This window comes from Ruegeria sp. AL11 (assembly GCF_056540865.1).
In genome coordinates this window covers 57,017-112,763 of sequence record NZ_JBQFXO010000013.1, presented here as the reverse complement: position 1 = coordinate 112,763, position 55,747 = coordinate 57,017, and the positions used below count along the sequence as shown (strand labels likewise).

Below are 55,747 nucleotides of genomic sequence, written 5' to 3'. Positions count from 1 at the left end.
ACCCAAAACGCAGAAGCTAAATTATGTGAAACTTGCGCCTGCGGCCTTTTCAAAGACAAAGCAGTGCGTTTTAGCCGAATTCAGAGATACCTAATCCGCAATTTTTGATCACGGTTACACGCAAGTTCCTCGACCACCTCGTTTGCACTCAAGTTAAACTCTCTCGCGAGAGCCGTGATCTGGATCGGCTGAAAGCTGTCAGCGTTCCGAACCAGTCTGCCGTCTTCAAAAGCGATAAACTCGTGAGACCTGCCACCCCAACGGACGATCCCACCGCATAGTCGCTGGCTTTCCATATTGACCAGTTCGGCCACAGGGTCGGCAAAGAAATCGCTCCACTTAAGAAATCCAGTACTGACTGCCCGCGCCACTGCCTGTTCAATCGTCCGGCTTTTGAGCTTGGTGGTGATCGAAGCAGTCAGTGCCTCTACCATTCGCGAAGAGTGCCCCGTCTGCCGGGCAATGACAGACGGTATCAAACCCGACGCGAGCATCTTCAACACATCCAGCTCGTCGCCAGACAGGGAATCCGAGGGAAAGTTGAATACGGTTTCAATGACATCTAGGGCAAGCAGGTGCAGAACCTGTGCTTCATGGCGTAGGGCAGGGAGCATTCTCGTGATCAATGCGTCCCACTCGGGGCGAGGCGCATTGGACGTGACGGTAAATACGCCCCGCTCCCCGAAGGGGTTGATAACCGGAATGGAAAGACCGTTACGTCCAACGCCAAATTTCCGGGCTGCCTCAAAAAGCGCTGCGTAGTCAGCCTGGTTGTCGAACACTGACCAGTCGATCGGTGCGATCATTGTGGCGCCAAACCGAATGAGGGGATCGGCCAGAACCAGATCGTTGTCGACGTAATACCTGACCCATTCGGCTGAAAACGTGGTGCAACCGTGGACAACGTTGTGATGCTTGTCGATATGGGCGTAGGACGCATTTTCCAGTCCAAACCTGGAGCAAATCTCCTGGAGGTGCGCCTCCCCGGTTTGCCTGAAATCCAGTTCAGAACTGCCAATATCCGCAATTTTCATAAGCTGTCTTTCTGTTCCGCGTTGCCGTTGGGGCCGATTAGCAACCTAAAGCTGAACAAACCACTCGGGAATTCCCGTAGCCAATCACAGATCTGAATACTGTTCTGTTCTGGAGGCGGAAACAGAGCAAAATCTTGCCGATGAGGCGCATGAATTTGCGAAGCTGGCAACATACCAACGGGCAGGGTTTGAGCAACGATCTCGTATCCTAGCGAAGTCCATCCTCATCCTCCCGCGCCCTTCGGGCCAACAAACCCATGAAACTGGAAATCAGATTCAACTCCCCGCGCTCATCTGCGTGCACCATACCGCGCAGATATCCGCCCGGATTAACCACTGGTGGCAATCGTGGATCGCTCAGCCTCGCGTCTGTGATCAACCCGGCCAGGATTGCACCCATCACGGTCAACCGTTCGATAGCCGCATGCCAGGCGGAGATATTGGTGCCGATCTCAGACAGCCGGGACCAAGTGCCGGTCTCGATTGCATAGAGGCTTGGATTGGAATTTCGATCTCCACCACCGGCGATATCGATATGCATGCACAACTCGGGTGAGGCCAGTTCATACAGGATGTGATTGTTCACCCGAGGCAGGTTTTGGGCCTTGCATGATATCAGATCCGTCGGATGATTGCTTTCTAAGCAATTCGGAGGGCCGGCAGGCCCGGAGCCAGAACAATCTGGTTCCGAGGCTTTAGCCGAGGACATTTTCTCCTCGCCATCGGCGTTACAGGACAGAATTTTTTCTTCAATTTGGTCTTGTATATGGGGCCCGAAACCTGCTTCGGGTTCACCCGAAATTCCAGCGTGTTTTGCGACATACTCTTCGATCCGTTTCCAATGGTCATGGGCCGCCTGAACATGTGATCTGAGGGCATCCAATGACAGGTATTTTAGCTTGTCAGCGCGCGGCCAGGATCGAAGTTCCTCCTTCATGCCTTCCAGACTTTCAGGAGGGCAGGGGAGTGATGAAAGCACCGCAAGACTACACTTCACATATCGGTAAAGCCGTGATCGATCCCCGCGCAGCTCGTCATGCTCTTTCTTCTCAGCCTTGCTGCGCACGTCCGCGTCGCGCATCTCGGGAATGAGGTTCAGGGCTGGGGTCAGGAAGAGGCCAAGCCCTTTGCGCTTACACCGCGCGCCATTTGCCCCAAGCCTACGTTCAATCAAACCAATGGATTCCAGTTCGCGTTCATGGTTGTAAATTGTTCGATCTGTCACGCCTCGCCCGGCAATGAGGGTTTCCTGGCGCGCGTAGCAAAAGGGTTCCTGAGACGGGTCTCGAAACGCGCATGGCGTAATCATATCGATGATGATCTCTAAGGTGCGAATACACTGGGCGGATGCGCCTCTGATCTGGGCATGGCACACACAGAGCTGCCGAAACCGGTCCCGGTTCCAGCCCTCGGGAAGGCCGTTGTGGAAGCGCTTCGCGTCTTGAAACCGGGCAGATGAGATTTGACGGAAACTCATGGCTTCGACCTCACTGGGCGTGACCCCGGCAGATCCGCGGAGTGTCGCGCGGTGGTGTGTTTGTTTTGGGGGATTTGCTTCATGTTCTGCTTCTCAATCTTGAAGCAAAGCGGGTCAAACCTCAGCGAATAAACACAGAAAAACCGTTCGCACAGATGCGTTTGTCCTTGTCAGTAATTTGGGAGTTTCCTATAAATCAGGTGATCAAACGTGACTTAGGAAGATCCCGTGTATCAGCGCTGATCATGGCCATCGGCGTCCTGGTGGGGGTCAGTTTCACTTTGTCCAAATTCGTCTCGATGGCGGGAATATCTGCTCTGACCGCTTTGTTCTGGCAGGTTTTGCTGGCAAGCATCGCGCTGTTGGCGTTGTGTTTGCTGCCGAAGAAGCGGGTGGCGCTCGACACGCGGCACATCCCCTATTATGTCGGTGCCGGAGTTTTCGGTGTCAGCGGCCCCGCTGTGATCGGGTTTCTGGTGCTGGAGCACGTGAGCCTTGGGTTCTATTCCGCCCTTGTCACGCTGTCACCGCTGTTTACCTTTGCGATAACGGCACTGATCGCGCGCAGGACGCTGCCGTTGCACCGCCTGATTGGTATTCTGATCGGCCTTGCAGGGGTCAGCCTTGCCACCATGGGTGGATTTGACCTGTCGGGTGTCGAGCCCGCGTGGATTGCCCTGTCGCTTTTGGGGCCCTTGTTTCTGGCCTGCGGCAACGTCTTTCGCAGCTATGCCTACCCGCCCGGCGGCGATCCGTTGGGGCTGGCGACCGGAACGCTTCTGTCACAGCTGGTGCTGATTTCCGCCCTGTTACTGGGACGCGGCAGCACAATCAGCGACGTCTCGGTGCCCCCTGCCCTGCTTGGCGCAATCTTAGGCATCGGATCCATCACCGCGCTCTGCTATGCGCTGACCTTCGAAGTACAGCGGCGCACGGATGGCGTTGGGTTCGCGCAGGTCGGCTATTTTGCCACGCTTTCCGGCATCGCAATCGGGGCAATTGTCTTTCGGGAACCTCTTGGCCTCGGACTGCTTGGGTCCCTCGCAATCCTGTTCCTTGGGCTAGCCGTCACCAACGGCCACCTGAAACTCCCAACGGTCCTGCACCGAGGGTCACAGGCCAACCAGACTTAGACCCACCGAAAACTTTCAAACAGAAAAGGAAACCAAAACATGCAAATCACGGCCCCCACCACAGCGGCTCACGCGCCCCGGATCGCGTCCCTTTATTCAGCGGTTGACGCGCTCGACGAAGCCGGCGTTGTCGAGCATGTCACCGAAGACGTGCAATTCCAGCTTGGCAATTTCGAACAGATTGACGGGCGCATAGCCGTGCAAGCCGCGAACGCGGAATTCTTTGCCACGATCCAGGATATGCAACATACCATCACCGGCATCTGGTCCAGCGGCGATACCGCGTTCTGCGACGGCACCGTTCACTACACGCGCAAGGACCAAAGCACACACGACGTGCGCTTTGCTGCACGGTTCAACTTTCGCGAGGACAGGATCGCGGATTACCGGGTGTATGTGGATATCTCGGGTCTTTGACCCGCATGGTCAGGGCGGCGCGCGTTGCCTGCCGCTCTGGCCGACGCGGGAAGAAGCGGCCATAATTGCGATCCAGCTTCGGAAGAGGGTTCGATGACCGATGTCGTCTGGGACCGGCACACCAACCCGTGGAGCGGCTGGAGCCGTCTGAGCATCCCGCCCCTGTTCGTTCTGGCCGTCTGGAGCCGGGTTTGGCTGGGCTGGTGGTGCCTTGTCCCAATCGGAATTGTTGTCTTCTGGACATGGTGGAACCCGCGCGCCTTCCGCAAAACGGCCAATCCGGATAACTGGATGTCCAAAGGTGTACTTGGGGAACGGATCTGGCTTGCGCGCGCGAAATCGCCGATCCCTGCAAGGCACCGCCAGATGCCTCTTGTTCTGGCCGCAGTCAGCGCTGTCGGTATCGGCCCCTTGGTCTGGGGGCTTTGGCAGCTTCAAATCTGGCCGACGCTTCTGGGGTTGCTGCTGGTTATGGGTGGCAAGCTGTGGTTTCTGGACCGCATGGTCCGGCTGTTTGAAGACACTCGGGCGGCGAGCGCCGGGCAAGGAATATAGCGGCGCAGTGAAAACGGAAAGCAGGAGCATCAGATGCCCCTGCCATTCCGGGTTCGCCAGGGCGCGCTTAAGCTTGCGGGCCCCCATGCGCCAAGGACCGCTGCGCCAGCCCCAAAGACATCAGGGATACACCGGCGAATATCAGGTTCAGGCCGGCAAGAACCCCCAGCAGAACAAGGGACGTGCCATTGACGATACCGGACAGGATCAGGCCGCCAAGCAGGATGGCCATCGCGCCGGACGCAATCATCAGCTCCATGGGCCGCTCCTGACGCGACCGAATGGCAATTACGATCCGCAACACACCTTCGGCCAGAAAAACCGCGCCAAGCGCAAGGGTCAGTGCCAGAACGCCGCCGAACGGATCAAGCAACAGAACAAGCCCCGCAAGCGCGTTCAGAACACCGATGGCCAACAGCCAGAAGAACCCTTTCCACGCCTTTTCCGCAAATGCCTGAATCGCTGTGACGATGCCTCCGCCCAGCAGGGCCACGCCGACAAAGGCTTCGACGGCCAGCGTGGACATCAGCGGGAAGGCTACGGCGCACAGCCCTACACAGAGCATGGCGACGCCGAGCACAATCAGCCAGACCGGTCGAGGCTGCCAACCGGCGGCCTCTTCCATGAGCGCGGGATTCGGCACGGTTTCATTAACTGAATCAGTCATGTCGACCTCCGGGATCAGGGTCAGGCGACCGAATTGTCGAGATGATCGCGATAGGCGGCAACGGCGGCGTGCAAGGCTTCCCAATGGTTCTTCGCCTGATCATGCGCTTCCGTCACAGCGTCTTCGCCTTCTTTCTGGATGCGATCAGCAAGGTCAGTGACCTTATCTTTTGCTTCCTGCAGATCGGATTGCAGCTTTGTCACCTGCTCCTGGGTCCACTTGTCGGTCGCGTCGCCCGCGTCCTTGACCTTCTGTTCGAACGATTTCAGCTCGTCCTCGACACGGGTATAGTCGTCCTTGGCTTTCTGTACGAATTCGGAAAATGTTGTCATGGTTCAGTCCTTTCATGGGTCATATGTTCGCTGGGCCCGTTTGAGCGCCATGACCCGGACCCTCGCAATTCCCCGGCCCGCGTCCGAGTGAGTCACGGTTAAACCGCCGCGCTGTCTTGTGACGCGGCTCGTCATCGGACAAAGTTGGGCGACGGAGGGAAACATGCTTGCCGAAGTAAGCTCTGCCATAGATCCGCGCGCCATTCAGGAACAACTGAAGCGCATCCTCGTCAGTCCGCATTTCGCGGATACCACGCGCCTGAACCGCTTTCTGTCGCATATTGTCGGCGAAGCGCTTGCCGGACGGTCCGAGACGCTGAAAGGCTATGCAATCGGCATTGACGTATTCGACAAGCCCGAGGATTTCGACCCCACTATCGACACGATCGTTCGGGTTCAGGCCAATAAAATGCGCAGCCGGCTGGATCTCTATTACGCTCAGGAAGGGCGCGACGACCCTGTTCGAATTCATATTCCCAAGGGGTCCTACGCGCCGGTTTTTGAGATCGCGTTTGACCCCGAACGCCGGGCCGATGCCGAAACGCCCCCGGCGTCAACAGGCCGGGTTGCGGTGGCCGTGATGCCCTTTGACAACCTGAGCGGAGACCCGTCGCAGGAATATCTTGCCGACGGGTTTACCGAGGAAATCATCTCGGCCATCGCCCGGTTTCGCGAAGTGAGCGTGTTGTCCCGGCACGTCACCTTTCGCTTTCGCGGGCGCGGCCGCGATCCGTGCGCGGTCGGAAGCGAACTGGACGTCCAATATCTGGTTGAAGGCAGCGTGCGCCATTGGGACAACAAGCTGCGCGTGACCGCCCAGTTGATTGATGCGGAAACCGGTCATCAGGTTTCCGCCGACACGTATGACCGCGACCTGAGCGCGGACAGCCTGTTTGAAATTCAGGACGACATCGCCGCGCGGATCGCCACGGAAATCGCGGAACCCCATGGTGTGATCCATCGAACGGGTGCCGTACAGCGCAGGGCGCAGACGCACACGCTTGATGCCTATCAGTGCCGGTTGCTGGCCACCGAATACTGGCGAGAGCCGACGGCCGAAAAACACAAGAAGGTCCGCGACCTGCTGGAGCGCGCCGTTGAGATTGATCCCGAATATGCCGGGGCCTGGGGGATGCTCGCGATTGTCTACGGCGACGAAGTGCGCGGCGGGTTCAATTTTCGCAAATCCCCCCCACCCTTTGATCGCGCGCTGGAGGCCGCGCAGCGGTCGGTCGCTTTGGATCCGCTGAATGCCACCGGCCAGCACGCGTTGTTTCTGACCCATTTTCATCGCGGCGAGTTCGAAAGCTTTGAAGACGCGGCTGAAAAAGCCTTGCGCGCCAATCCGAACTATCCGGACATGCTGGCCGATCTGGCGGCCTGCTTTGCCCTGCGCGGCGATCTGGAAGAGGCCGCGAGACTGAGCGCCCGGGCGATCGAGCTGAGCCCCAACCCGCCCGGCTGGTACCACGCAAGCACGTTCCTGATCTGTTTCATGAAAGGTGATTACAGCGGCGCGCGGTCAGCGGCGCGCAAGGTCGGGGGTGGCATGTGGAATGGCTCCGAAGTGCTTGAGCTTATGTGCGTCCCTTACACGGAAGCGGATGCCGACTTGGGTTCAATCCTGTTGGCCCTGAAGACCAACATTCCCGATGTAGACCGGTTTATCCGGACGCTCTACACGATCTGGCATGTGCCTTCGGACATCTCACAGAAAATGACTGAGGCACTGCGCGCAACCGGGGCGCTGGACTGAGGTCGGGCCGTCAGGATTTTAACGGTGACTCACTCTGCCCGTTCGACCACTGTGCGTAGGCTGGTCCTGACATCGCAACCAGACCCGGAACCAACCAATGCTAACTCTACCTCAGCGCCTTGATCTGATGAAATTGGCGACGGATATTGCAAAGACCAAAGCCAGCTGGTCCGAGGAAAAGCCAGCCAATCTGGAAGAGGAAGTCCTTTCTATATTCGAGCTGCTCAAGCCAAGTATAGAAAGCGGCAGCGCGTTTGAGAACACCAGCATGTCCGATGTGAAAACCGCCGTTGATGTCGCCTCGACCATTGACGGTTTCCTGGAATAGCCGGTACTTGTTTTCAAGGCCAAACAATGCCGTTTCGCATCAGGATGTTGCGTGCTCACAATACTAACAACTATCAAGTGCAATCGCCCCGACTCGAACCTTAAGTATGGTTCTCGCACACTTCGCCAGCAGCGCGCTTTCCTGCCTTCGCTGCGTTTGTGAAAACTGGCGCTAAATGTATTATCTCTAACGGGGCAAAGTGGAATTGCGTTACGCTTGTACTACAGTCAGATTTGAGATTTTTGACCCACTTGAGGATGCCGCTATAAACAATAGACTGCGAACCTTGCGACCGAGCATCAATTCTGGACGACACAGCACAATGCCCCAGCTGCATCGCATACCAAACCTTTCTCAAAAGTGTTTTTATTATTCTGATGACGAGCAAGCACGGAACCTGGGCCTGAGTTGATCTTGCTCAGCGCGTTTTCGAGAAAGTCGACGCGAACACCCGGCGCCCACGCCACGTTATTGTTGGGAACTGCAGGTTCCGCTGCACATATCGCCAACACTTCGTCTTTTAGACTAATTGGTCTCTGTGACGAAGGTACGTTTCTAGCAGGTGAGAGATTCCATCCGAACATTTGGTGGTAGAAGTTGTCGGGGAATACGCCGCTACGGGATAGGTAGTGTTCATGCGTAAACTGACGAGCGGGGACAGGGTATTCGTGTCGCGAAACTGATACACCGAAGAATGCGCCAAGCGGATCACGTAAGAGGCAGTTCCGACCAACCCCAGGAACTTCAAAGGGAGGTTTCACTACTGATCCTTCAAGCTTGACGGCGAGTTTGGCGGCCTGATCTACGTCTTCGACTTCAACATAAGGAATCCACCCTTCAAAGAGCACCAGATTTTGAGAAACAATCCCGGCCCCTGCCTCTCCATCGAGAGTGGCGAGGACAAAATCTCTGTGGCCACCGCCCCATGCGAAATCTGTGGCGTGTTCGACAATATAGCTCCAACCCGCCACGCTTTCGTAAAATGACCTGGAAGCTTCCACATCAGGCGTGAAAAGATCGTGCCAGACAATTCGGCCAACTTTTTCTTTTGTCACCGCGACTTCATCCAAACTGCTTCGGTTCGCCATAACTCTCGCTTGCGGTCCAAATATTGATGCAGATCAATTTGCGCGGTTTTGGTCCGTGAAGTCACTTAATTCAGTGGCTACGTTGGCGATCAGCCATTCTGCAAATTTACCCATATCATCCGTTGCGGGGCGATCCGAAGGCTAGGCGAAGCAATATTTACCAGCGTTAACGGCTTCACTGAAGGGTTGTATCAGGCGGCCGTGTTCGATGTAGCGTTCGAACATGGGCACAGGTAACAAGGCCGCCCCAGTACCAAAGGTGGCCAACTCGGCGAGGGCCACTGATCTGTCCAGAATTGGTCCCTTTACACGCGGGCAAATCGTTCCAACTGCTTCGAACCAACCTGGCCACCCGGCACCCTGAATTACGACGGCACCGCGTCGGCCGCATATTGAGACAGGAATTCCTCTGAGGGCGGGATCTGAGTGATAACATCAATCAGTACCCCGTTTGGATCGCGATAAATCGCATGGCGTTGACCAAACGGCTCGCTCACAAGTGACTTTGCCACCGGAACTCCTTCCGACCGAAGTCGTTCATCCACTTTGTCGACATCCTCGACTTCAAAGTTGAGGATCATACCCTTAGACGCACCGCGGGAAACCTCTGGGATCGTCTCGTGGTTTGACTGGACGACCGCGAGATTGACCGACGGATCCGCTTCACTTTGTAGATGCACATACCAATCCGCCTCGAATGCTGCGCGGAAGCCAAAGTGACGTTTGTAGAACTCTGCCGTTTCAGAAACCGTTTCAGACTGAATGACCGGGTAATATTGTGTGACACGCATTTCTTTATCTCCCTAACTTACATGCAATGTGTATGTATCATAGATTTGCAAATACATGCAAGATGTATGTAGGGTGCTTGTAGTGATATTCGGAGCCGTCAATCTTGCCCCCAGAAAAACCCGCCCGACGCAGCCAGGCAGACCGGCGCGCAGAAACGCGTGCCAAACTCCTGGTGGCCGCCCGTGAACTGTTTGTGGATTCGGGATTTGCCGATACTGCAACCCCAGACATTGTACGTAAGGCCAGCGTAACTCGGGGCGCGCTGTATCATCATTTCAAGGACAAGGCTGACCTTTTCCGCGCCGTCGCAGAAGAGGAGGCCAAAGCGATCTCACACCATATTGACCAAGCAACCCGCAATGTGGCCGATCCCGAACAGGCCATGGTGACAGGATCGAATGCCTTTTTTGAAGCGATGTTGGTTCCAGGTCGGGTGCGCCTCCTGATGGAAGAGGCACCAGCGGTATTAGGGCATAGCGTTGCTGTCGCGTTGACTCGAGCCAATGGAACAGCAGAACTTCGTGAAGGGCTTTCGCGGGCTCTTCCTGAGCATTCACCAGAGCAGATCGATGCTTTGACTAATTTGTTGTCGGCAGCGTTTGATCGCGCCGCTCTTGAGATCGCCTATGGGGGCGACCCAGTGACTTACAAAAAAGCTATGAACCACTTGGTTGGTGAAGTGCTCAAGGGAAAATAGCAGACCTCGGAAGCCCCGCAGTATGGGTCCCTACCCTTTCTTCCGTGAGTTACTCGGCCCATATGAGACACTCACCACCCAGCTCTGATGCTGTGGTCGCAGCCCGTATTGCCGCCGTTCGCTGCAACTGCGAAATCTGGAAATGATCATACTCACAGATTGAGGACAAAGCGCCACTTCATAGCGCTTGCGCCAAGGAACGCTTTGCGAACTACGGCGTGTTTGAGAATCTAGCAAATCCAGCGTGCTCCATCATCTCGAGCGCAGTCGCTTTGTCCTTCACAAAGAGAAAATTGTGGTCGAGTTCCATTTCAATACTTCGGTTGAGGCTGTGGCGGCAGGCCGGATGCGACGCTTTTAGGTATCATGTGGCTCCGACTTTCAGCCGTCGGATCGGTGAGCGCGTGCAAAAAGGCGATCAGGTTTTCGATCTCTTCGCCAGTAAGCTTGATTGGTGAAAGCTCGTTCCTATCAGCAATGCGTTGACGAAGTTGAGGAGACGCCATCACCCATGTGTCTCGCTGTTCAAACGCATGGCGACGTTCCGCTTCCAAGGGAACGAAGCGCAATTGCGATCCTCGCGCGGCAATGCGCTTAAGGTGCTCAATTGGCGGTAGGGCGATATCGGAAGGGTCAAAGGCCGAAAGACCTGCAAGGGGGTTGAGGTGGTGGTGAACCATATCCTCCAATGAAGTGAACGCCCCGCTGTGCCCCCACGGCCCCGTCAGCGCGACATTGCGCAACGACGGTGTTCGGAAAGCAAATAGGTCTTCGGAGTTCCCCGTGACGCGATAGCGACCCTCGTCCTCCATACGTGCCGCCAAACCAGTCTCAGCGAGGTATGTCATGTCGCCCCCATGCCCTTTGCCAGGGCCGATCTGCGGAACGGCGATGGCATGGAACTGGTGATCGGTCAGTAAGGGTCCACTGTGGCAGCTTGCACATCGCGCAGCCCCGTAGAAGAGAGTAAGGCCTTCTTGCGCATCCTGTGTGAGAGTCGACAGATCACCAGTGCGCAAAACCGTATCGAAGGGGCTCTCATCTGAGCGGAACGCCGTCGTTTGAAAGGCTGCAAGGGCGTCAGCGATATGACCGTATGTGACTTGCTCAGCACCCGTTATCTCGGGGTACGCGGCACGCAGCATCTCCAGATAGTCCGGAATGTCGGCTACCCGCGCCGCAAGGCTACCCCAGATCTTTGGCCTGTTTTCGTAATGGGCGGCATTTGCAATAGAACTTTCGCCATACTGGCCTGCCATTTCAATTGGTGATGTGACCGGAAAGAACGCCTGCGCAGCCAAGGGGCTGGCAACGTCTGAGGGAAGATCGGCTCCAGCAGGATTACGGATCGGGCCCGCAGCATCGCCCGGGTTCAGCGTTTCGACACGCCCGTCGTGAAACAACGACACATAGCTGCGCGCACCGATGTTCCACAACGGTTGCGCGTTGCGGGGCACCCGTCCCGTGACCGGAACAGCCGTCACACGCTTTGGACCTGCACCGGTTCCGCCCTCTCCGATGCCAAGCGCAAGACCGTCGCCCGATCCAAACGCTGGATCATGGCAGGTACCGCAAGAAATGTTGCGGTTGCCCGACAGGACCGGATCGAAAAACAGGTTTCGTCCCAGTTCGACCAGCTTTGGATCGGGTGCGCCATCGTACAAATAGTCCTGATCCTTCAGCGGCGAAGGCAGCGAGAGTTCGGATGTAGCCCTGTCACCCCGGGCGGGGGAAAGAACCGCGACAAACGCCACGCCGGAGAGCGCGGCACACAACACCAAGGACAAGCAGCGAGAGGTCATTTCGGTCACCAAGTTTACGTCAGCGCGATTGCGAGAAGAGCCAGATGCTGACGATGGCGAGGCCCAGGCCCGCTAATTGCGGCATCGCGAGGCGCTCTCCGAAGAGCACCACCCCAAGGAGGGACAGCGCGATGACCTGGCTCATGCTGGACATGACGGCCCCTTGCCCGAGACCGTGTGCCAGCAGACGAATATAGGCCAGATTGCCAAGCCCCAACGCAAGAACGGCGAGAAGCAGGACATAACCCAGACCTGTGTCCGCAAACTGTTTGAGAAGAACGCTGCCCAGCGTAAAGCTGGCACCAGCGGCCGATAATATGAGCCAATAGGAGGACATCGAGGCGTCTTTCAGAGTGTGTTTGGACTCAGGCAGCTTCGTCTGAGAGGGATTTCATCAGCAGCAGAACGTCGCCGGTGTAATAGGGCGGGCTTGGATGCAGACGCACAGGTTCGCTTGCCACCTGCTTGTAGCCCTGCCGCGCATAGAGGCGCACGGCACCAGTGTTCTGGGCGTAGACTTGAATGCTCATCTTGTCGAAGCCATTCTTGCAAGCGAGGTTCTCTGCCGCGGACAAAAGCTGTGATCCGACACCCTGGTTTTGATCTTCGGTAAAAACCGCCAGCGCATTGATGAACCAGGTGTTCACCGACAGTTTTTCAAGTGCGACAAAGGGGGCAATGGGCGCTGGTAAATTATCTGGGTTCTCGGTTGGGCCCTCGGTGATCGGGTAGCTTAGCACTATACCGATTGGGTTGCCGCCCGCTTCCGCGACAAGCGCATTCGTGTAAGAAAATCCACCGGTCTTGCGCTTGGCGCGTTCGATACCGATTTCGAGCGGTGTTTGGCCTTCAACGCAGGCGCGGGTCCACAGCCAATTCGGGATGCCTTCGCCAGCAACATCGATCAGTTTGGCAAGGCTTTTGGCATCCGAAGGTTCGGCCTGTCGGATAAATTCTGTGGTCTGCTTATTCATGCTTCTGTTCTCTCTTACATGTGGGGTGGTGGGTGGACGGCGTTGCCGCCCAACCATTTTGCATGGGCCGTCATGTTGACGGGATCATGTGCTCTTCAAAGATTGGTCCAACCGGAGAGCCTGAATCCCATTCTAGGTGGTCACCTTCATGGACCGGCATAGGTTGATCGCCATTGCTTAGGTAAGTCGCATCCTGTGCCTTCGCCTCATCCATCTCGGGCGCTTCAAACGCGTATGTCGCGCTAAGGCCCCAGAAGTCATTGAACCCGAGGGTTGTTTGGATCAAACCACCATCGATATCCGCAAAATCGCCAGTTGCCCCGGTCACCGGGCGCAGGTTGGGCTGACCGATATCGGCGATCTCGGTACCTTGTGTCACGAGGGTCGCGCCATCTTTGAATGCAAAGGTCTGGCGGCTGATGATCCAGACACCGGTGGTCGCGTTACCACCTTCGCCAACAAAGTATCCATCGCAGGTCCAAGTTCCCAGAACGAGATCGGGGAAAGCAGGGCTACCATCTTCCAGGACACCCACGGTGCCATCGGCGAGCGTGCCCTCAGGATAGATATAGCCTTGGCTTACAAAAGCATTGCCGTGCGCAGGCATGCCGTTTTCGTGAACGGGTTGCGCAGACATGAAGATACGTGTGTGATCTTCGGCCACGTCGAACGCGGTGGGAGCTGCGGCCCAAGCGAAAGTTGCCAGCGACAGCGCGATGGCGGAGGAGGTGATGAGTGTCTTAAACATAAAGAGTCCTTTCAGGGAGGTTTGACTGAGAAGATTTCAAGCTGCGGTCAGCGGGTGGTCATGACCCGCTATGCAGCCCACATGCCGGTGGTCGGTGCCACAGCACCCGCCCAGTACCCGGATGTTCGGAAGGCGCGAGACAAGCTCCGCGCTAAGCATGCCAAGCTCCACCGGATCGCCGTCGTCGAGAACCTCGGCTTCGTCTAGTTCAGCATGGCTTTGACGGGACGCATTGGACCGGATACCGCAGATGCGCAGAGTCCAGGCCGCCGTCGTATCGAGAATCTCGCGGAAGTGGTCGGGGTGCGCGCAATTGATCATGTAATAAAGCGGGCCGCCATTGGTCGCGGCATCGACCTCTACAATCGCTTCGCCTAAGGGCTGGCCTGATGGAAGATGTCCGTCGGTTTCCAACGTGAAGGCGATAGCAACTGGTACATCAATCTCTTTTGCCGCCTGCACGATGCCGATGGCTTCACCTGCGTGAGTGAGAGTCATGGCACTGATTAGGTCGACACCGGCCTTGCCGAGCGCATGGATCTGCGGCGCATGTATAAGCAGCGCTTCCTGTCGCGATATTTCAGCGTCCGGCGCATAAGCGTCACCTGCTGGTCCAACGAGCCCGTTGAGCAGGATCGGACAAGTTTCCGTCTCATGCTCAGCCCGGAGCATGGACACGAAGGAAACGGCCGTTTGATTGGTCTCCATCACCTCTTTCAGCGTCAAACCAAGTGGTCCCGCCCAAGCCGTGCCGGCGCGCCAAGTAGGTGCATCAAGAATGAATCCGCGACCCGATGCTTTCGCGATGTCGATGAATCGTTCGTAATAAGCGCGCAGATCAGCGCGACCTTGTTCAGTATCCAGCAAAACCGCCGCCGAAAAGCAGGGCAGGTCATAACCTTTGTCGAAGATCAGGAATGTTTCCAGTCCCCCGTCAGAGAGGAAGAACCGGCGGGTCTCTTTGAGTTTCTGAATACGCATCGAAGCTGTCCTTGTTCGTTGATACCAAGGGGATACCCTAAGCCTTCGCACGACAGATAGTTGCCGCGTGGTCCGGTTGTTTAGTTTGTCTTTTTGCTGTAATTTCAGAGGGTAACCCGAAGCACGCTGACCGCACCTTTCGCCAGGACAAGGTCAACTGGACTCGTGGTACAGTGGGAGGCCGACATTGGAGCAAAAAGTCGACACGCGGAGCCGAATCCTCGATATTGCGGAGGCGGCAGTTCTGGATAAAGGGTTTGAAGCCACCTCGATCGAAGAGATCGTTGCCGGAGCCGAGATTTCGCGTGGCGGCTTCTTTTACCACTTCAAAGACAAGAACGCCTTGGCCCGCGCATTGCTGGAACGCTACATCGAAACCGAAGACGCGCTCTACGACGACCTCTTCGCGCGCGCCCGTGAGTTGAACGATGATCCGCTACACTGCATGCTGATCGGCTTGAAGTTGCTGGCCGAAATGCTCGAGGAGATGCCCGAGGGGCACCCGGGCTGCGTGATCGCGTCCACGGCCTATCAGGACAGGCTCTTCGACGAGGGGGTGCGAGAGTTGAACCGCCAAGCCATATTGGGGTGGCGCAAACGCTTCCGGGGGATGTTCGAAGAAATCGCTGCCAAATACGAACCTAAGGAGCCGGTCAACATGGATGCCTTAGGCGATATGGTCTCCGGGGTGGTCGAGGGTGGCTTGGTCCTTCAACGCGCGCTTCGAGAGCACAACAATGCCTCCGAGCAAATCATGCTATTTCGAACATATCTGAAGCTCTTGTTCGCTCCAAAACCAGACTAGCGACCGGTCAATTGAGTCTCTCTGCGCTCTCGATACCGCGAACTTCAATCGTGTGTTCAGCACATCGAGGAATATTTAAGCTATCACAGCAAGTAGACATTTGTGCAAAGTGCAGCATTCAGTAGTTTGGGCTCGCTCCGATCTTTCTGAACGCTATCGAAGAGTGGCAGATCTCAGCCCCAAATCCCATCAGTTTGTAAAGGTTCATCGCGAGGCTTTCTCGCAGCCTTCGTCTGAAAGGTCGGCTCAAACTTCAACCAATAAAGACGCCGACGCCATTGAGAGCCAACACGCCAAACAACATCGCGATGACGACGTTGTTTGTGACATAGGTTGCTGCAAGAGCCGCTACCGCCGAGATCCAACCAACCACAGACTCATTTGCAAGCGACACCGCAACCAGACTGACAAGGATCAACCCAGGAAGCTCCTTCAGGATCCAGGAATGCTTGGACCGTCGAATCCATTGGCCGGCAGCGAGCCCCGATATTCTGACCATTATCGTCGTTATCGCCAGAAATCCGATAAGATACAAATGAGCCGAGGTCATGGATGCTCCTCCTGCAGAACTTTCTGAAGATAAATTGCGACTAATCCTGCGAAGGCACCGGCCAAAATTCCAAACGCGGAAGAGATGCCAATACTGCAGGTTCCCAAGGCGAATACTGCCGCGGTCAACCAGGGTAGCAACTGTGACTTTCTTTGCCATAGCCCATAAGTCATCGCTATGAATGCAGCCGTGAATGCAAAGCCAATTCCGTAGCGCTCTAGGCCAGGCAGCGTGTTTCCGACCGCAGCGCCCATCGTGGTGGACAAGACCCATACACCTATCATGACGAGGCCAGAACCATAAAGAAATGCCGCTCCAACATCGGGTGATCTTTCCCGTTGCGCCATCGTCAGTGCCCAGTTTTCATCACTGACCAGGTGGATGGCGAGTAGTTTTTGTTTGATGGAAAGACCGTCCAGAACCTCTGACAGAGACGCAACAATTGCAACATAGCGCAGATTGAGCACCGCCCCCGCGATGATTGCTGCAATAACCGAGCCGGTTGTGGAAAGCTGTTCGACGGCGACGATCTGCGATGATCCCGCATATACGGAAGCACTAAGTAGGCCCACACTCCACCAGGTAAAACTTGCTTGTGCAGCCAGAATCCCGAATGCGAATCCGTAGAACGATGCAGCCAGTGCAAGCGGCAGAATGGCAATCGCGCCGCGTTTCATGTGCGGACGCCTGCGACGGTGCAAAGCTTGGTGAGCCATAGCCGCGAAAGTACAAAAAAAGCACGTTTATCCCGGTTTCGAACTTTAGGTGGATTGTGTTTCGTTCCAATAAACATCCTGTTTGCCTCCTTCGTTTTCGCAAACAAGACCTAACAATTGCCGAAGCGGCGAACTCGTAAAACGCGCTGCCGTCGCACTAAAATCTCGCATCCTCTCGCGATCTCTGCGAGATTTCCGCAGTAGAGCCGTTTATTGGGTGTCGGGTTATGAAAGAAGTTGATGAATTCGACAGGCGCATTCTTGCGCTAATGAAGGTGGACAGTCGTCGGACCGGCGATCAGCTTTCCGGCGATGTCGGCTTATCTCCTGCTGCTTGTCTGCGACGCGTGCAGCGGTTGCGAAAAATTGGCGCAATCGAGAGAGAAGTTGCTATTGTTTCGCCACAGCTAGAAGATCGCCCCCTGGTTATTGTTGTCCTGCTTTCAATCGAAGGGCATAATCCAAAAACAATGGATGAATTCTGTCGCAACCTGCGAAAAAGCCCGACTGTGAACAGAATGTTATGGGTTACGGGCGACGACGATATCGTCCTTATCCTGCATTGCTCTTCCATGACGGAATTTGACGAGTTCGTAACGACCTATTTGAATGGCAGCCCTGTATCCGGCTACAAAACACTGGTTTCGATGCGCGAGTACAAAATATGGGACAAGCGGTGACTGGGTAGTCGTGGCAACACCGCGTGATACCTACAGTTGAAAACCAAAAACATTTATTCCGGGCATGCTGTTCCTGGGTGCGATCATAAAGATCAGTGTTGTGCCGCAAACCCATTGCCGTTGGCGGAAACGATGTAGCGAAATGCATGCAGTTCTGTTGCAGGAACTAAGCCGCCTCTAGACTGAATGCCGCAAGCCAAGAATCCTCTAAAATTGGAACTCGTTGCCTTCACGCTCACCATTCCAGATAAAGAGCACATGGTCGACGACTCAATTTTGCCGCCGTAAAACACCGCAATGTCTGTTTTCTCTGTATTGCCGTAGTTGGGGCACCGCGCAACGTCGGTCAAATTGGGCTCCTTGCAGACCTCGGTGCAGAAGCAGCACAAGCCCCTGCCCCGTTTTCCACGTCACGTCCAACGGCCCAAACCTGCCGTTCACCTATTACTCAGATTGATGCGGTTGCGGCTCGCATTGTCGACATTCGCCATAAGAGCAAAGCCTGAGGTTGAACCCACAGACTGCGGAACTAAGCCGACCTTAGGAAGTCGAGCGATACATGCATAATCGTTTCCCATGCGTCTGTTCCTGGCAGAGGCACGTGATTTCTACCTTCAACGATTCTCAACTGTGCATCTCGCAGCAACGAGGCCAGCAAGCTAGATTGGCTTATTGGATTGACGGAATCTTCAGTTGTGTGAATTACGAGGACCGGCACCCGTACTTGGTCGAGGATGTTTGATACGTCGAAGGTGTCTATCGAACGCCTGAGTTCGATCGCAGTGTCTGGTGATGCTGAGGACAACTGCATCTTACACATGTCATCAATCTGTGCCGCCGATGCTTCGGGCATAAATAACGTCGCATATGCTTTGCCAAATGCACCGCTTGGCTTGCCCCAACCCTCTGATATTAGGTCAAGGAAGGTATCCGCCTGAACAGAGTTGGGTTCGGGCTCACGGACGGCGCGGCCCTGAACAAAACCACCGTACAAGACCATTCGGCTGACGCGCTCAGGATAGGCGGCCGCGAATGCCAGCGACACAGGCACCCCCTGTGAAGTCGCCCAGATCGGAAAGCGTTCGAGTCCGGCGTCGTCGGCCACAGCAAGCATGTCCTCGACCAGCCGTTCAAGCGCGAAGTCAGTCGCGGAGGCTCCCGAAAGCCCGGTCCCCCTCTGATCGTATCGCGTAAGAGAAAAATGTGCGCTAAGGCGATCAAGCGTCGGTCGCCTGACTTCACTCTCCCAATCCATATTCAGATGCGTCAGGAATTGCCCAGCCCTCATCAAAGGCGGACCTTCGCCGCTGGTAGCGTAGGCGATGACAGTGCCATCCACGGATCGGGCAACTTTAGTGATCTGGCGATCAGAGCGTGGTGTCTTTGTATCAGGGCTTGTCGACGCGACGCCGGAGACTTCAACAGAGAACCGATACCCCCGCTTACTCAGCGTTTCGAGCATGCGGTTCGCACGATCGTTGTCGCCAATGGCCCGCCTGACCGCATTGATCCTGGTTGAAATAGTTGAATCTGAGACAATTCTGCCATCCCAGACATATTCAATAAGGTCGTCGCGCGAGACTACTATTTCTGGATTCCGCAAGAAGTATGCCAACAGGTCGAAAACCTGCGGCTCAAGACGTACGGATTTACCTGACTTCCAAAACATCTGCCGATCAGTATCGACAGCGCAATCTCCGAAAGTGACCTTCATAGACAAAGCATGACTCAATGTAGGCAATCCGAGAAGGCCGAAAATTTCTCAAGAAAATCTGGATGCTCTCTTCAAGTATTCACCCGACTGCGAAGGCACGGTGTTCACGTCGCAAATGGAGCAAACACATGCCAACCCCTAATTCTCAAATGCCTGACCTTCGCCAAATCGGCGCTGATTGTGCATTCGGTCGCAGCCAGCAATGCGATTACATATTTTCTGCTGTCCGTTCAGTTCTTATTCGACTTCGCCATTTTGCCACAAACACGCAAGACAACAGAACGCAAAAATAGGTTCCGAACTCTTCTTCGCCGCGCCAGCACTAGGGTTTTATTTGGGCTCTTTGCAAACCTCGGAGCAGAAGCAGCATTAGCCCCTGCCCCGCTTGCCATGACCCAGCCATCGGCCCATTGCCGAAATAGGGCACGGTCTGGGAATGCTGCGGTCGCAGCCCGCGCAGAGGACATTGGCGCCCGCGCGCAGTTCCCAGAGCTTTTTGATGACTAAATCGCGCACCAAGCAGTCTTCCAAACTAAGCCGTACCAATTTTGTCCAGCACGAATTCAACCCGCTCGTTCACGGATAACCTTGGTATAACCAAAACCTCGTAACCAAATTCATTCAACCCACTTTCTATGCGATGATACTCCTCTACCGCAGCTTGAAAATCATGTCTGCGGGCCGCGTCGCTTGCGAATAGTTTTTTCCAAGGTGGAAACAAAAACACTGGCTCGGAGTAAACACGGGCATTACCTAGTGTTTCACCTAACGATGGTCCGCAGGAGTATTCTAATGCGACCGCGGCATCAATGAGACCCCTGTCAAAAAACACTGGACCGCGATGTACTTGAGCTGCTTCTAAATCAGATCGAGCGATTTCGACGGCGCGCATGGCGAAGGCTTTCATATTTCTCCAAGGCAGGGCTTTGCCGTCACCAACAATTTCATACTCAACGATACGCCGACCCGGTTCCGATACAGTCGCAAATCCACGATTGCTCAAAGCGTCAAGGAGCGTGGATTTTCCACCGCCTGAGCAACCCGTCAGCAAGATGAACCTGTTTCTCAAATTTCGAATCTCTTCATCTGTTCAATTCATGATCACGTTTGAAAACGCAGCGATATTTCAGGCTATGGTAAGGCTTTAGTCCTACCTACGACAGTGCGGCCCGTCAAAGCTGTGAACTCATTTCCCTCAAATCCAAAGCTGTAGTATCGAAACCAATAGGAGTGTCGCCATCGCTCCATTGAAGATGTGCCAATGCCAGTCAGTACGCAGTGAGTTTGCGATGAACCCTCCTGCCAAAACCCAAAGCGACAGGGAAATACAAGCGCACACCAGAAACACAGCGGCAAGAATGCTGCCAAGCAAAAAGGGATCTGAGACCAAGTTGGAGAAAGACGAAGCGACTCCCATCGCCATCGCCCAGGCCTTTGGATTGACAAGCAACAGCGCCGACCCGACCAGGAAACTCATGGGTTGTGCCTCGCTTAAGCATGTGGCCGAAGGCGATCCGGCAAATCCAATTTTCAGTGCCAGCCAGACAAGATACGCTGACCCAGCTGCCTTAATAGCAGAACTCAGAAAAGGTGTGGATTGCAGGGTGGCGGCCAGACTGGTTCCGGACACAGCCACCAATAGAGCTAGTGCAAAGGCGATTCCCAGAACTAAGGGCAAGCTTTGTAGATAACCAAACCGCGCGCCAGACGCTGTTGCAAGCGCTGTTGCCCCGCCGGGAGAGCCGGTGGCGATCAGCGCAAAGAGTATGAGAGCCCAAATCTGATCTGGCATGTTTCACCAAGGTCAACGTGCCGCAGTTACTTCGATTTCAACGAGAAGATCTGGCGCAGCGAGGGCCGCAACGACCAGAGTCGTCACCGCTGGCGGATGTCCTTGGTTCCAACGGGCCAGGCGCAGTTTGGAAAGCTCGGGCAGGAAAACCGCGTCGGTGACATAGTAAACAACGCGCAGAATGTCGGACGTATTCAGATCGCTGTCTTTGAGAAGTGCCTCAACGTTGTCCATCGCTTGATGGCATTGCTGCTCGAATCCCGTATGGGTTTTGCCATCCGGCGAGACGCCGATTTGCCCTGACAAAAATAAAAATGACTGCGGAGCAGTGATCTGGGTGCCGTGCACATAGATACCTTGATACTGTTCCGGTACAGCGCGCAGCGAAGCCGGAGCCAAACGTGTGATCATTTGATTTCCTTTGCACGTTCGTAGTATTGCCGCCGAAAACTTGGACCAAGTCGAAAATCAGCGCCAACAAAACATCAGGGCCTGACATCATTGGTTGTTTTGGCTGGCTCAGCTCTGATCGGTAATACTGACGATCCGACCGTCTTCGACGTGGAACGCGGATGCGCCCTGGAACCTCAGATGCTGCCCTGCTTTCCACCCGTTGGGAAGATCGGTTGAAACCACCGCTGAATAGTGGATCTCAACCAAGGTGACGGTTCCGACCGTTATCATGTTTGTCACCGCTTGATGACGAGTTTTGAACGCTTGCACGCCGGCAGAGGCTAAATCGGAAAAGGCTTGTTTTCCTGACGTTTCAACCGTGACGTCTCCGTCGACGATGTTTCGAAACACCACGTCGTCAGAAAGGCAAGCGATCATGCCGGCCACATCCATCTGGTTGTAAGCCGCTATGTAGGCTGCAATTACTTCGGGAAGGTTGCTCATAATATGTCTCGCGCAGTGCCGGATACCCGTACCGAGTTACCTTTAACATCATCCAACGACACATGGATCAAGGATGGGCTGCCCATGTCTTCACCCTGGCGGATCGTGAATTCACCCCCATGTGGCCAGTTGCTATCACGCAGGTACCCTGCAAAGGCCGCCGCCGCTGCGCCCGTTGCCGGGTCTTCCAGAACTCCCCCCGAAGCGAATGCATTGCGTGCAACAAATGTCTGATCGGTCTCAATGAAAACGAGCATCACAGTGACCAGATTATGATCGCGCATCACTTGCCGCCCCTTGTCGAGATCATATGACATGTTGGCTAATCGGCTTCGACCTTTTAATGGCACTACAACGTGATCAGCACCGCCATGAATGTGAGCCGGGGCAAGGCGCGGATCGAGGTCGTCCGCCGTCAGATTAAAGAGCGCCAGGATATCGCGCGTTTCAGTGTCTGCCAGTGCGCGGCTCTTGGTCGGTGGTGATGACAGGGTAGCCACCACGCCGTCGGGTGTCGTGTTCGTGTCTACCGTGATCGTGGCATCGTTCAGGGCCAGTGAATAAGTTCCAGCCCCACTGTGTCGCCCGAGCGCGGCGCCCAAGGCAATTGTCGCATGGCCACAAAATGGAACCTCAGATTCAGGGGAGAAATAACGAACGCGCCAATTCTTTCCTCCGTCATCCTGCGCGACGGCAAACGCAGTCTCTGAATACCCGACCTCAGCTGCGACCCGGGCCATTTCCTCGGTACTTGTATCGCTATCCAATAGCACGACACCCGCCGGATTGCCGCCTTCCGCTCCTTGGCTAAATGCCGCGATACGCTGGATATCCATGTCTGTCTCCTTGGTTCTGCTGGCAGCAAACTATCGGAAGGCACTGGGTTCTGTCCCAGCATTGGCGAAGGGAATTTCTGAATCATCCTTTCACATCGTTGCCCAGTTTCTTACACTTCCTTCATGTCAAAAGAACTGGATCAAACAGACCACCGAATCGTAGAACTTCTCGACTGCTTTGGCCGTACCAGCCTCGCAGACATTGGAAAGAACGTAGGTCTTTCTGGCCCTGCTGTCGGGGAACGTCTACGCCACCTTCAGGAAAGCGGGTTCGTTACTGGCTTCGGTGCCCGGATCGATTTGCAACGTTTTGGCTATACAATCCAGGCTTTGGTCAGGATCAAGCCAAGAAGCGGGCAGCTTCACATTGTCGAGAAGATGATCGAGGAGCAACCTCGTTTTATGTCATGTGACAGGGTCACTGGCGACGATTGTTATGTCGCACGGCTGCTTTTGAAAGAGATCAGCGAACTCGACGATATCCTTCTGCCCTTCCACGACCGGGCCGAGACCAACACGTCCATCGTAAAATCTTCGATCTTCGAGCACAGATTGCCGCCCCTCGACCAGCCCTAGACATCGGAACTGCTTTTGGCATCTAGGATCGCCAGTCCTTGGTCTTTGCTTCCAGCCATTTCCTGAACCGCCGTATCTTCTGCGAATTGCGGTGACTCTCGGGGTAGACTAGCCAGTAGCCTGACCCATCTTCACAAGTCAGATCGAAAGGTTGGATCAGCCGTCCGCTTGCAAGCTCGTCCTTAAAAAACGCGGGGGTCAGCATTGCAACACCCTGGCCAGACATGGCGGCGTTAGCTTCCAATACCTGCGGGCCGAAATGTTGGCGGACCTCATCTGACAGTTCCGGCCTCTCCAATCCCGCCTCAGCAAACCAACGGTTCCACCAGGGATCAGAGGGCGACAGGATGTGAAGGCGCATTAGGTCCTTAGGGTCATGAACGCCGCCTATGCTTTCAGCCAGATCCTTGCTCAGCATTGGGGTGAAGCGGGTCTGAATTAGCAAATGACTCGAAAGCCCGCGCCATTTGCCTTTGCCGCCACGAATGGCGACGTCGAAACCGCTGGAGTTAAAATCAGTCAGGGTTTCACTCACTTCTACCCGCACCGCTATGTTGGGATTTTCCACCTGAAATCCCCCCAGGTGCCGCGCAAGAAAATTGGTGGCAAAAGTTGGAATGACACTGATTGCGAGCGTTTCCTGAGAAACGCCTTTGGCCTCGTCAAACGCGTCACTCAGAACGTTGAGTGCTTCGGTCGCCTTTTCTGCGAATCCAGCCCCAATATCTGTGAGAGATACTCCGCGTGCTTCGCGACGGAAGAGTGGTGCGCCGACCCGTTCCTCTAGGATCTTGATCTGATAGCTGACAGCAGCCTGGGTCATCCCAAGCTTGTCCGCCGCAACCGTGAAGTTCTTGGTCCTCGCTGCCTCCTCAAAAACCCGAATTGCAGCCAATGGCGGTAGATCACCTCGGGAAGCCATTCAATTTCCTTATGCTCTTTGGCTCTGTTTTGTTTGTTTTACAGCCCTCAAACCAGCCAAACGTATGAGAGCCATCAATTCACCGAATGTGAGGACCATATGAGACTGCTCACGTATTTTCAAAACTTTCTGACTCGGGGTAATGCAACCTACCGGGACAAAGCTGTTCACCTAGGCGAGTTTCAACACTGGTCGGGCCACATGAAAAGAGACATTGGCATGGATTACCCAGCGCCGCCGGAAAGGTGTTACTTTCAAAGATCATCCTGGTAATGCGAAAGCGCCGCTAAGTCAGAAATGTTGTTTCAAACTCTTGCAAGTGGACAGTTTATGAACACAAAGATCGTATCGGCTGAACACGTCTCACTCGAGGAATTGCGCTTGGCAATGAACAGTGCGTTTTCGGACTACGCAGTTCCAATGCAACTGACCCGGCCGTCATTTGCATTCATGTTGAAGCAGAGGGGATTTGATCGCCGAGCCTCGCGCGTTGCGCTTGTTGAAGGGCAAATCGCCGCCATTTGGTTGGTGTCTTTGCGTGGTCGCCACAGCTACCTCGTTGCCAGCGGTACGGTTCCTGCGTTCCGACGGCTGGGATTGGCTCGGAGATTGGCGGATGATTGCCTTGTGCACCTTCGACAACAAGACACGGTAAGTTTCCAGACCGAGGTAATGGCCGATAACAGCAAGGCATATGAGTTGTACGCCTCTCTGGGAATGAAAGCTGCCCGGACTCTACAGTGTTATGACGTTCCACCGCTGCCGAGTACCGATGCTCCTGGTATGGTGCGAAAGGTACCCTGGAGAGAGATTCAGAGCGACGCCACCGCAATGATCGAATTGGAACCCTCCTGGCAAAACGACATCGCGTCCGTCAGCGCCGTAGCTGATGAAGCACAATGCTGGGCCATTTCCGATAACCTTGGTCTGGCGGCCTATGCGGTCATTTTGCAAACAAACAATACCCTTGCCCAAATTTGCGTTCGCCAAGACCGAAGACGCGAAGGGATCGGCCGCTCATTGCTCCACACATGTCAGGCTGGCGGCACGCTTCGCCTCCTCAACATCGACGTCACATCAACAGAGTTCCAGTCGTTTCTTGGAAGTGTCGTAGCTGTACCGACAGTCCGCCAATTTGAATTGAGTATGAACCTATGACGAATCGGAGCGGGAAAATGCCCGAAAGCCGGATTTTTCGACCGATTTCAGAACAAATTCTGGCAAATGATTGGGGCGTTCTAACCAAATACGAGTTTGAATTGCGTCGTCAGGATGGTGAATGGCAGCGCCAAACGCGAGAAGCCTATGATCGCGGCAACGGGGCGACTTGCCTGTTGCACAACCCAGACACAGACCAAGTATTGCTCACGCGTCAGTTCCGATTGCCAGTTTTCCTCAATGGAGGGTTTGATGGGTTGATCGAAACCCCCGCCGGGTTGCTTGACGGCGCTCAGGCCGATGAGCGAATGCGTAAAGAGCTTGAAGAAGAAACCGGCTATCAGATCGACAGTCTCATTCACTTGTTTGACGTCTATATGAGCCCAGGCTCAGTCACGGAGTATCTGTCTTTCTTCAAAGGCACCTATTCAAGCTCAAATCAAACTGGCTTAGGGGGAGGTTCTTTCGACGAAGGCGAAGATATTGAAGTTATGCACATTCCACTAACGGACGCGATGCAGATGATTGCCGAGGGCGAAATTCGGGATGCAAAGACCATCATTCTTCTTCAGCATCTGACGCTCGAAAAACTGACGGGCACCGGCGACAATTGAGAACACTCAACTTTTGTGAAACCAAAACCAAAAGTCCCAAGAAAGAAAATTCGAGCATTGCGAAGTTTCATGATGGCTTACCTTGGAGGCTAAGCTGGCTCCCAGAGCTCTATTGGATTTCCTTCCGGATCATTGACCCATGCGAACTTGCCATTCGGATAGGGTGAATCTGGATCTCGGCGGACTTCCACACCCTTAGATTCGAGCTGTGCGATCATTCTATCGATGTCACGAACACGAAAATTCAGCATAAATGCCTTTTCCTGATTCCCGAAATACTCTGTTACTTTTTCGAACGGGGCAAACACTGTCTCGCCTGCTTCTTGCGTCCAACACGGCGTTTCATAATCATTGGGAACGAGATCAATTCCCAAATTGTCACGATACCAAACGGCCAAGGTGGCAGGGTCTTCTGCCCGAAAAAATCCTCCAAATCCTAATACTTTTTCCATCGTCGAATTCAAACCCGATCATACCTTCTTAGCACACTACTGCAAACCGTGAGATTTGATAAGCGGCCCAAAGCGGCCATTTTGACAAGCCTTCGCTAACGACTGCTGAAAGCCCAAATTTGCAGTTTCTCCGACTATCAAACGCGACAGCTATGCGGATGCTTCAACCTGGCATCCGTTCGGCTAAGTGTGCCAGATTGACGCTTTTTTCAGTCAACTGTGGAAATCGATTTTCAACGTCTAACTTCCCTTTAGTCACGAGGAGTAGAAAATGAAAGACAACTACGATTTCCAGACCGCTGACGAAGCAACGAAGTTTCAACAAGATAAAAACCGACAAGAGAAGTTAAAAAGGCGCAACGGAATTGTGGCAATGGCAGTTTTTGCACCGCTTTGGTCCGCTGCCGATCCACGAAGCAAGCTCTATCAGTTCCAGCGTTTCGCTCCACTAGTGTTTTTTTCCATACTGATCACCTTTGTCTGTTTTGAAGCGCTTTCATAGACGCGATTGTTTTTCGTCAGTGGTTTTTGAGAAAGATGGAGCACAGGGATTTGTCGCGGAGAACTTTCACCGGTGCTGCAAGACGAATTCGAACCAGCCTTAGTTTGCCGCAGAAACCACGAACCTATCCAGAACAAAGCTGACGCCACGCACTAAGAGCGGCGCCGCGTGTTAACTTGAAGGTGTCTCGGCTGGCTAGCGATCTTTCCTGATTGAAGTGGTTGTAGACGGAAGAGTGGACGGAGGCGAATTTCTGCAAACTTCGCATGCGCCTGAAACGCTGCATCGCGCGCTCGCGTCGTCGAAACGGGAGGTGCGAATTCTCGACGCGGTTGTTGAGCCCCCTACCCGTCCTTTGTTTTTCGATAGCGCCAAGCTCTCTGAGAGCGGCCCGCTACGATGCGAAGCGATCCGTGACGACGGCTTCCGCCTTACCGTGTCGCTTCATTAATTTCTTGAGGAATTTCAGTGCTGCAGCTCTGTTTCGGCGTTTGGTGACAACGGCTTCCAGTAACTCGCCTTCGTGATCAACGGCCCGCCAAAGATAATTGCGCTTGCCATTCACCTTCATGAAAACCTCGTCCACATGCCACGTCCATTTGCAGTATGCTCTCAATTGCTGAACACGCTTTCTTCGGATTTCAGCAGCAAACATCGGGCCAAACCTGTTCCACCAATACCGTACAGTTTCGTGACTCACGTCGATGCCTCGCTCGTGCAACAAGTCTTCGACATTCCGAAGCGAGAGCGGGAAACGGATGTACAGCATCACTGCAAGGCGGATGATCTCGGGGCTAGTTTTGAAGTACTTGAAGGAGGCAGGTTTGGTCATAGGCAAAAGCTACGCAACACCCCTGCCCGCCTCAAGCAAAGTTCTTCTGACAAAACCTAATGAACGTCTACGACTCCAAAGCGGTAACGTGTACCATCGAGTTCGAATCCTAGTTCATATCGGGCTGCAACTGTTGAGATATCAACAAGCTCAAAAGCGCCTTCAATGAGCGTAAGAAAGTCTCCCGGCAGTCTTTTTGAACCTATTTCAAGTGAAAACCGACACAAAGCCCCCCCACCAACATTCTCCACGCTGGATACCTCCAGACTTCCGAATTTAAGAATCCCGTTTTCCACAACCACAGAGACTCTCTTTCTCAAAAGCCGCGCGTTTTCGTAGACTAGGACCTCAACTTCCTCAATCGCCAAGACAATGGGCAAAATTCTTAGGGCAGGTGGCCGGTTTTGTTCCAGCGCAATCTCGCTTTCCTTCACTTTCTGGTATGCCGAATTTGCCGATAGTTTTTTGTTTTCCTCACATGTGCTGTCGTTTATGAGCGCCATCAAAAGCTCAAGACTTCTTGGTTTCAATTCTCGAAACTCGCTGTCTCCTTTCGCGCTGGAAATCCCTCGAGAATCCAGCAGGATGTCAATGCAATCAGAAACCATTGCAGTTAATTGAACCAATAATTCAGCGACCTGCTCCTCTACATCAGGTATCGTGGGAGCCCCAATCTCCGTTGTGTAGTGAATTTTTTCGTTAATTTCTCCGGGCTTCGGTGAGGCACGCACAACTGAGATGTCTAGCTTTTCAAGAGCCAAAGACTTTCGGATGCTCTGAAATATCCGTTCACCTTCCAGCCGCTTTCTTTCTAACGTGCTGATTCTAAGAAGTATTTCTTCCATCGCCGACCCAAAGACACAGTTTTAGTTCGCGCAATCGTTTTATCTGAGTTCTTCCAAATGACAACGTTGCACTCAAAACATGAAGTCAATTTAGCCTGAAGGAACGGCATCGGGTATGTCCAATTTGTGCCGAAAAATTGACTGCTAGCGCGGATTGAAAAATCACAAAATTCGGGAACGTTGTAGCTTGGAGATGAACCCAATCGGGTTAGCAAGACTTGAATTCACAACGCCACAAGGATTCACAATAGACATAGAATTTACAGTCACCTGTTCCCAAGCGTCATTCTGCCCGCTGTTATTTGGTTTAGTTTTGGATCAATTTTTTTACTTCTGGTTTCGAATTGGTTTAGTGTAGCATTTTGTCGCAGACTCTTGAAACTTGTCTGCGGTGAACAAGCACGGTCGGGAACCAAGCAAGGTTGGGAACATGGAAGAGCAACTAGCAGAACTGGCGGCCAAGGTCGCGGAACTGGAAGCATCGACTTCTGTAACGAACACGATGTTTGCAGAAACCTACTATTACCTCACGATACCATTAATGGTCATCATCCATGCAGGGTTTTTGGCATATGAGATGGGCGCATCGCGCCAAAAGAACGTGCTTGCTTCGGGAATAAAAAACATTCTCGCCTTTGCGTTCATGATGCCCACCTTCTACTTCTTCGGGTGGTGGGTCTACTGGGGCTTCCCAACCGGGATCACTTTCTCCGAAGGTGCCATGGGGATCTCAGGCGCCACATACGCGTCGTTCGCTTGGCCATGGTCCGATAGTGCTGGCCCCAACCTAGACGATCAGTCAACCGGTGTGTTCTGGGGCGCATTCGCTTTGTTCGCGGCAACCACAGCATCGATTTTCTCGGGCGCGGTTATCGAACGGATCCAAGTTGTGGGATTTGTAATCCTAGCAGTCGTTCTGGGCTCTTTCGCGTGGGTTGTCGCTGCGGCTTGGGGCTGGCACGCAGACGGTTGGTTGGTCACCCAATGGGGTGTACACGACTTTGGCGCGGCAGGGTTGGTTCACGCAGTGGCAGGTTTCTTTGCTCTTGGTGTGCTCATCAACCTCGGTCCGAGAATTGGCAAATTCAATAAGGATGGAACGGCCAACCATATCGGCGGTCACAACATGCCGTTCACAGTTACAGGCCTGATGCTGATCATCGTTGGCTTCTGGGGATTCTTGATGGCCTGCGTAATCGTTCCAGGCGAGGCCTGGAGTTGGTATGCTGATAAAGCCACTACCATCTATGGCACGCCGATGACACTGAGCTCGCTGGCTTTCAACATTTTGATGGGCATGTCAGGCGGAATCATTGGTGCATGGGCAATCGCTAGGGACCCGTTCTTCATGATGTCAGGCGCCCTCGCAGGCATCATCGCAACCGCCTCAGGCTTAGACGTATATGACCCATCACTGGCGTTTGTGATGGGCTTTGCTGGCGGTGCTCTGCTTAAGCCTTGCTATACATGGCTTGAGAACCGGGGCATCGACGACGCTGTCGGAGCGGTGACCGTTCACGGCACCATTGGCCTGTTCGGTCTCATCATGTTTGGCATCTGGGGTGCAGGACTGCCTGCAATTCAAGGAGACGACGTCGCGACCGTTTCGCTGCTTGGCCAAATAGTCGGCGCCGTGGTCTTTTTCCTCGTGGGTTTCGTGCCCGGGTACGTCATCAGTTGGGTACTCAACAAAATGGGAATGCTGCGCGTCACTGAGGAAGCCGAGATAGCGGGCCTCGACCTAACGAAAGTGCCAATGCAGGCGTACCCCGAAGGTATTACACCTTCGGCCAACCCTGCCGAGTAATGTTTACAATAGGGAGACGAAGTAATGGGATTTAGCCTAGCAAACGTGGATGAAATGAGCGGTCCGATCTTTATGGGTGCTGGAGGTTCCACACCGATGCTCTGGTTCGTACTTGCGGTTCTAATTTGCTTGTTTGCCTTGTGGAGCGGGCAAAAGCACGAACACGATGCTTACAAAAGACTAAAGGAATAAACGCAACCTTGCTAAACGGAGGGCCGCACGAAGTGTGCGGCCCTTTCTGATTGGGAATCAATGGATCGAACTCTTCCCTTTCTTGACGTCAAGAAGCCGGGGTTTTCCACAAGATCTCCGGAAGTACATACCGCGCGTGAAGCATCCTGGTGCGCTGAAACGCCGTTCGGCTATGCAGTTCTTCGGCACCGCGAAGCCGGTATGATTTTGCGAGACCGTAGGTTCCGTCAAGGCAGCTACGCTTGGCCAGAAACGGTTGGGCTTGAAGGCAGTTTTGCAGAGTTCTGGAAACGCAGTATCATCTCGCTGGAGGGTGAAGACCACGCCGCGTTACGGAAAATCGCCCAGAATGCTCTTGCAAAGGAACATATCCTCGCACTGGAGCCCACATTCACCAAAATCGCTGAAACACTATGTGAATCCCTACGGGGATCAGGTCCTTTTGAAATAATTGATCGCTTCACCGAGCCGTTCGCGGGACAGGCTATTACGGCGCTTCTGGGACTACCGATTCAAATGTCTGAACGACTTGCGGCAGATGCAACGTGTCTTGGGCTTGCGATGGGCCCTGAAGCAGTCCGCTACCAAACTGAGGTTAACGCATCGGTAGATCGGTTAACGGAACTGGCAATCAGATTAATCGATGCACCCCCGCGCGACAGTTTTGTAGCTCGCCTGATGTCAGAAGAATACGAAGATCGTCAGGCATTAGTTGATCTGACCGTAATTTCCATCTTTGGCGGTGTGGATACTACCCGCGCCCAATTGGCATTCGCAGCGCATCTGTTCTCGCTGTATCCAGAGCAGTGGGCCTGGCTACGGAACAATCCGAAAGCGGTTTCAGACGCAATCGACGAGATAATCAGGATGCGCCCTACAACGACTTGGGCGACCCGCGAAGCCTTGGAGGATGTCACTATTGGTGATGTCTCAATTCGTTCGGGTGAAACCGTTCACATTTTAGTACATGCTTCTGCGACTGACCCGAGAACTGGTCACAATGGCCAATTCGATGTTCGCGTCCGTCGAAAGTCGCATTTTGGTTTTGGAGGGGGCGCGCACCACTGTCTTGGACACTTGGTCGCAAGAACAGACATGATGGCGGCGCTGAACGTCTGGTTGCGTCACTGGGAAACTATTGAACTTGCGGAAGAACCGGTTTTTTTGCCTGACAGCGGCAACACCAGCCCGCTACGGATGTCCGTCTTACCCACCTGGGCGAATTAGCGGTATGCGTTTCTGTCCTCACTTCGATCTACCCAGTGACGGTACCACAGATCAACTGGACGCAAGAAATGAGGCGGACCACCACGATGGAACCAACGCGAAGAAAGACTCGTTTGCGAAAATGCTGTTTCACCGTCTAGCGCGCCCACGGCGCGTAGGGCTGCCTTGCGACCCAGCCATGGGGCCAAAACAGTTCCGCCGCCGGAGTATCCCATAGCATAATGAATACCGTTTCGCTCGCCGACATGTGGTAACTGGCCAAAGGAAAAACCCGTGTTGCCGGTCCAGACATGGGATAATCGAACTCCCCGTAGTTTAGGCCATATCTCAATCATTTTCCTGTGCAGACGGCGCGCCGCCGTAGAAAGGTCGATATCCACCAATGCTGCGCGACCACCAAACAAAAAACGGGATCCATCAGATGACACCCGGAAGTAGCAGTGGTGTCTTCTTGTTTCTACCATCATGCGGCGACCGGGTGCTAGCGCCTGTATTATCTCAGGCGCCAACGCTTCTGTTGCTATGATAAAACTCGGCACTGGAAAGACACGACGGTTGAACCATTTGAACTGCCAACCTGTATAGCCATTGGTTGCGAGGATAATGTTGTCGACGGAGATGCTCCCTTGCGGTGTTGAAACACGCCAAGTTGCTCCTGCCTTTTGAATATCTACCGCCGGGCAATTCGAAAGGACAGGAACGCCCCGGCGGGATGCAGCACTCAACAAACCGAGCAGATACTTCGCAGGATGCAACGCGCCGTGTGTTGGGAACAGGATCGCTCCCTTATAGAGCGGCGTCACTATATTGCTCGGCAACTCATCGCGGCTCAGAATCATACACGGCCCACCGCCTTTTTCCGAAACCTGCTTGGCCAACCTTTGTTGCGCCGCGAACTGGCCCGAAGTGTAGGCCAATTGAATGCGCCCGCATTCTTCGTAGTCACAACTAATTTGCTCTTTATTTAACAGGTCTTTGACCCACCTCAGCGCATCTGAAGCCTCCGAGAACAGAGCGTCAGCGACCAGCGGGCCATAGCGTTTTGCCAACGTGTCCCAGCCGACACGCGGGTGGGCTCCTAGCATACCTCCGTTTCGGGTCGAAGCACCCTGTCCTGGCTGACCGCTGTCTATGACCAAAACCCGGGCGCCTGCATCATGCGCCGCAATGGCCGCAGACAATCCAGTGTATCCGGCACCAATTACAAGAACATCCGTTTTCTTTGGTAGCCTGCCTTCAGGAGAGGGCCACGCCACACCATCCCACCAATAAGGACGCCCCGGAACAGCATCCTGTGTGAACAGGTTCAACCGTAGTTACCTTTCACCCGCTCTTTTTCGGGGTCGAAATGAGGGAACGTTACAACACGAGCCTTCAATCGCTTTTGCTGGCCGTCAAGCTGGCCGATTTGGATTTCGGTTCCGATCTCGGAATGTGCAGTTGCAACTCGGCCAAGTGCGATCACCTTTCCAAGTACCGGCGACTTAACGGCAGAGGTGATTTCGCCGACTTGCGCCTTGCCAATCCGAACGCAATCGCCGGGCGAGGGCACCGTCCCTCCTTCGATCTCAAATCCGACAAGTTTTCGGTGCGGATGCGCTTTGCGCTCTTCCAATGCAGCGCGACCAATAAAGTCATCTTCCTTTGACTTCAGTGGCACTGTAAAGCCGATACCGGCTTCAAACGGGTCAGTCGTGTCGTCAAATTCGCTTCCTGCGAAAATGAGTCCTGCTTCGATCCGCATCATGTCCAGCGCAGCCAGGCCCAACGGCGCGAGATCATATTCCCGACCGGCTTCCCAGACAGCGTCGAACACCTCGACCGCATCCTTTGGATGGCAGAAAATTTCGTAGCCCAACTCACCTGAATAACCGGTTCTGGAAATCACAACCGCAGTTCCGGAGTAGTCGCCAATGCGTGCGATTGTCATGCGGAACCAGGGCAGTTCCTCTACGGATGGTTGGGTTGGCGGCGTCCAAAAGACTTTCGTAAGAATGTCCCGGGAATGGCGCCCCTGCACAGCAATGTTGTGAAGCTGATCTGTTGATGGCCGCACCCAGGCGTTCAGACCCCGCTTGGCGGCCTGTTCCTTGAGCCACAACCCACTTGTGTCGTTGCCCCCTATCCAACGGAAATTGTTGTCCCCCAAACGATAGATCGTTCCATCGTCAATCATCCCGCCGTGCTCGTAGCACATAGCGGTGTAACTGACCTGCCCGACACTAATTTTCTTGACGTTCCGCGTAACGCAGGCCTGCATCAGCTCTTCTGCGTCTGGCCCCGTCACTTCGTATTTCCGCAGTGGCGACAGATCCATGACAGCTGCTTTTTCACGCACTGCCCAATACTCTGCAATGCTTCCAAGCTTGGGGATCGTGTTTGCAAGCCAGTAACCATTATATTCTACGAAGTCTTCGGTGTGGCGTGCAAAGCACTCATGGAACGCGGTTTTCTTTGTCTCTTCCACATCCGCCTCCGCAGATTTTCTATAGCCAACGGATCTCTTGAAATCCTCGGTGGCTCTGTATGTGCGGACCTGGATATCCGTCGGGTTCCATCCATTTGCCGGATCGACATCGCATGGGCACGCGGTGCTTACGCAAACCAGATCAGACAATGCTCTGAGCAACACAAAATCGCCGGGCCGCGACCAGGGATCGTCCATCCCTATCGCGTTTGTATCGTCGAGCATCGTGTTGAAGAAGAAATTGATCGCTGGCCAGCCTCCGCGCGGCCGAATGTTGAATCTGGCCAGATCCGCGTTCATGTTGTCCGAGCAATTGATATGCCCTGGGTAGCCGAGATCCTCATAGTAGCGAGCGGTACAAGCGAGACCAAACGTGTCGTGACGTCCGCAGGTGTCCTGTACGATCTCAACCAGCGGCTCCTGATCAACGGACCAGTATTTCGAGAAAATTCCCGGGTTGGGGTAGAGGCTTCCCATTAAGCTACGGGTTGTGGTCGGGTCTATCTCGCGCTCAAGGCCGTTGTCGAGCGCCCGCAACGAAAAGGCCTGAAAGTCAGAACATTCCCTGCCCTTCACGTCCAAAATTTGGATGTACTCACCTTTTTTGACTTCATAGGCCGACGCGTGCCCTGGTTGGATGTTAAGGTCCTGCAAGGGATCGGCCAGCGGATCGGGTGGTCCGACCGTTTCTTTGGCCTGTTTTGGGTCGGCTCGGCGGATGTACAAGACAAGTTCGGTCGTTGCGTTCTGGGCCTCTGGGCTCATCGGCTTGCCCGGAGCTGCGCAGATCAATAAACCATCGCATTCCGCGGTAAAGCTTGTCGTATCCCCGGGCTTTGATCCTTCGGAAAAAACACTTACCGCATCCCCAGTTTCAATGTTGAACCCTGATGCTGCCAGCGCTTTGAGCACATTTGCACCGGAGCGTGAACCATTTGCCAGCGTTTCAATCGTTGAGGTGGGCCGTCCCTTGCCGATGGCCCCAAGCATCGCCGCATCCGAAGTTCGGTCGGGTGCAAAAAACACCAGTTCTCCTTGCTGGAGACCTTCTTTGTCGACGATGCTAATCTCGTCGCCGCGAAAGACCGGAACCGCTCGTGATCCGCCTCCTGGAACAGGATGTCGCTCAACACCATGTGGCAATATCGGGAGACCCGGTGAGACAATCCCACGTCTTTCCCAAGGATGCTCGATAAACTCTGGCTTGTTCATATCATCACCCGAGCCCAAGTACTTTTTTGCGCCTCTCGGCCCACGCCATGACAGCCAGATCAAATGTCAGTGCCATAAACGCAACGTTCATCCCCAGTACGATGTTCTTACCAAGCTCAGTGCCAGCCAGCGTCCGCTGCAATTCCTGACCTAGGTCCTGGGTCCCAATGAAGGCGGCAATGATCACCATGAAGAAGGCGAACATTATTGCCTGATTAAATCCTACTGCCATAGTCGGCAGGGCCATTGGCAACTGAACCGTCCATAGCTTCTGCCGACGTGTCGCGCCGGACATATCAGCCGCTTCGGTTATTTCTGGCGGAACTGTGCGCAACCCTTCAATCGTGTATCGCGTTAGCGGAACAGTAGTGAAGATTACTATCGCAAACACAACCGCAACGTCATTAACGCCGAACAGCATAATAGCTGGGATAAGGTATATGAAACTGGGGAATGTCTGCGCAGTATCACAAGCCAGCAAGATACGGTTTGACCACTTTGCGGACCGCGCAGCAAATATACCCAGGGGGATACCGATCAACATTGAAATTATGACGGCAGAGATCACCGTATAGAGCGTGATAACGGAACGGTCCCACCAGCCCGAAAGCGCGACAAGTGTAAAGAAAACGAACCCATAAATAGCGGGCCGCTTGCCACCAAGCCAATACGCCAGCGCAGTAATCAGCAAAATGAACGCGGGTGTTGGAATCCAAAGCAGCGAGTTTCGGAATGGTATCAGAACTTTGACATTTAAGAACCAGCGCAACCATTCAGTCACGGCATTCACGGCATCTATTGCCAAAAAACCCTTAATTAAAGCGTCAATCTCTTTTCCTTTAGAGAATGATTGACGTCGGCCGATTTCGGCAAAGACATCAACGAATTGCGCGATAATACAGAACACGGAAAAGACGGCTAGACCGACCAAGAAGTAAGCATGTTGCTTCCACCAAGGGGTACCTTTCTCAAAGTGCTCCGGTTGTTTGACAACCCACGCCTTTGACAATCGATCGAGCATTATTGCGAACAAAACGATGGTCACACCGATCTCAAAAGAACGGCCGAGTTTGAAGCTGCCCATCATGGCCAGCAACTTTGCTCCGAGGCCTGGCATTCCAATAAACGCCGTCAGTACAACCATTGCGAGACACAGCATGATCACTTGGTTCACACCGACCAATATCTCGGTGCGTGCTGCAGGCAAATAAACACGCGTCAACATCTGCCATCGAGTGCAGCCTGACATCTTTCCCGCCTCGACAACTTCTGAACTGACTTTTTTCAGGCCCAACGTGGTCATCAATATCATAGGTGGGATAGCATAGATGATGGTGGCAACCGCCCCTGCCGTTGGACCAACTTTAAAGAAGATCACCGCTGGCAACAGATAGGTAAAAAACGGAAGTGTCTGAAGCACGCTCAGGATCGGCTTGATCGCGGTATCCACCCAACCGTACTTCCAAGCAGCAATACCCAACAAAAGCCCAAGCAAAAATGCGATCGGAGCCGCGACGACCAATACAGACATGGTCTGCATTGCAATGTCCCATTGGCCGATGAGCGCAGTCCACACAAACGTCCCCCCCGCCAAAGCGGCAAGCCTCCAGCCGCCGAGGTAGTAGCCAAGTACCGCCGCCGCAGCTGCAATTGCCGTCCATGGGATCGGCCCCAGCATGGGCCAGCGGCGTTTTCCATAAAGCAGGTTTGCAGTTGCATCCAAAAGGAACTCAAGTGGTCCCTCCGCGATGAATCTGGTCACATAGATAAGGCCCAAATCATTCTGAACAAAGGCGAAAACAGCGTCCAGTGCCTCTGCAGTTGGCGGGATCATCGCCTCTGAAATCCGCTGTAACCAAGGTGGCAGCACGCCGAATGCATGCGCCATGATAAAAACCAGTGCAGTACCAATCAATGCCAACAAAACCGGATCTCGACGGCCACCATCGTAGGCGCTTGCGCCGACTTCGGAGGCGTGCGTGACGGCCATCAACCAGCCCCCAACAAAAGATCGAGTGCTTCTGAGCGCTGCATTACGCCAACAACTTTTCCAGAATTGTCCGCCACCGGAATCTCTTCGCGGGTTTCGTTAACCAATTGTCGCGCCAGATCCTGAATTGTGGCCTTCGAATCAACCGGTTCGCCTTCCAGTGCATGACCATTTATCGGTCGCGACAAGCCGCGGGCATGAACAACACGCGCTTTGTCGATATCCTCAGTGAATTTCCGGACATATTCGGTTGCGGGGTTCATAACGATCGCGTCTGGCGTATCACATTGTTCGATCGCGCCGTCTTTCATAATTGCGATCCGGTCCGCCAACCGAAGCGCTTCGTCGAAATCGTGGGTAATGAAAACGATCGTCTTACCCAGCATCTCCTGCAAACGCAGAAACTCGTCCTGCATTTCTCGGCGGATCAGAGGATCGAGTGCCGAGAAAGGTTCATCCAAAAACCAGATGTCCGGCTCAATTGCCAGAGATCTAGCAATACCAACACGCTGTTGCTGCCCACCCGACAGTTCGCGCGGGAAATAATCTTCGCGCCCTTCAAGGCCGACCAAGCGCACGACTTCCAAGGCACGTTCGCGCCGCGTGTGTTTGTCTTGCCCACGCATCTCCAATGGAAACGCAACATTTTCCAGAACCGTTCGATGCGGCAACAGGCCAAAGGACTGAAACACCATTCCCATTTTGGACCGGCGCAATTCAATCAGGTCTTTTTCCGCCAATGACATAATGTCCTGACCTTCGACCTCGATGGTGCCGCCAGTAATGTCGTGCAACCTGGAGAAACAACGAACCAGAGTTGACTTCCCGGACCCGGAAAGCCCCATGATAACAAGCATTTCACCTTGACCGACATCTACAGAAACATCTTTGACCCCAGCAATATATCCGTCGGCTCTAATATCGTCGAAACCATGACTCTCCGGCATTGATCGCAGGTACTTTTCTGGTTGAGCCCCAAAAAGCTTCCAAACATTTCTGGCCGAGATTACCGGTGCCATGCCATTCCCCTGTCGTCCGGTCACCTGCCCCCCATGGTCTCGCGGGACAGGTGTGTTTGTCAAATCAGCTAAATATCAGCCCGAACATTCCTGAACCCACGGATCAACAACGTCACGGTTTGCTACAAGCCATTCGACCGCGGCCTCATCAGGTTCCAACTCATCAGTATCCACCAACTTCGCCATTTCAGCGATCTGAGGGTTGGTGAAAGATATCTTTGTCAGCACGCAATACGCTGTTGGCCACTTGTCTTTCATACCATCCCAAGCCGCCTTTTTAAGATAGCCGGTGGCCGGATTACCGCAGTCATAGAGGGCGTCCGGGTTTGGGCCTACTGCAGGATCGGTGTCACAGCCGTCTTCCCAAGCAGGAAACTCAACGAATTCACCTGGCCAGACAGCCTCGGCAAAGTTTGGTGTCCAATTGAACACAACAACGGGTTTCTTTTCAGCCTCTGCAGCACCGATTTCGGCCCAGAGTGCCGCAGCAGAACCCGCGTTCACAACGACAAAGTCCATACCCAGCGCCTCGACCCGCTCCTGCCCGTGTTTCAACCAATCGACCGGGCCATCTAGGTAACGTCCTTTGTCGCCTGTCTCAGCAGTCGCAAACACTGCAGCGCAGTCGTTCAAAGCTTCCCAATCCGGCAATCCGGGGCAAGCGTCCTTGGTCCACATTGGATACCACCAGTCTTCGCGCGTTACGGCGTCATGGTCACCGGCGTCATGCAGCCCTCCTTTGGAAAGCGCCTCGCGGAAAGAAGCGCCGAATGCACCTTCCCAGACTTCAAGCTCTAACGCGACGTCGCCCAGGCGGACCGACTCGTACACAGCCTGACTGTCGGTAGTGACGTACTCAACGTTCAGGTCCATTTCTTCGAACATCTGACCAACGACATTCGACATCACAATTTGGCTGGACCAATTGTGGATCGGGATTACGATCGGATCTTCGCTGTCGGCTGCATGCGCTGCAGCACCCGATATTGCAACCGCACTTGCAGAGGCCAATAAAGTCAGTCTTTTCATTTTCATTCTCCCAGTTGTTTCGGCGATGCCGCTACGCCCGTTCAGGGCGAGGGTATACTCGCCCTGTTCAAGTCTTCAGGTAGTCCTCAAGACTGTCGTCCAGCGCATCCTTCCAGACCGTATGGTGTGGGGGCGCCTTTGTGCCGGTCATTGGGCTGGTGTAGCCATGATCCCGGAATTCCATAATTCCTTGCTTTTTGTGCTTTTTCCATTCGTAGAAAGCCTGGTTTGCTGCTTCGATGTCGAATGAAGGGTAGTCGGTCTCATTGATGAGCTCGCCAGTGTACGCGCCCTGATACGCGATGCAGGCATAGTCATCTTCAAGAGCGTCTTCGTCGGCCTGTCGTTTCTGCCAATCCGCCTCCATTGTTGCGGCATCCGGCAATGCTATGCGGCCCATTATCACGTCCCGCACCCACCAAGCCTGCGCGTCAAACATGTTGAATGTATACCACTGGTCTTGCATGCCCAAATAAAAGAGATCAGGATTTCCTGTGTACACGACACCTTTATAAAGGTCGTTTGCAGCCAGTCGGTTAGCCGTTTTCAATCGCAAATCATCTGGCAGGAATGGGAAATGATGCTTGTATCCAGTGCACAGAATAATCGCATCTACTTCACGAGAGGTTCCGTCAATGAAGTACGCGGTTTTTCCGTCCACTCTCTCCAGCGCTGGAACTTCCGCCCAATTATCCGGCCAATTGAAACCCATGGGCGCTGTCCGATGTGCCACCGTTACTGATTTGCATCCGTACTTCCAACACTGAGAGCCGATATCTTCAGCAGAATAGGATGTTCCTAGGATTAGGATGTCCTTGTCCTTGAACTCCACCGCGTCCCTGAAGTCATGTGCGTGCAGGATGCGACCTTTATAGGACTCAAAACCGGGATAATGCGGTACATTCGGGAAACTAAAGTGCCCTGATGCTACCACTACCTGATCAAAGATCCTTCGCTCTTCAGTATCACTTAGGGCATCACGAACTGTTACTTCAAACCCGTCTTCAACCGTTCGCACATCTCGCACAACGGTGTTGAATTTAATGTACTTTCGGACATCCGCCTTTTTTACCCGGCCTTCGATATAGTCGAACAGGACAGCACGCGGTGGGTAGGACGCAATGGGTTTTCCAAAGTGTTCTTCGAAGGTGTAATCCGCAAACTCCAACCCTTCCTTGGGTCCATTCGACCAAAGATAACGGTACATTGACCCATGGCAGGGGTTGCTGTGCTCATCCAGTCCGGTGCGCCAAGTATATCGCCAGAGCCCACCCCAATCTGCCTGTTTTTCGTAACAGACAATGTCGGGGATTTCCGCGCCTTTTTCGGCGGCTGACTGAAATGCACGTAGTTGTGCAAGCCCAGACGGACCTGCTCCGATAATACAGATACGTTTGGTCATTCTACCCCCTCGACTATGGTTTGAACGCTACTGGAAGCGGACATTCGAAGTGCTTTGGCCTCGGCGTAGTCCGCGAAATGGTACCAGTCGTTTGCAGCCTGATAACTTGGAAATCTAATTACGACGTGCCGATCGCCATGGGGGCTACCCTCATGACTTTCGTTGCGGCCTCCACGCACAAGAGATTCACCGCCGAACTTTTCTACGATCGCCTGAACCATTGCGACATAGGAAGGACACGTCTCAGCGTCTGTCACGCGTATCTGTGCAATGACGTATCCCGGAACCATATCAGCGCACCTCTGGTTCCGATGAACTGGCGTTCCAGTCCGGCTCAAAGCCCAGAACCTCGGTGTCTTCTGGTAAGGCCGGATTGAACAACCGGTTGTGCGCCATAGTCGCCTGATACAGTGGGTTGTTTGATGCCAGTCGCCAGACTTTGCAAGACAGATCAAACACCTGCATGTACGCCTCGAAACGTAGGCGAACCATGTTTGCGTCACGTATGGAGCCTGCCCCTTGTGAACCCGGTGGAAAGGTGGCTGTCAGGATATCTGAGAACTCTGCCGCTTTTTGGTAGTAAGTCGCGGAAAAGAACCGGATCGCCTGATCACGACGCTGAGCCGGATCATTCGTCTTCTTCGCCATGTGCAGCATTTCTGGCGTGACCGAATAACCCGGAGCCTTGTTCAGCAGAGTGATGATGTGCCCAAGCGGTTCGTCTTGTTTTGGCAAATAAAGAGCCGGTGTAATCGCATCATCTGGGCGACCTTGATTGTCGCGCATCGCTATCTGCCTTACTCGGCACTGCCACTTGAGAAACGCAAGGCGCAGCGGCGAAGTAGAATAGCCTTCTCCCAGGACGGTACCCAGTGAACTCATGCGACGTCCTTTTTGATTGTGTCTTCTGTTCGATATGACCTGTCATGAAGTAAGCTGGGAACGCGCGCTGCCGTGGCTTGAACAAGGTCAAGATCCAGTTGGGCGTGGATGACACCGGGAATGTCGCCGCCGTCGGCCAGAACCTCTCCCCACGGACTGATTACAAGTGAATGCCCATAGCTCGCACCGCCACCAGGAACAGGACCGACAGCACATGGGGAAACAACAAATGACGTGTTTTCTATGGCGCGCGCTCGATTAAGAACATGCCAATGCGCTTTTCCGGTAATTTTGGTGAAAGCCGCTGGGCAGCACAGTATTTCCGCGCCTCCCTGAGCAAGATCCCTGAAAAGCCCGGGAAACCGGAGATCATAACAAATCGTGTGACCCACTTTGCACAAAGAGGTCTCGTAAATGCAGGCACGATCCCCCGGCGCTACGGTGTCGCTTTCGCGATAGGTGGCGCCTTCAGCAAGATCTACATCAAACAGGTGTATCTTGTCATAGTACCCCAGAATTTCGCCCAAAGGATCGAGCATATAGCCACGATTGATGATCTTCCCGTCCGGTCCGTCTACAGCGATGGATCCAATGTTCACCCAAACTTTCCGCTCGGCCGCAAATTCTTGCAGTTTGCTCAGTACAAGGTGTTTCGATTCCGGCTGAGATGGTGGGCACAAACGTTTGCCATCTGATGCTAACCCGCCGCAATACTCGGGCAAGAATAGCATTTGAGCACCCGCTCGAACTGCTGCTTCGGCCATCGGCAAAGCCTCGGCCAAAGCACTCTCCATGGTCGGCATGGGCCGGGTTTGGAGGCAGGCGATATTTAGCTGGCGCGGCATGAATTAGAACTTTTTGTAAGCCTTTCTAAGCATGACCAACGGGTGACGGTCGGACATTTGAAACTTCAACAATAGCTCTCGCGCAATCATGTCACGGTCCTGCTGATTGTCGGGAAGTTCGATGCTGTCCGGTATCCGAACCCATCCGTTGATATTTCGGTCAAAGACCGCAGGTTTACCTTCCTCGTAACCCATGTGAATGTCTTCGAGCCAATTCAAGTCGTCCCAGCCCATGAACTCTATGTAGTCCTTGAGGAAAGCCGTGAGCCGGCTGTAATCCGGCACAAGATTCACATCGTATCGGTAGCCAATATGCTGCCCAATTTCTTTCTCACGCTCTGATTCAAGTCCATCCGCATCATTGATGAACTGGTTGACGTCCTTGATTTCAGACCCTCGATACTGTGTTCCGGCCATAGCTCAGGTCTCCTTAAAGGTGATGATAGTCTTCGACGCCGACGGTGTGGCTTGTGCCAGCCAATGGGACTCCGGCCATAGCTGAAGCTTCCATGGTCAGTGCCGCCAAATCTTCAGGCTCAAGCGAATGCAGATGCGTTTTTCCGCAAGCGCGGGCAAACAGCTGCGCCTCAATCGTCAGAGTATGCAGGAAGTTGTAGACACGCTCTGCCGCTTCATCAGGGTCAAGGCGTTGGCGCAGAAGGGGATCTTGTGTTGCTACACCAACCGGGCAACGGCCTGTGTGGCAGTGATAGCAATAACCTGGCTCCGCCCCGATTTCCTCGGGGTAGTTGGCCTCAGGGATGTCCTTGTTACAATTGAGCGCCATCATCGCCGAATGCCCGATCGCGATTGCGTCCGCGCCGAGAGCAATCGCCTTAGCGATATCCGCACCGTTGCGGATGCCGCCAGCGTAGATCAAAGTAATGTCGCCCCGCTTTCCAAGATCATCAATCGCTTTGCGCGCCTGGCGGATTGCGGCCATACCGGGAACCCCGGTATCTTCGGTCGCAAGGTGTGGACCCGCGCCGGTGCCACCTTCCATACCGTCAATGTATATCGAGTCCGGATCGCATTTTACGGCCATTCGCACATCGTCATAGACTCGGGCAGCGCCAAGTTTCAGTTGGATCGGAATTTGCCAGTCTGTCGCTTCGCGTATTTCCTGGATTTTCAGCGCGAGGTCGTCCGGCCCTAACCAATCTGGATGGCGAGCTGGCGAACGTTGGTCGATACCGGCGGGCAACGAGCGCATTTCGGCAACTTGGTCAGTCACCTTTTGCCCCATCAGGTGGCCACCTAGACCAACCTTACATCCTTGTCCAATGAAGAACTCGCAACCATCTGCAAGCACCAGATGGTGAGGATTAAACCCATAGCGCGACTGAATACACTGATAGAACCATTTCGACGAATACCGACGTTCGTCAGGGATCATACCACCCTCGCCCGAGCAGGTGGCGGTACCCGCCATCGTCGCCCCACGCGCCAAAGCAGTTTTCGCCTCATACGACAAGGCACCAAAACTCATGCCTGTTATGTAGACCGGAATATCCAGTTCCAACGGCCTTTTCGCACGCGGTCCGATGACCGTTTTTGTTTCGCATTTCTCGCGATAACCTTCGATAACAAAGCGCGTCAGTGTGCCGGGAAGAAAAGTCAGATCGTCCCAGTGCGGAATTTTTTTGAACAGCGAGAAACCTCGCATTCTGTAACGGCCAAGTTCGGACTTGATGTGAATGTCGTCCATGACCCGCGGCGGGAAAATGAAGCTGTCTCCGATACGGTTCACATCACGATCGAGAACTTTCTTGGTTGGCGGGTTTCCATCTGCCATGTTTTATACCTTTCAAAGGGTTATCGGGCATCCTTGGCGAGCAAGGCCGTCCCTTAGAGGATGAGCTTTTTCTCGTTCGGTTCGAGGTTGTCGTAGTTCCAGAGCTGTTTGCCCGCGACTACTTTGGTAAAGTGATCGACACCGTTGTCTGGCATCATCCCGTACTGGGTGAGTTTTCTCGTCAACCAAGCCTTGTCGAGGTCGGTCAGTTCAGCCTCAACCGCATCGACGCCTAAGGACTGAATATCGCCCCCGATGTAGATCGTGCCGTCGTACATCGAGTCACCGAGGTTCTTTCCGGCATTGCCGCAAACAACCATCCGGCCGCGCTGCATCATGAAACCAGAAAGCGCACCAGTATCACCGCCTACGATGATCGTCCCGCCCTTCATGTCGATGCCAGTACGTGATCCAACAGAACCTCGGCACACAAGATCACCGCCACGAATAGCTGCTCCAAATGTGGACCCAGCGTTTTTTTCCACAATCACTGTGCCGGACATCATATTCTCGCCGCAGGACCAGCCTACGCGTCCATTGATCCGCACGTTGGGCCCATCGATCAGGCCGACCGCAAAGTACCCTGTCGAACCTTCGACGATCAGGTTGAGTTTATTCAGGATCCCAACACCAAGGCTGTGCATGCCGCGCGGGTTCTTGATAACAATGGAACCGTAACCTTCTTCCATCAGCGACCGGATATTTGCATTGACCTCCGTCGCGGTCATCTCGTCGCAATCAAGCTCAGTCCGTTTGTTGAAATCAACGTCAGGTGCCCAGGGATAGGCAAACCGTTCGGTCGCATCCGGGTCGAATTCGATATACATGGACCGCCCTGTTAGCTGATCCGTTGTCATGCCCAAAGCTTTGACCCGTTCCTCTTGGGTCATTCCCTTCAGGTCTGCATCGCTTACGCTTGCCATACGCGAACCTCCTCGTCGTAGGGATCGGTAGTGTCGATTTCATGAGGCAGGATCGCGCGGATCGCGACCTCTTCTGAGGCCATAGCGATTAGGTCGTCGCTCTCGTAGAGGACCAGCGGTTTGGCAGCCATTGTGTCCTTGGCCATGCCCAATTGATCCTTGGTGCAAACAAGATAGGTGAAAACACCATCGATCTCATCAATCGAACGCCTTAGGCTTTCCTCCAGCGTTACGCCGTTGGCAAGGTTGTGCGCTGTGTAGACTGCCAGCAACTCGCTGTCGCAGTTGGACATAAAACGGTGCCCTTTCCGTTCCATCTCGCGACGCATAATCCAGTAGTTTGTAATTTGTCCGTTATGAACGACCGAGACGTCGTTGTACGGGAAGGCCCAATAGGGATGCGCGGATTTGATATCGACGTCGGACTCTGTTGCCATCCGAGTGTGGCCGATACCATGCGTGCCCCGAAAATCACTCAGGCCATAGGCCTCGGCGACAACGGATGCATCGCCGAGATCCTTGATCAGCTCCAAACCGTTTCCAAGCGAGAGGATCTCAACATCATCGATCTCCTCGATGTGTTCCGCCATCTCCCCTGTATTTCCGTCGTGGGTCAAAACATAGCGCAGCGCATAAGGACGTACGCGTTCCTTGTGCTTTACGTTCGCGCCATGCTCTTCAAGGATCGCGTCGACCTGAGCCAGACGCTCTTCCAGAACGTCATGGATGCCGCGACCGCGATCCATGTCCTCTGCTTCCGCAATCTTGACCCGCATCACATAGTCTTCTGCATCTTCGCGATAGACTGCATAGCCGGTTGAATCTGGTCCACGATGCTTAAGCGACTGAAGCATTGCCGTCATCTCACCGCCGACATTCGACGCTCCTTTGAGATGAATTAGTCCAACAATTCCGCACATTTGACCTGCGCTCCTCCTGCAAATTCTTCAACTAGCTGGTTTGATGGTTGGGCTGGCGTCGTGCGAGACTCGCCCAAAAGCCTCCGGTTAAGGCAGGCACTCCATATACATTTCGTTATCCCATTCGGTGACGGTGGACATGAAGCGTGCAAACTCATCGCGTTTGTACTCTTCGTAAAGGCGGTACATCTCGCCCGGCATGCCACGCTTGACCACCTCGTTTGCATCCAGATGATCCAAAGCCTCGCCAAGGGACATCGGAAGCTTCTTCACTTCTTTACCTTCGGCCATCGCCTCATAGATATTGCGTTCTTCAGGCTCACCAGGATCGAGATTGTTATCCAGCCCGTCATCCATGGCCGCCAATAGAGTTGAACCCATAATGTATGGGTTTACCATCGAGTCGACTGAGCGATACTCAAAACGTCCCGGCGCCGAAACGCGAAGGCCAGTCGTTCGGTTCTGAAAACCCCAGTCTGCAAATACAGGAGCCCAAAAACCTGTATCCCACAAGCGCCGATAGGAGTTCACAGTGGAACACCCAATGGCCGTCAAAGCCTGGAGATGGGTGACAACCCCACCGATGGCCTTCAACCCTTCCTTTCCGGGCATCTGAGGATCATCGGTGTCGGGCATGAATGTGTTTTCACCACCCTTCACGTACATGTAGTTTTCTTTCATCCCTGGCAAATCGTCCGGATCGTTGCCGGTGCGAACGAACTCATCTTCGCCGCCTCTCCAAAGACTCATGTTGTGATGACAGCCACTGGCTGAAACACCCATGAAAGGTTTCGTCATAAAGCAGGCGAAGATTCCGTTCTCGCGCGCCACCTGCGCACAGATTTGGCGGTATGTCGTCAACCTGTCGGCGTTGCGCAACACGTCGTCGAACATCCAGTTCAGTTCAAGCTGGCCTGGCGCATCCTCATGGTCGCCTTGGATCATATCCAAGCCCATCTGGCGAGCATATCGGATCACCTGCATGGAAACAGGTCTTAGACTCTCGAACTGGTCGATGTGATAGCAGTATGGTTTTGAAAACCCGTCGCGTGGTTTGCCGTCTTCGTCAAACTTCAGCCACATCATTTCGGGCTCAGTGCCGATCCGCAGCTTTGTTCCATGTTTTTTGGTGAATTCTTCATGCAACCGACGCAGGTTTCCGCGGCAATCTGAAGTAAGATAACCACCCGGATTTTCTTTTTCCTCTCGGTTCCGGAACAATGTGCAATAGAAACGCCCGATCGTAGGAGCCCAGGGCAGTTGCATAAACGTTTCCGGTTCAGGAATGCCTACAAGTTCAGCTGCTTCCGGACCATATCCAAGATAGTTGCCAGCACGATCCGTGAAGAGGTTTACCGTCGCCCCGTAGACAAGCTGGAACCCTTTCTTGGCAACGGTTTCCCAGTGATCAGCTGGGATACCTTTCCCCATGATCTTTCCAGTGACCGACACGAATTGAAGGTAGAGATACTCAATGCCTTTGGCATTGATCATTTCCCGTACCTGCTTGATTTTCTCATCGCGTCCCGGCGCGTCTACAAATCTTTCAAGATCGGTGGCCACTTTCTATCTCCTTGCTGGCTTGACGGAGCACTCTTCCGGCGCTCTTCAATGCGAACTTGGTATTTCTGTTAACTCCACGGATAAGGGCTGTTGGACACAGGGTGCAGTTCACCCTTGGCGAACCGATCAAATCGGAACGGCTCCAGAAGTTCCTGTCGTTCCCCAAGCACTTCGTCCGCAATCAGGTGACCAACACCCAGCATTTTCCAACCGTGGTTACTGTCTGCAATCACTGTGACGTTTTCTCGGAAATGATCGAAAACCGGGAAACTGTCCGCCGTGAAACAGCCGATCCCTCCCGATGCTTCCTTGTGGTACTTTGGCATCATACCTTCATAGCGCGCCTGACAATGGGCGAGTGCACTCACCCACATATGAGCAAATTCATGGCTTGAAACAAATTCCGGAGAAGACGGTCCGTAAGGATCGATTTGCACTTCGTCTACGGGGGTTTCAACTTTGTAGGGGCTCGCCCCTCCCTGGATACCTCCAAAATGCCAATCGGGCTTGTAATAGATGCCCCACATCTCTTCTGTGATAATGGAACCATCGACGGTCGATTTCAGGGGCGCATCGGTATCCACATGTATGACTGGCGCAAGGCTACCGTCATCAGCCCGCCCGATGTTCGGATCAATATTCAGCACGCCTTCTTCAAGTTGCCAAAAGCGCCACATATCTACGCCTTCGTGCACCTCACCTTGCAGATCCTTAACAGTAATCTGGCCGGGCAAGTCGAGCATTGACCAGAAGTTGCGGACCCAGGGGCCAGCACCGATGATGACGCGTTCACATGAAATTTTGCCCTTGTCCGTTTCAACGGCCTGAATCGCACCAGACCCGTTCATGGCTTCGAAGCCGACGACCTCGACCCCGGTAATGATACGGACACCAAGCGCTTCGACCTTTTCCGCAAGTGCGTACATTGTCTTGGTTTGATTAGAAAAACCACCACGCTTTTCGTGCAATACGGATGTTATTTTTTGGGCTTGCCAGTCCCCAAAATAGCCACGCATGTACGACGTGCAGGCGTTTTCACCTTCAATGAAGACGCTTTCATAACCGATCGCCTGCTGCTGTGCATAAATCGACCCCACGTCTTCGCGCATGCTTTCGGAAGATATTTGCATGTAACCGACGGGGTGGTACGATAGCCCTTCTGGATCACTTTCCCAGACATCAACCGAATGGGCCATGAGCTTGCGCATTGCAGGCTGGAAATAGTTGTTGCGAACTACTCCGCAGGCAATCCCAGAAGCTCCTGCAGCGATACCGCTTTTATCCAGAACGACAATGCGGCCCTCAATTTCTTCGCCACGTTCTTTCAACCTTTCAGCCAGCTTCCAAGCCGTAGATATGCCATGGATACCTGCACCGATGATCACGTAGTCTGCATGTTGAGGGAATGCCATGAGTTTCCTCGTCATTGGGTCACGCTAGGAAGAAGAGCCGCACCGCAAACCAAAATCAACAACTTTTGAACCAATAATTGCCTTTTGGGCCAAAAACTGCAAAATTGGTTTATTATTGGACTATAAAATGGATCACAAATGGGAAGACGAAGTTTCTCCGACGTTGCAACAGAGCTGAGACGTGCGATCGAAGAAGGAGAATTTCAGCGATTCGAGCGGTTGCCGCCGTCGAGAGTATTGGCGGAAAAGCTAGGGGTCGCGCGAAACACGCTGCGCGACGCGCTCTACCAACTCGAGAAGGAAGGGTTGTTGGAAACCCGCGCCGGGAGCGGCACTTATGTTACGGCCGCAAAACAGGATGTTGTTCCACCGGCCGTTGAAGAAGCTACTCCATTGGAACTGATCGACGCCCGCTTTGCTTTGGAACCACATATCTGCCGCCTAAGCGTTCTGCACGGTAGGCGAGAAGACTTTGAGGCACTGGAAGCGCTTTGCACACAAATGGAGGCGGCTCAGACCGATCCTGTTTTATTTGCCGAGGCAGACACGGCTTTTCACCGCAGGTTGGCCGCGTCGACGAGAAACAACCTTCTAATTTGGTTGATTAGTCAGATTAATACAGTGCGATCCTTGGACGAGTGGACCCGCATGCGTCATCTCACACTCGAAGAAGAGATTATCCAACAATACAATGCGCAGCACCGCGAAGTTCTCAACGCATTGCGCTCACGTGAACCCGAGCGCGCCGCTGTCAAAATGAAAGAGCATCTAGAAACTGCACGTTTGTCGCTTATGCGTGCAGCGGAAGCGTAGTGCGCTTGCCCAGTCCAAACCTAAGGTCTCTCGGCGCAATCTGCGCCGGAGTATTTGGGGTACTACCCGTTCTTGCGCTGGCAAGTGAATGCGAGACAGTCGACGCGTTGAACCGCTTTACCGCTTCGGGTACGGCACCCGAAGGCGCAGTTTGCGCAACCTATTTATCGTCTTTTTCGACAACCGGAGTTTCCTGTTACTGGAGCCACGCCTATAGGAGCCCTTCCGCAGAAGATCAGGCTTCGGCAATGTGGACCACGCTGACGAAATGCAGAAATGGCAGTCTTTTGAAGCCAGATGAGCAGGTGAACCACCCCGACAGCTACGACCTAAGGGAATGGGCGCATGAAAAAGGTGTGTATGCTATATCTATCAAAGACAAGGCTGGCCAAAACAGAACGCTCGTCTTCCTTCGTTTCGAGCCAGGTCGAGCACAACACTTTGACTGATTACTGAGCCTGCGCAGACGTTTGCATCCAATTGATGTAGAGTCGTTCTGCCATAGCATTGAACTCCGGCATATGCTTAGAAACATCGGCAGCAAGACGTCCGGTAGCGTTCTCGCCCATAGCGTCATCCAATGCTGACCGGTACTCGGGGATTTCGGCCCAATTGGAAACCGTGTCTTTTTCTACTTCGATGTGGAATTGCGTAGAATAGGCACGCGTCCCCCATTTCATCGCTTGAACGGCGCAGTCTGGTGAAGTTGCAAGGCAAGTTGCCCCCGGAGGCATTAGCGTAACTTCCGCCGAATGCCATTGAAGACATGGAAAGCGATCCGGCAAACCATCTAGTATGACGCCAGAAGCTCCTTCCTCGGTAAGCTGAACGTCCATAACACCGATCTCAGGTTTCTCAGATGGCCCCACGCTTCCCCCCAAGGCTTCGGCCAATAACTGATGCCCCAGACACAACCCTAGAAAAGGCAGACCTCTGACTTCTACGGCCTCGCGAATGAAAGCCTTTTCGTCTTTCAGCCATGGATGAGCGTCTTCCTGCCAAACGTCCATGGGACCGCCCATCACCCACAGACCTTCGTATCCGTCCAGTGAAGGCAATTGTTGTTTCTGATCCAGTTCGACCACATCATAACTGTGACCGTCCTCTCTAAGGAAATTGCGGAAAACGCCTGGATGTTCGACGGTCGCGTGCTGCAATACTAGAAGCTTCATAGCCCTTCCTTTTTCAGATCAACTTAATTGTAGAACGATTTTTTCCTGTTGCGAAAGGTCGTGGGTGTTATCCACCAACTCAACAAGTGTCTCCCGGCCACAAACAGACAGCGACAAACACAACCTGCGGTTCGACGTCAAAACGAGTTTACTTTCGTCAAAACCCAGAGGCTTCAAAAAGACCAAAAAAAACCGGTCCATGCAAACCACTAGCTATTGAACAAAAACCTGCGAAGATCGGGCATGCGTAGACTAACCATCCTGGTACTGTATTCATCGTTGCTGATGCCAGCGCTTGTACGAGCAGAACCGTGCCGACTGGCGCTTGTACTTGCGTTGGATGTATCTGGCTCCGTAGACGAAGTTGAATATGCGCAACAATTGAATGGTCTTTCCTACGCACTGAACAACGCCGAAGTACGGGCAACTATTTTGAAGGAACCTGAAACCCCGGTTCACCTTGCTGTCTTTGAATGGAGTTCCCAAAATCATCAGTTTTTGATTCAACCTTGGACAATACTAGACAGTCAGAACGCGATCGACGCCGCTATTGATCGAATTCGGTCGTATCGCAAGAAGCGTGCAGGCTTAAAGACGGCACTTAGCACTGCACTATTGTTTGCAGGCGAACTTCTCGAAGAAAAAAAGGAATGCTGGCAAAAGACCGTGGACGTGTCGGGAGATGGCAAAAACAACATAGGCCCACCTCCTAAGCGCGTTTACGAACTCAATATTTTTACGAACGTAACAGTCAATGCTTTGGTAGTGGGGGATCCGAAGCCAGAAAAAAAAGGCAACGTGGGTGAATGGTTAACTCAAAATGAGCTTCAAAGATATTTTGAGCGTGAGGTTATCCATGGGAGTGCAGCATTTGCAATGATTGCGAATGGATACGAAGACTATGCTCAAGCGATGAAAAGAAAACTAATAAGGGAAACCACCCTACCCGTTTTTGGCCACAGCGGATACCCGCCTCGCTAGACCTTACGTTTGAATGGACTGGCTACTATGGATTTTTCATACGAGATGCTTGGAAAACGGGTGAAAAAGAATTCAACGAACGGCGCATACACAAGTGGACTATTCGTAAATTGCGTCGGGCAACGGCCAGAAACAGGAAATCCGGTGGCAATTGTGACCCGATATCAAAAAGCCTCTGCAGGAGTAGACATTGGTAGATGTTTTGGTCTCAATACACTATCCTAAATGAATAACATGGCCGCACAGTGGATCAAGCTGCCGATCGTTGTTGAGTAAAACCCGTTTTTTTTTGGCGGCGATAACTGCTTTCGCCAAAAATTGACTTGGCCTAATTGTCATTGCCCGGCGCTTTTTCCGCAGCTTCTGCATAGACGGCCACCAAACATCCGGTTTCCGTGTAAGACGAGTGCTCCGTCCCGGCTGCGAGCCAGACGACATCGCCTTGCCTGTAGGTGGTTCCGTCGTTGTCAATCAATTCGCCATCAACGATAAGAAATTCTTCCGCTCCCCCGTGTCGATGGGGTGTCGACCGAGCACCGGGTGCCATTCGGTAGATGTAAAAGCCAACATCTCGTTCTGAGTCGGGATTCAATTGAATGAAATGGGTGCCGGTTTCATTCAATCCTGAAGGATCGTAAGGTGAAAAGGCGGCGTCGTCGTAAACATTGGCGACTTTTCTTTGATTTGGCTTAATGACTTTCATTTGTGCCTCCTTCCATCAACAGTGATCAAACTACATGATGTCTAGGTGTTTTACACTGGGCAAACGGTCCAGGCGCTGTTTGGATAATGATGCCTTCCCAAGGCTCGGTGCGAACAATCACCAAAGTCATGCGAACGACCACAATGCGAACAAAGACGGCTTTGGTTAAAAGCCATTGCTGTTTCGCTGAACGTGACGAAAGATAGATCACATGAACGACTACTCAGTTTCCGCTGAACTCGACGAGACAATGCGTCAATGGCGACAACACCTGCATCGAAACCCTGAATTTGGTTTCGAAGAAGAGGACACCGCACGCTTTGTTACCCAAAGACTACGTGAGATTGGCATCGAGGAGATTGAAACGGCTGTAGGCAACACGGGCGTTGTTGCCACGTTGCGCCTTGGAACCGGCGGCCGCACAATCGCGCTTCGCGCTGATATGGACTGCTTGAAGATCCAGGAAACCACTAATCTGTCCTACTCCTCGGCTAAACCAGGGCTCATGCACGCATGCGGCCATGATGGGCACACCACCATTCTGCTGGGTGCGGCGGCGGTCTTGGCCAGTGAAGGCGGTTTTGACGGTGCCGTAAAATTTGTGTTTCAACCCGCTGAAGAATGGGGTCAGGGAATGAACGCGATGATCCGTGACGGCCTCGGGTCGCGTTTCCCGTTCGACGAGATCTACGGCTTACATAACAAACCCGGATTGCCGGTGGGATCGTTTGAAGTGCGATCCGGGCCTTTCATGGGGGCGGAAGATGGGTTCCGGATCGTCGTGCGTGGTAGTGGTGGACATGCTTCTCGTCCACACGATTGTAAAGATGCAATCTTATGCGCTTGTTCGATTGTGAGCGAACTGCAAACTATCGTGGCTCGGGTGATTGACCCAGCTGAACTTGCTGTAGTCTCCGTTACGTCGATAGAGGGTGACAACGTGAAGAACGCGATCGCCAGCGAGGCCACAATAGAGGGCGATTGCCGTCATTTCAGTGACGACGTTAGTTTGCAGATCGAAGAAACCATGCGCCGTATCGCTGAAGGTACAGCCAAAGCCCATGGTTGCTCTGCCGAGATACGCTACGATCGGGTGTTTATCCCCCTAGTTAATGACGATCGTGCAACTCAGCACGCAATAGTAGCTGCAGAAGCAGTATTTGGACCTGGCAAAACCAACTCTAGAGCGCATCGCATGGGAGCTTCTGAGGATTTCGCACAGGCGTTAAGGTTAGCTCCGGGTGCATTTGTCAATATTGGAAACGGAAATAGCGCCCCATTGCATAGCCCCGAATACGACTTTAACGACGATGCAATCGTGCCGGGCGTCGAGTGGTTCGTGGAATTGGTCCGAAATCGCCTGCCGGTCACGACATCCCAAAACGAAAATGGCTAACTTCCAAGTAGGAAGAAAATGAACCGATCCAATTTGGGCTCAAAGTCGTCATCCGACGGCATTAGCGATTAGACCGGTTCGTGGCGCGGACTTTGCCGCCATCCACTCAGCGCACAACAGTGCCCGCACCCGGCAGCAGCAGACATTTAAGTCGAAAAACGAGGTGATATTGTGCGATGTCTGCTTTCACCGAGACCGGGCATTCAGCAAAATAGGCTTTATGTCCGAATTGCGGACAAAGCTGCCGATAAGTCATTTTGTCGGGATGTGTGACAACGGCCCTAACCAGCCGTTCATCGCGAGATACGTTGCCGCATTGCAGCTTCCCCAAAGCGGACGTTGATCGATTGCGCAGCATTTCCAACATTAGCGTACACTCATCGGACAAAACGAACTCGTGCAAGCGCAGCTTCAATTACTGCCACGCGACCTCACTTGCTCCGGCTCCGGCGCGTGGGCATCTATCAATCGTCGCGCTCCCGACTCCGTGCGACGTCCGACCAAACCTCGGGCGAGCAGGTCGAATACGATCCGGATACGACGGCTGGTCTGTAACTCCCGATGGGTGACCAGCCAGATTGGAAACTCAAGCGAAGGGAAATCCGGCCAGACCTTCTCTATGCCAGGTTCAGCCTCGCCCAACGTTTCGGGCTGCATCGAGACGCCGTAGCCCGCTTTCACCAATTCCCATGCGACGACACCGCTCTCGCTCGACATCACGAAACTCTCGGCGCGAACGGGCACGCCCATGTTGTGCAGTGGGGCCATTAGCCGCTTGGGGTCGGCGTTGCCGACGAAATCGAGGGTGGCCAGATCGCGCGGCGTACGCGGGCGGCCCGCGCGATCGAGATAGTCGGTCGCGGCATAGAGATTGGCGCGAAAGTCGGCTAAGTGCCGTGCAATGAGGTCCGGCTGGTCCGGCCGGACGTGGCGTATCGCGATGTCCGCCTCGCGCTGCGTCAAATTCTGCATCTCACTCGACGCAAGAATGCGGACGCGGATGCCCGGCGCCGTCTGTCTCAACGGCTTGAGCACGCCCGGCAGGATCGCCGCCGACAAGAGGTCCGTACCCGTGACCGTGACCTCTCCGGTGACATCCTGAGATTTGCCGTCGGCCACCATCGAGATGAGCGTCGCAGCCTCGCCCATCGTGCGCATGTGATCAATCAGGTCGCGCCCTGCTTCCGTCAAGGTAAGACCACGGACGCTACGTTCTACCAGCGTGACGCCAAGTGCCTCCTCCAACGCACCGATCTGCCGTCCTATCGTCGGCTGCGTTGTCTTCAGCACGCGCGCCGCGCCGCTGAACGAGCCTTCCTCCGCTG

Annotated in this window: 59 protein-coding genes and 1 pseudogene (1 of these 60 only partly in view); 17 read left to right on the top strand and 43 right to left on the bottom strand. The window is 53.7% G+C overall.

Annotated features, from left to right (window positions below; genetic code table 11):
* Nucleotides 1–80 precede the first annotated feature (80 nt).
* Both ACR0IP_RS20330 and ACR0IP_RS20325 read right to left on the bottom strand, forming a co-directional pair.
* The gene (locus ACR0IP_RS20330) at nt 81–1,034 is read right to left on the bottom strand and encodes a helix-turn-helix transcriptional regulator (protein ID WP_480527585.1); all 954 of its coding nucleotides are present in this window, start codon (nt 1,032–1,034) and stop codon (nt 81–83) included.
* 208 nt (nt 1,035–1,242) lie between these two features.
* Nucleotides 1,243–2,511, bottom strand: a complete 1,269-nt coding sequence (locus ACR0IP_RS20325) for a helix-turn-helix domain-containing protein (RefSeq protein WP_480527584.1) — start codon at nt 2,509–2,511, stop codon at nt 1,243–1,245.
* 245 nt (nt 2,512–2,756) lie between these two features.
* On the opposite strand from ACR0IP_RS20325, the gene ACR0IP_RS20320 reads away from it, so the two are divergent.
* The 3 genes from ACR0IP_RS20320 to ACR0IP_RS20310 all read left to right on the top strand — a co-directional run bounded on the left by ACR0IP_RS20320 (nt 2,757) and on the right by ACR0IP_RS20310 (nt 4,616).
* Complete coding sequence (locus ACR0IP_RS20320; protein WP_480527582.1) at nt 2,757–3,644, top strand: DMT family transporter; 888 nt, start codon at nt 2,757–2,759, stop codon at nt 3,642–3,644.
* A 39-nt stretch (nt 3,645–3,683) separates the two neighbouring features.
* Complete coding sequence (locus ACR0IP_RS20315) at nt 3,684–4,061, top strand: nuclear transport factor 2 family protein (protein WP_480527580.1); 378 nt, start codon at nt 3,684–3,686, stop codon at nt 4,059–4,061.
* 93 nt (nt 4,062–4,154) lie between these two features.
* Entirely contained in the window at nt 4,155–4,616 is a 462-nt protein-coding gene (locus tag ACR0IP_RS20310) for a DUF6653 family protein (RefSeq protein WP_480527578.1), read from the top strand.
* A gap of 67 nt (nt 4,617–4,683) precedes the next feature.
* On the opposite strand, the gene ACR0IP_RS20305 is transcribed toward ACR0IP_RS20310, so the two are convergent.
* Entirely contained in the window at nt 4,684–5,283 is a 600-nt protein-coding gene (locus tag ACR0IP_RS20305; protein ID WP_480527576.1) for an HdeD family acid-resistance protein, read from the bottom strand.
* Between the two features lie 20 nt (nt 5,284–5,303).
* Nucleotides 5,304–5,615: a hypothetical protein gene (locus tag ACR0IP_RS20300; protein ID WP_480527574.1), complete on the bottom strand. Its 312-nt coding sequence runs from the start codon at nt 5,613–5,615 to the stop codon at nt 5,304–5,306.
* Nucleotides 5,616–5,778: 163 nt separating this feature from the next.
* On the opposite strand from ACR0IP_RS20300, the gene ACR0IP_RS20295 reads away from it, so the two are divergent.
* On the top strand, nt 5,779–7,371 hold the full coding sequence (locus tag ACR0IP_RS20295; RefSeq protein ID WP_480527572.1) for a tetratricopeptide repeat protein: 1,593 nt from the start codon (nt 5,779–5,781) through the stop codon (nt 7,369–7,371).
* Nucleotides 7,372–7,468: 97 nt separating this feature from the next.
* Nucleotides 7,469–7,699 (top strand): hypothetical protein, encoded by a 231-nt coding sequence (locus ACR0IP_RS20290; RefSeq protein ID WP_170511112.1) that lies wholly within the window; start codon nt 7,469–7,471, stop codon nt 7,697–7,699.
* A gap of 299 nt (nt 7,700–7,998) precedes the next feature.
* Here ACR0IP_RS20290 and ACR0IP_RS20285 read toward each other — a convergent pair whose 3' ends face one another.
* Nucleotides 7,999–8,787: a VOC family protein gene (locus ACR0IP_RS20285; RefSeq protein WP_480527569.1), complete on the bottom strand. Its 789-nt coding sequence runs from the start codon at nt 8,785–8,787 to the stop codon at nt 7,999–8,001.
* A gap of 365 nt (nt 8,788–9,152) precedes the next feature.
* Nucleotides 9,153–9,578, bottom strand: a complete 426-nt coding sequence (locus ACR0IP_RS20280) for a VOC family protein (RefSeq protein ID WP_170511118.1) — start codon at nt 9,576–9,578, stop codon at nt 9,153–9,155.
* A gap of 104 nt (nt 9,579–9,682) precedes the next feature.
* Between ACR0IP_RS20280 and ACR0IP_RS20275 the strand changes: the two genes are divergently transcribed.
* Complete coding sequence (locus ACR0IP_RS20275) at nt 9,683–10,276, top strand: TetR/AcrR family transcriptional regulator (RefSeq protein WP_480527567.1); 594 nt, start codon at nt 9,683–9,685, stop codon at nt 10,274–10,276.
* 311 nt (nt 10,277–10,587) lie between these two features.
* Here ACR0IP_RS20275 and ACR0IP_RS20270 read toward each other — a convergent pair whose 3' ends face one another.
* The 5 genes from ACR0IP_RS20270 to ACR0IP_RS20250 all read right to left on the bottom strand — a co-directional run bounded on the left by ACR0IP_RS20270 (nt 10,588) and on the right by ACR0IP_RS20250 (nt 14,781).
* The gene (locus ACR0IP_RS20270) at nt 10,588–12,078 is read right to left on the bottom strand and encodes a cytochrome-c peroxidase (RefSeq protein WP_480527565.1); all 1,491 of its coding nucleotides are present in this window, start codon (nt 12,076–12,078) and stop codon (nt 10,588–10,590) included.
* Nucleotides 12,079–12,097: 19 nt separating this feature from the next.
* Nucleotides 12,098–12,430 carry a hypothetical protein gene (locus ACR0IP_RS20265; RefSeq protein WP_480527599.1) on the bottom strand — a complete coding sequence of 111 codons (333 nt, stop codon included), beginning with the start codon at nt 12,428–12,430 and terminating at the stop codon, nt 12,098–12,100.
* 13 nt (nt 12,431–12,443) lie between these two features.
* Complete coding sequence (locus tag ACR0IP_RS20260) at nt 12,444–13,052, bottom strand: GNAT family N-acetyltransferase (RefSeq protein ID WP_480527563.1); 609 nt, start codon at nt 13,050–13,052, stop codon at nt 12,444–12,446.
* A gap of 70 nt (nt 13,053–13,122) precedes the next feature.
* The gene (locus tag ACR0IP_RS20255; RefSeq protein ID WP_480527561.1) at nt 13,123–13,800 is read right to left on the bottom strand and encodes a hypothetical protein; all 678 of its coding nucleotides are present in this window, start codon (nt 13,798–13,800) and stop codon (nt 13,123–13,125) included.
* 36 nt (nt 13,801–13,836) lie between these two features.
* The gene (locus tag ACR0IP_RS20250) at nt 13,837–14,781 is read right to left on the bottom strand and encodes a homocysteine S-methyltransferase family protein (protein WP_480527559.1); all 945 of its coding nucleotides are present in this window, start codon (nt 14,779–14,781) and stop codon (nt 13,837–13,839) included.
* A 187-nt stretch (nt 14,782–14,968) separates the two neighbouring features.
* Between ACR0IP_RS20250 and ACR0IP_RS20245 the strand changes: the two genes are divergently transcribed.
* Nucleotides 14,969–15,586, top strand: a complete 618-nt coding sequence (locus ACR0IP_RS20245; protein WP_209256096.1) for a TetR/AcrR family transcriptional regulator — start codon at nt 14,969–14,971, stop codon at nt 15,584–15,586.
* A 253-nt stretch (nt 15,587–15,839) separates the two neighbouring features.
* Here ACR0IP_RS20245 and ACR0IP_RS20240 read toward each other — a convergent pair whose 3' ends face one another.
* Both ACR0IP_RS20240 and ACR0IP_RS20235 read right to left on the bottom strand, forming a co-directional pair.
* Entirely contained in the window at nt 15,840–16,136 is a 297-nt protein-coding gene (locus tag ACR0IP_RS20240; RefSeq protein ID WP_480527558.1) for an AzlD domain-containing protein, read from the bottom strand.
* A complete protein-coding gene (locus ACR0IP_RS20235; RefSeq protein WP_480527556.1) occupies nt 16,133–16,813 on the bottom strand; it encodes an AzlC family ABC transporter permease in 681 nt (226 codons plus the stop codon). Before ACR0IP_RS20235 ends, ACR0IP_RS20240 begins: the two co-directional genes overlap by 4 nt.
* Before the next feature lie 266 nt (nt 16,814–17,079).
* On the opposite strand from ACR0IP_RS20235, the gene ACR0IP_RS20230 reads away from it, so the two are divergent.
* Nucleotides 17,080–17,532: an Lrp/AsnC family transcriptional regulator gene (locus ACR0IP_RS20230; RefSeq protein ID WP_480527554.1), complete on the top strand. Its 453-nt coding sequence runs from the start codon at nt 17,080–17,082 to the stop codon at nt 17,530–17,532.
* 92 nt (nt 17,533–17,624) lie between these two features.
* Here the strand turns inward: ACR0IP_RS20230 and ACR0IP_RS20225 are convergent, their stop codons facing one another.
* The 7 genes from ACR0IP_RS20225 to ACR0IP_RS20195 form a co-directional block, all read right to left on the bottom strand.
* A complete protein-coding gene (locus ACR0IP_RS20225) occupies nt 17,625–17,882 on the bottom strand; it encodes a hypothetical protein (RefSeq protein ID WP_480527552.1) in 258 nt (85 codons plus the stop codon).
* A gap of 179 nt (nt 17,883–18,061) precedes the next feature.
* A complete protein-coding gene (locus ACR0IP_RS20220) occupies nt 18,062–19,246 on the bottom strand; it encodes an alpha/beta hydrolase (protein ID WP_480527550.1) in 1,185 nt (394 codons plus the stop codon).
* A gap of 532 nt (nt 19,247–19,778) precedes the next feature.
* A complete protein-coding gene (locus tag ACR0IP_RS20215) occupies nt 19,779–20,315 on the bottom strand; it encodes an AAA family ATPase (protein ID WP_480527548.1) in 537 nt (178 codons plus the stop codon).
* 126 nt (nt 20,316–20,441) lie between these two features.
* Complete coding sequence (locus ACR0IP_RS20210) at nt 20,442–21,038, bottom strand: LysE family translocator (RefSeq protein ID WP_480527546.1); 597 nt, start codon at nt 21,036–21,038, stop codon at nt 20,442–20,444.
* A 12-nt stretch (nt 21,039–21,050) separates the two neighbouring features.
* Nucleotides 21,051–21,449: a RidA family protein gene (locus tag ACR0IP_RS20205; protein WP_480527545.1), complete on the bottom strand. Its 399-nt coding sequence runs from the start codon at nt 21,447–21,449 to the stop codon at nt 21,051–21,053.
* Nucleotides 21,450–21,557: 108 nt separating this feature from the next.
* Entirely contained in the window at nt 21,558–21,935 is a 378-nt protein-coding gene (locus ACR0IP_RS20200; RefSeq protein ID WP_480527543.1) for a nuclear transport factor 2 family protein, read from the bottom strand.
* Complete coding sequence (locus ACR0IP_RS20195) at nt 21,932–22,771, bottom strand: PhzF family phenazine biosynthesis protein (protein WP_480527541.1); 840 nt, start codon at nt 22,769–22,771, stop codon at nt 21,932–21,934. Before ACR0IP_RS20195 ends, ACR0IP_RS20200 begins: the two co-directional genes overlap by 4 nt.
* A 123-nt stretch (nt 22,772–22,894) precedes the next feature.
* Between ACR0IP_RS20195 and ACR0IP_RS20190 the strand changes: the two genes are divergently transcribed.
* Nucleotides 22,895–23,347: an Lrp/AsnC family transcriptional regulator gene (locus ACR0IP_RS20190; RefSeq protein ID WP_480527539.1), complete on the top strand. Its 453-nt coding sequence runs from the start codon at nt 22,895–22,897 to the stop codon at nt 23,345–23,347.
* Nucleotides 23,348–23,369: 22 nt separating this feature from the next.
* On the opposite strand, the gene ACR0IP_RS20185 is transcribed toward ACR0IP_RS20190, so the two are convergent.
* The gene (locus tag ACR0IP_RS20185) at nt 23,370–24,269 is read right to left on the bottom strand and encodes a LysR substrate-binding domain-containing protein (protein WP_480527537.1); all 900 of its coding nucleotides are present in this window, start codon (nt 24,267–24,269) and stop codon (nt 23,370–23,372) included.
* 330 nt (nt 24,270–24,599) lie between these two features.
* On the opposite strand from ACR0IP_RS20185, the gene ACR0IP_RS20180 reads away from it, so the two are divergent.
* Entirely contained in the window at nt 24,600–25,427 is an 828-nt protein-coding gene (locus tag ACR0IP_RS20180) for a GNAT family N-acetyltransferase (protein ID WP_480527535.1), read from the top strand.
* Nucleotides 25,428–25,444: 17 nt separating this feature from the next.
* Nucleotides 25,445–26,041 carry an NUDIX domain-containing protein gene (locus ACR0IP_RS20175; protein ID WP_480527533.1) on the top strand — a complete coding sequence of 199 codons (597 nt, stop codon included), beginning with the start codon at nt 25,445–25,447 and terminating at the stop codon, nt 26,039–26,041.
* 89 nt (nt 26,042–26,130) lie between these two features.
* Here the strand turns inward: ACR0IP_RS20175 and ACR0IP_RS20170 are convergent, their stop codons facing one another.
* A complete protein-coding gene (locus ACR0IP_RS20170) occupies nt 26,131–26,493 on the bottom strand; it encodes a VOC family protein (protein ID WP_480527531.1) in 363 nt (120 codons plus the stop codon).
* 271 nt (nt 26,494–26,764) lie between these two features.
* Between ACR0IP_RS20170 and ACR0IP_RS20165 the strand changes: the two genes are divergently transcribed.
* Nucleotides 26,765–26,995 (top strand): hypothetical protein, encoded by a 231-nt coding sequence (locus ACR0IP_RS20165; protein WP_480527529.1) that lies wholly within the window; start codon nt 26,765–26,767, stop codon nt 26,993–26,995.
* Between the two features lie 124 nt (nt 26,996–27,119).
* Here the strand turns inward: ACR0IP_RS20165 and ACR0IP_RS20160 are convergent.
* Both ACR0IP_RS20160 and ACR0IP_RS20155 read right to left on the bottom strand, forming a co-directional pair.
* A pseudogene (locus ACR0IP_RS20160) lies at nt 27,120–27,827 on the bottom strand (IS6 family transposase).
* Between the two features lie 56 nt (nt 27,828–27,883).
* Nucleotides 27,884–28,672: a hypothetical protein gene (locus ACR0IP_RS20155; RefSeq protein WP_480527527.1), complete on the bottom strand. Its 789-nt coding sequence runs from the start codon at nt 28,670–28,672 to the stop codon at nt 27,884–27,886.
* A gap of 430 nt (nt 28,673–29,102) precedes the next feature.
* Between ACR0IP_RS20155 and ACR0IP_RS20150 the strand changes: the two genes are divergently transcribed.
* Together ACR0IP_RS20150 and ACR0IP_RS20145 are read left to right on the top strand one after the other, a co-directional pair.
* A complete protein-coding gene (locus ACR0IP_RS20150; protein WP_170375263.1) occupies nt 29,103–30,479 on the top strand; it encodes an ammonium transporter family protein in 1,377 nt (458 codons plus the stop codon).
* Nucleotides 30,480–30,731: 252 nt separating this feature from the next.
* Nucleotides 30,732–31,898, top strand: coding sequence for a cytochrome P450 (locus ACR0IP_RS20145; RefSeq protein WP_480527525.1), 1,167 nt, complete (start codon nt 30,732–30,734; stop codon nt 31,896–31,898).
* Here the strand turns inward: ACR0IP_RS20145 and ACR0IP_RS20140 are convergent.
* The 15 genes from ACR0IP_RS20140 to ACR0IP_RS20070 form a co-directional block, all read right to left on the bottom strand.
* Entirely contained in the window at nt 31,895–33,208 is a 1,314-nt protein-coding gene (locus ACR0IP_RS20140; RefSeq protein ID WP_480527522.1) for an NAD(P)/FAD-dependent oxidoreductase, read from the bottom strand. The two genes, ACR0IP_RS20145 and ACR0IP_RS20140, sit on opposite strands and share 4 nt — an antisense overlap.
* On the bottom strand, nt 33,205–35,577 hold the full coding sequence (locus ACR0IP_RS20135) for a trimethylamine N-oxide demethylase (RefSeq protein WP_480527520.1): 2,373 nt from the start codon (nt 35,575–35,577) through the stop codon (nt 33,205–33,207). Before ACR0IP_RS20135 ends, ACR0IP_RS20140 begins: the two co-directional genes overlap by 4 nt.
* A gap of 4 nt (nt 35,578–35,581) precedes the next feature.
* On the bottom strand, nt 35,582–37,567 hold the full coding sequence (locus ACR0IP_RS20130) for an ABC transporter permease (RefSeq protein ID WP_480527518.1): 1,986 nt from the start codon (nt 37,565–37,567) through the stop codon (nt 35,582–35,584).
* Nucleotides 37,567–38,586 (bottom strand): betaine/proline/choline family ABC transporter ATP-binding protein, encoded by a 1,020-nt coding sequence (locus ACR0IP_RS20125; RefSeq protein WP_170642929.1) that lies wholly within the window; start codon nt 38,584–38,586, stop codon nt 37,567–37,569. The genes ACR0IP_RS20130 and ACR0IP_RS20125 overlap by 1 nt, the downstream gene beginning before the upstream one ends.
* Before the next feature lie 75 nt (nt 38,587–38,661).
* Nucleotides 38,662–39,615 carry an ABC transporter substrate-binding protein gene (locus tag ACR0IP_RS20120; protein WP_170642930.1) on the bottom strand — a complete coding sequence of 318 codons (954 nt, stop codon included), beginning with the start codon at nt 39,613–39,615 and terminating at the stop codon, nt 38,662–38,664.
* 67 nt (nt 39,616–39,682) lie between these two features.
* Nucleotides 39,683–41,017 carry a flavin-containing monooxygenase gene (locus ACR0IP_RS20115; RefSeq protein WP_170642931.1) on the bottom strand — a complete coding sequence of 445 codons (1,335 nt, stop codon included), beginning with the start codon at nt 41,015–41,017 and terminating at the stop codon, nt 39,683–39,685.
* The gene (locus tag ACR0IP_RS20110) at nt 41,014–41,307 is read right to left on the bottom strand and encodes a DUF1330 domain-containing protein (RefSeq protein WP_480527516.1); all 294 of its coding nucleotides are present in this window, start codon (nt 41,305–41,307) and stop codon (nt 41,014–41,016) included. Before ACR0IP_RS20110 ends, ACR0IP_RS20115 begins: the two co-directional genes overlap by 4 nt.
* A 1-nt stretch (nt 41,308) precedes the next feature.
* Nucleotides 41,309–41,899, bottom strand: coding sequence for a hypothetical protein (locus ACR0IP_RS20105; RefSeq protein ID WP_480527515.1), 591 nt, complete (start codon nt 41,897–41,899; stop codon nt 41,309–41,311).
* The gene (locus tag ACR0IP_RS20100; protein WP_480527514.1) at nt 41,896–42,744 is read right to left on the bottom strand and encodes a carbon-nitrogen hydrolase family protein; all 849 of its coding nucleotides are present in this window, start codon (nt 42,742–42,744) and stop codon (nt 41,896–41,898) included. Before ACR0IP_RS20100 ends, ACR0IP_RS20105 begins: the two co-directional genes overlap by 4 nt.
* A 3-nt stretch (nt 42,745–42,747) precedes the next feature.
* On the bottom strand, nt 42,748–43,161 hold the full coding sequence (locus ACR0IP_RS20095) for a hypothetical protein (protein WP_480527513.1): 414 nt from the start codon (nt 43,159–43,161) through the stop codon (nt 42,748–42,750).
* A gap of 13 nt (nt 43,162–43,174) precedes the next feature.
* The gene (locus tag ACR0IP_RS20090) at nt 43,175–44,539 is read right to left on the bottom strand and encodes an FMN-binding glutamate synthase family protein (protein ID WP_170555555.1); all 1,365 of its coding nucleotides are present in this window, start codon (nt 44,537–44,539) and stop codon (nt 43,175–43,177) included.
* 53 nt (nt 44,540–44,592) lie between these two features.
* Nucleotides 44,593–45,462, bottom strand: a complete 870-nt coding sequence (locus ACR0IP_RS20085) for a GltB/FmdC/FwdC-like GXGXG domain-containing protein (RefSeq protein ID WP_170555557.1) — start codon at nt 45,460–45,462, stop codon at nt 44,593–44,595.
* Nucleotides 45,450–46,382: a class II glutamine amidotransferase domain-containing protein gene (locus ACR0IP_RS20080; protein ID WP_170375236.1), complete on the bottom strand. Its 933-nt coding sequence runs from the start codon at nt 46,380–46,382 to the stop codon at nt 45,450–45,452. Before ACR0IP_RS20080 ends, ACR0IP_RS20085 begins: the two co-directional genes overlap by 13 nt.
* Before the next feature lie 87 nt (nt 46,383–46,469).
* Nucleotides 46,470–47,945, bottom strand: a complete 1,476-nt coding sequence (locus tag ACR0IP_RS20075; protein WP_170375234.1) for a glutamine synthetase family protein — start codon at nt 47,943–47,945, stop codon at nt 46,470–46,472.
* Nucleotides 47,946–48,013: 68 nt separating this feature from the next.
* Nucleotides 48,014–49,357, bottom strand: a complete 1,344-nt coding sequence (locus tag ACR0IP_RS20070; RefSeq protein ID WP_170375232.1) for an NAD(P)/FAD-dependent oxidoreductase — start codon at nt 49,355–49,357, stop codon at nt 48,014–48,016.
* A 138-nt stretch (nt 49,358–49,495) separates the two neighbouring features.
* Here ACR0IP_RS20070 and ACR0IP_RS20065 point away from each other — a divergent pair, with 138 nt between their 5' ends.
* The gene (locus ACR0IP_RS20065) at nt 49,496–50,170 is read left to right on the top strand and encodes an FCD domain-containing protein (RefSeq protein WP_170375230.1); all 675 of its coding nucleotides are present in this window, start codon (nt 49,496–49,498) and stop codon (nt 50,168–50,170) included.
* Between the two features lie 449 nt (nt 50,171–50,619).
* On the opposite strand, the gene ACR0IP_RS20060 is transcribed toward ACR0IP_RS20065, so the two are convergent.
* Entirely contained in the window at nt 50,620–51,342 is a 723-nt protein-coding gene (locus tag ACR0IP_RS20060; protein ID WP_480527511.1) for a type 1 glutamine amidotransferase, read from the bottom strand.
* A gap of 243 nt (nt 51,343–51,585) precedes the next feature.
* On the opposite strand from ACR0IP_RS20060, the gene ACR0IP_RS20055 reads away from it, so the two are divergent.
* Nucleotides 51,586–52,323 carry a DUF1194 domain-containing protein gene (locus tag ACR0IP_RS20055; protein WP_170375226.1) on the top strand — a complete coding sequence of 246 codons (738 nt, stop codon included), beginning with the start codon at nt 51,586–51,588 and terminating at the stop codon, nt 52,321–52,323.
* 328 nt (nt 52,324–52,651) lie between these two features.
* Here ACR0IP_RS20055 and ACR0IP_RS20050 read toward each other — a convergent pair whose 3' ends face one another.
* Entirely contained in the window at nt 52,652–53,026 is a 375-nt protein-coding gene (locus ACR0IP_RS20050) for a cupin domain-containing protein (protein WP_170375224.1), read from the bottom strand.
* Nucleotides 53,027–53,237: 211 nt separating this feature from the next.
* Here ACR0IP_RS20050 and ACR0IP_RS20045 point away from each other — a divergent pair, with 211 nt between their 5' ends.
* The gene (locus tag ACR0IP_RS20045) at nt 53,238–54,422 is read left to right on the top strand and encodes an amidohydrolase (RefSeq protein WP_170642939.1); all 1,185 of its coding nucleotides are present in this window, start codon (nt 53,238–53,240) and stop codon (nt 54,420–54,422) included.
* 106 nt (nt 54,423–54,528) lie between these two features.
* On the opposite strand, the gene ACR0IP_RS20040 is transcribed toward ACR0IP_RS20045, so the two are convergent.
* Both ACR0IP_RS20040 and ACR0IP_RS20035 read right to left on the bottom strand, forming a co-directional pair.
* Nucleotides 54,529–54,789 carry a hypothetical protein gene (locus ACR0IP_RS20040; protein WP_480527509.1) on the bottom strand — a complete coding sequence of 87 codons (261 nt, stop codon included), beginning with the start codon at nt 54,787–54,789 and terminating at the stop codon, nt 54,529–54,531.
* Nucleotides 54,790–54,833: 44 nt separating this feature from the next.
* Nucleotides 54,834–55,747, bottom strand: partial view of a LysR family transcriptional regulator gene (locus ACR0IP_RS20035; protein WP_480527508.1) — the 3' portion only. It continues 55 nt past the right edge of the window; only the last 914 of its 969 coding nucleotides appear in the window; its start codon lies beyond the right edge, outside the window; its stop codon occupies nt 54,834–54,836.

Bases quoted from the DNA above. Each gene is read 5' to 3' on its own strand.
- ACR0IP_RS20085 (WP_170555557.1), bottom strand. From the start codon at position 45,462: ATGGCAAGCGTAAGCGATGCAGACCTGAAGGGAATGACCCAAGAGGAA.
- ACR0IP_RS20210 (WP_480527546.1), bottom strand. From the start codon at position 21,038: ATGCCAGATCAGATTTGGGCTCTCATACTCTTTGCGCTGATCGCCACC.
- ACR0IP_RS20290 (WP_170511112.1), top strand. From the start codon at position 7,469: ATGCTAACTCTACCTCAGCGCCTTGATCTGATGAAATTGGCGACGGAT.
- ACR0IP_RS20050 (WP_170375224.1), bottom strand. From the start codon at position 53,026: ATGAAAGTCATTAAGCCAAATCAAAGAAAAGTCGCCAATGTTTACGAC.
- ACR0IP_RS20330 (WP_480527585.1), bottom strand. From the start codon at position 1,034: ATGAAAATTGCGGATATTGGCAGTTCTGAACTGGATTTCAGGCAAACC.
- ACR0IP_RS20270 (WP_480527565.1), bottom strand. From the start codon at position 12,078: ATGACCTCTCGCTGCTTGTCCTTGGTGTTGTGTGCCGCGCTCTCCGGC.
- ACR0IP_RS20065 (WP_170375230.1), top strand. From the start codon at position 49,496: ATGGGAAGACGAAGTTTCTCCGACGTTGCAACAGAGCTGAGACGTGCG.
- ACR0IP_RS20155 (WP_480527527.1), bottom strand. From the start codon at position 28,672: ATGGAAGAAATACTTCTTAGAATCAGCACGTTAGAAAGAAAGCGGCTG.
- ACR0IP_RS20120 (WP_170642930.1), bottom strand. From the start codon at position 39,615: ATGAAAAGACTGACTTTATTGGCCTCTGCAAGTGCGGTTGCAATATCG.
- ACR0IP_RS20280 (WP_170511118.1), bottom strand. From the start codon at position 9,578: ATGCGTGTCACACAATATTACCCGGTCATTCAGTCTGAAACGGTTTCT.
- ACR0IP_RS20080 (WP_170375236.1), bottom strand. From the start codon at position 46,382: ATGTGCGGAATTGTTGGACTAATTCATCTCAAAGGAGCGTCGAATGTC.
- ACR0IP_RS20100 (WP_480527514.1), bottom strand. From the start codon at position 42,744: ATGCCGCGCCAGCTAAATATCGCCTGCCTCCAAACCCGGCCCATGCCG.
- ACR0IP_RS20300 (WP_480527574.1), bottom strand. From the start codon at position 5,615: ATGACAACATTTTCCGAATTCGTACAGAAAGCCAAGGACGACTATACC.
- ACR0IP_RS20150 (WP_170375263.1), top strand. From the start codon at position 29,103: ATGGAAGAGCAACTAGCAGAACTGGCGGCCAAGGTCGCGGAACTGGAA.
- ACR0IP_RS20175 (WP_480527533.1), top strand. From the start codon at position 25,445: ATGCCCGAAAGCCGGATTTTTCGACCGATTTCAGAACAAATTCTGGCA.
- ACR0IP_RS20195 (WP_480527541.1), bottom strand. From the start codon at position 22,771: ATGGATATCCAGCGTATCGCGGCATTTAGCCAAGGAGCGGAAGGCGGC.
- ACR0IP_RS20170 (WP_480527531.1), bottom strand. From the start codon at position 26,493: ATGGAAAAAGTATTAGGATTTGGAGGATTTTTTCGGGCAGAAGACCCT.
- ACR0IP_RS20115 (WP_170642931.1), bottom strand. From the start codon at position 41,017: ATGACCAAACGTATCTGTATTATCGGAGCAGGTCCGTCTGGGCTTGCA.
- ACR0IP_RS20285 (WP_480527569.1), bottom strand. From the start codon at position 8,787: ATGGCGAACCGAAGCAGTTTGGATGAAGTCGCGGTGACAAAAGAAAAA.
- ACR0IP_RS20230 (WP_480527554.1), top strand. From the start codon at position 17,080: ATGAAAGAAGTTGATGAATTCGACAGGCGCATTCTTGCGCTAATGAAG.
- ACR0IP_RS20220 (WP_480527550.1), bottom strand. From the start codon at position 19,246: ATGAAGGTCACTTTCGGAGATTGCGCTGTCGATACTGATCGGCAGATG.
- ACR0IP_RS20165 (WP_480527529.1), top strand. From the start codon at position 26,765: ATGAAAGACAACTACGATTTCCAGACCGCTGACGAAGCAACGAAGTTT.
- ACR0IP_RS20305 (WP_480527576.1), bottom strand. From the start codon at position 5,283: ATGACTGATTCAGTTAATGAAACCGTGCCGAATCCCGCGCTCATGGAA.
- ACR0IP_RS20255 (WP_480527561.1), bottom strand. From the start codon at position 13,800: ATGTTTAAGACACTCATCACCTCCTCCGCCATCGCGCTGTCGCTGGCA.
- ACR0IP_RS20200 (WP_480527543.1), bottom strand. From the start codon at position 21,935: ATGAGCAACCTTCCCGAAGTAATTGCAGCCTACATAGCGGCTTACAAC.
- ACR0IP_RS20090 (WP_170555555.1), bottom strand. From the start codon at position 44,539: ATGGCAGATGGAAACCCGCCAACCAAGAAAGTTCTCGATCGTGATGTG.
- ACR0IP_RS20325 (WP_480527584.1), bottom strand. From the start codon at position 2,511: ATGAGTTTCCGTCAAATCTCATCTGCCCGGTTTCAAGACGCGAAGCGC.
- ACR0IP_RS20060 (WP_480527511.1), bottom strand. From the start codon at position 51,342: ATGAAGCTTCTAGTATTGCAGCACGCGACCGTCGAACATCCAGGCGTT.
- ACR0IP_RS20315 (WP_480527580.1), top strand. From the start codon at position 3,684: ATGCAAATCACGGCCCCCACCACAGCGGCTCACGCGCCCCGGATCGCG.
- ACR0IP_RS20180 (WP_480527535.1), top strand. From the start codon at position 24,600: ATGAACACAAAGATCGTATCGGCTGAACACGTCTCACTCGAGGAATTG.
- ACR0IP_RS20145 (WP_480527525.1), top strand. From the start codon at position 30,732: ATGGATCGAACTCTTCCCTTTCTTGACGTCAAGAAGCCGGGGTTTTCC.
- ACR0IP_RS20250 (WP_480527559.1), bottom strand. From the start codon at position 14,781: ATGCGTATTCAGAAACTCAAAGAGACCCGCCGGTTCTTCCTCTCTGAC.
- ACR0IP_RS20135 (WP_480527520.1), bottom strand. From the start codon at position 35,577: ATGAACAAGCCAGAGTTTATCGAGCATCCTTGGGAAAGACGTGGGATT.
- ACR0IP_RS20310 (WP_480527578.1), top strand. From the start codon at position 4,155: ATGACCGATGTCGTCTGGGACCGGCACACCAACCCGTGGAGCGGCTGG.
- ACR0IP_RS20110 (WP_480527516.1), bottom strand. From the start codon at position 41,307: ATGGTTCCGGGATACGTCATTGCACAGATACGCGTGACAGACGCTGAG.
- ACR0IP_RS20045 (WP_170642939.1), top strand. From the start codon at position 53,238: ATGAACGACTACTCAGTTTCCGCTGAACTCGACGAGACAATGCGTCAA.
- ACR0IP_RS20295 (WP_480527572.1), top strand. From the start codon at position 5,779: ATGCTTGCCGAAGTAAGCTCTGCCATAGATCCGCGCGCCATTCAGGAA.
- ACR0IP_RS20205 (WP_480527545.1), bottom strand. From the start codon at position 21,449: ATGATCACACGTTTGGCTCCGGCTTCGCTGCGCGCTGTACCGGAACAG.
- ACR0IP_RS20105 (WP_480527515.1), bottom strand. From the start codon at position 41,899: ATGAGTTCACTGGGTACCGTCCTGGGAGAAGGCTATTCTACTTCGCCG.
- ACR0IP_RS20235 (WP_480527556.1), bottom strand. From the start codon at position 16,813: ATGAAACGCGGCGCGATTGCCATTCTGCCGCTTGCACTGGCTGCATCG.
- ACR0IP_RS20095 (WP_480527513.1), bottom strand. From the start codon at position 43,161: ATGGCCGGAACACAGTATCGAGGGTCTGAAATCAAGGACGTCAACCAG.
- ACR0IP_RS20125 (WP_170642929.1), bottom strand. From the start codon at position 38,586: ATGGCACCGGTAATCTCGGCCAGAAATGTTTGGAAGCTTTTTGGGGCT.
- ACR0IP_RS20130 (WP_480527518.1), bottom strand. From the start codon at position 37,567: ATGGCCGTCACGCACGCCTCCGAAGTCGGCGCAAGCGCCTACGATGGT.
- ACR0IP_RS20055 (WP_170375226.1), top strand. From the start codon at position 51,586: ATGCGTAGACTAACCATCCTGGTACTGTATTCATCGTTGCTGATGCCA.
- ACR0IP_RS20320 (WP_480527582.1), top strand. From the start codon at position 2,757: ATGGCCATCGGCGTCCTGGTGGGGGTCAGTTTCACTTTGTCCAAATTC.
- ACR0IP_RS20240 (WP_480527558.1), bottom strand. From the start codon at position 16,136: ATGACCTCGGCTCATTTGTATCTTATCGGATTTCTGGCGATAACGACG.
- ACR0IP_RS20190 (WP_480527539.1), top strand. From the start codon at position 22,895: ATGTCAAAAGAACTGGATCAAACAGACCACCGAATCGTAGAACTTCTC.
- ACR0IP_RS20260 (WP_480527563.1), bottom strand. From the start codon at position 13,052: ATGAATAAGCAGACCACAGAATTTATCCGACAGGCCGAACCTTCGGAT.
- ACR0IP_RS20185 (WP_480527537.1), bottom strand. From the start codon at position 24,269: ATGGCTTCCCGAGGTGATCTACCGCCATTGGCTGCAATTCGGGTTTTT.
- ACR0IP_RS20040 (WP_480527509.1), bottom strand. From the start codon at position 54,789: ATGTTGGAAATGCTGCGCAATCGATCAACGTCCGCTTTGGGGAAGCTG.
- ACR0IP_RS20070 (WP_170375232.1), bottom strand. From the start codon at position 49,357: ATGGCATTCCCTCAACATGCAGACTACGTGATCATCGGTGCAGGTATC.